General features: G+C 66.5%; 49 protein-coding genes, 6 tRNA genes and 1 pseudogene (2 of these 56 only partly in view). 18 read left to right on the top strand and 38 right to left on the bottom strand.

Annotated elements, in window-relative coordinates; translation table 11 throughout:
- Positions 1-1,216: the 3' portion of an ATP-binding cassette domain-containing protein gene (locus WS70_RS07425; protein ID WP_059596519.1), read on the top strand. 722 nt of this gene lie to the left of the window's left edge; 1,216 of the gene's 1,938 nt are visible here — the last part of the coding sequence; the start codon falls outside the window, past its left edge; the stop codon is at positions 1,214-1,216.
- Between the two features lie 50 nt (positions 1,217-1,266).
- Here the strand turns inward: WS70_RS07425 and WS70_RS07420 are convergent, their stop codons facing one another.
- The 3 genes from WS70_RS07420 to alr all read right to left on the bottom strand — a co-directional run bounded on the left by WS70_RS07420 (position 1,267) and on the right by alr (position 4,157).
- Complete coding sequence (locus WS70_RS07420) at positions 1,267-1,533, bottom strand: DUF2866 domain-containing protein (RefSeq protein ID WP_059596520.1); 267 nt, start codon at positions 1,531-1,533, stop codon at positions 1,267-1,269.
- 163 nt (positions 1,534-1,696) lie between these two features.
- Complete coding sequence (radA, locus tag WS70_RS07415; protein ID WP_059596521.1) at positions 1,697-3,076, bottom strand: DNA repair protein RadA; 1,380 nt, start codon at positions 3,074-3,076, stop codon at positions 1,697-1,699.
- A gap of 10 nt (positions 3,077-3,086) precedes the next feature.
- Positions 3,087-4,157, bottom strand: a complete 1,071-nt coding sequence (alr, locus tag WS70_RS07410; protein ID WP_059470468.1) for an alanine racemase — start codon at positions 4,155-4,157, stop codon at positions 3,087-3,089.
- A gap of 211 nt (positions 4,158-4,368) precedes the next feature.
- Here alr and lplT point away from each other — a divergent pair, with 211 nt between their 5' ends.
- Entirely contained in the window at positions 4,369-5,676 is a 1,308-nt protein-coding gene (gene lplT, locus WS70_RS07405) for a lysophospholipid transporter LplT (protein WP_059596522.1), read from the top strand.
- A 76-nt stretch (positions 5,677-5,752) separates the two neighbouring features.
- Positions 5,753-6,562: a bifunctional hydroxymethylpyrimidine kinase/phosphomethylpyrimidine kinase gene (gene thiD / locus WS70_RS07400; RefSeq protein ID WP_059596523.1), complete on the top strand. Its 810-nt coding sequence runs from the start codon at positions 5,753-5,755 to the stop codon at positions 6,560-6,562.
- 346 nt (positions 6,563-6,908) lie between these two features.
- On the opposite strand, the gene WS70_RS07390 is transcribed toward thiD, so the two are convergent.
- Genes WS70_RS07390 through tsaB form a run of 4 tightly spaced genes read right to left on the bottom strand, consistent with a single transcriptional unit; the run spans position 6,909 to position 10,417 of the window.
- Positions 6,909-7,886 (bottom strand): DUF1853 family protein, encoded by a 978-nt coding sequence (locus WS70_RS07390; RefSeq protein WP_059470465.1) that lies wholly within the window; start codon positions 7,884-7,886, stop codon positions 6,909-6,911.
- A complete protein-coding gene (locus WS70_RS07385) occupies positions 7,883-9,166 on the bottom strand; it encodes a uracil-DNA glycosylase (RefSeq protein ID WP_059470464.1) in 1,284 nt (427 codons plus the stop codon). The genes WS70_RS07390 and WS70_RS07385 overlap by 4 nt, the downstream gene beginning before the upstream one ends.
- Entirely contained in the window at positions 9,153-9,650 is a 498-nt protein-coding gene (rimI, locus tag WS70_RS07380) for a ribosomal protein S18-alanine N-acetyltransferase (RefSeq protein ID WP_059470463.1), read from the bottom strand. Before rimI ends, WS70_RS07385 begins: the two co-directional genes overlap by 14 nt.
- Positions 9,647-10,417, bottom strand: coding sequence for a tRNA (adenosine(37)-N6)-threonylcarbamoyltransferase complex dimerization subunit type 1 TsaB (gene tsaB / locus WS70_RS07375; RefSeq protein ID WP_059596524.1), 771 nt, complete (start codon positions 10,415-10,417; stop codon positions 9,647-9,649). The genes rimI and tsaB overlap by 4 nt, the downstream gene beginning before the upstream one ends.
- 158 nt (positions 10,418-10,575) lie before the next feature.
- Here tsaB and WS70_RS07370 point away from each other — a divergent pair, with 158 nt between their 5' ends.
- From WS70_RS07370 to aceA, 3 genes are all read left to right on the top strand, one after another.
- Positions 10,576-10,845 (top strand): acyl-CoA-binding protein, encoded by a 270-nt coding sequence (locus WS70_RS07370; RefSeq protein ID WP_010104699.1) that lies wholly within the window; start codon positions 10,576-10,578, stop codon positions 10,843-10,845.
- 433 nt (positions 10,846-11,278) lie between these two features.
- On the top strand, positions 11,279-12,814 hold the full coding sequence (locus WS70_RS07365) for a DEAD/DEAH box helicase (protein ID WP_059470461.1): 1,536 nt from the start codon (positions 11,279-11,281) through the stop codon (positions 12,812-12,814).
- A gap of 394 nt (positions 12,815-13,208) precedes the next feature.
- Complete coding sequence (aceA, locus tag WS70_RS07360; RefSeq protein ID WP_059596525.1) at positions 13,209-14,516, top strand: isocitrate lyase; 1,308 nt, start codon at positions 13,209-13,211, stop codon at positions 14,514-14,516.
- Between the two features lie 237 nt (positions 14,517-14,753).
- Here aceA and WS70_RS07355 read toward each other — a convergent pair whose 3' ends face one another.
- Both WS70_RS07355 and WS70_RS07350 read right to left on the bottom strand, forming a co-directional pair.
- Positions 14,754-15,188 carry a universal stress protein gene (locus tag WS70_RS07355; RefSeq protein ID WP_059469382.1) on the bottom strand — a complete coding sequence of 145 codons (435 nt, stop codon included), beginning with the start codon at positions 15,186-15,188 and terminating at the stop codon, positions 14,754-14,756.
- Positions 15,189-15,416: 228 nt separating this feature from the next.
- Positions 15,417-16,319: a LysR family transcriptional regulator gene (locus WS70_RS07350; RefSeq protein WP_059469380.1), complete on the bottom strand. Its 903-nt coding sequence runs from the start codon at positions 16,317-16,319 to the stop codon at positions 15,417-15,419.
- A gap of 138 nt (positions 16,320-16,457) precedes the next feature.
- Between WS70_RS07350 and WS70_RS07345 the strand changes: the two genes are divergently transcribed.
- Complete coding sequence (locus tag WS70_RS07345) at positions 16,458-17,234, top strand: haloacid dehalogenase type II (protein ID WP_203235998.1); 777 nt, start codon at positions 16,458-16,460, stop codon at positions 17,232-17,234.
- A 67-nt stretch (positions 17,235-17,301) separates the two neighbouring features.
- On the top strand, positions 17,302-18,894 hold the full coding sequence (gene aceB / locus WS70_RS07340) for a malate synthase A (RefSeq protein ID WP_059596526.1): 1,593 nt from the start codon (positions 17,302-17,304) through the stop codon (positions 18,892-18,894).
- Positions 18,895-19,320: 426 nt separating this feature from the next.
- Here the strand turns inward: aceB and WS70_RS07335 are convergent, their stop codons facing one another.
- On the bottom strand, positions 19,321-19,728 hold the full coding sequence (locus WS70_RS07335) for a gamma-glutamylcyclotransferase family protein (RefSeq protein WP_059469378.1): 408 nt from the start codon (positions 19,726-19,728) through the stop codon (positions 19,321-19,323).
- A 51-nt stretch (positions 19,729-19,779) separates the two neighbouring features.
- Positions 19,780-20,277, bottom strand: a complete 498-nt coding sequence (rraA, locus tag WS70_RS07330; RefSeq protein WP_059469377.1) for a ribonuclease E activity regulator RraA — start codon at positions 20,275-20,277, stop codon at positions 19,780-19,782.
- Positions 20,278-20,408: 131 nt separating this feature from the next.
- Here rraA and WS70_RS07325 point away from each other — a divergent pair, with 131 nt between their 5' ends.
- Positions 20,409-21,272, top strand: coding sequence for an AraC family transcriptional regulator (locus tag WS70_RS07325; protein ID WP_059469376.1), 864 nt, complete (start codon positions 20,409-20,411; stop codon positions 21,270-21,272).
- Positions 21,273-21,644: 372 nt separating this feature from the next.
- Here the strand turns inward: WS70_RS07325 and WS70_RS07315 are convergent, their stop codons facing one another.
- From WS70_RS07315 to gltX, 7 genes are all read right to left on the bottom strand, one after another.
- Entirely contained in the window at positions 21,645-22,115 is a 471-nt protein-coding gene (locus WS70_RS07315) for a GNAT family N-acetyltransferase (protein ID WP_059469374.1), read from the bottom strand.
- A gap of 159 nt (positions 22,116-22,274) precedes the next feature.
- Positions 22,275-22,351 (bottom strand) — tRNA-Asp (locus WS70_RS07310).
- A gap of 82 nt (positions 22,352-22,433) precedes the next feature.
- Positions 22,434-22,509: transfer RNA gene (locus WS70_RS07305), tRNA-Glu, on the bottom strand.
- A gap of 64 nt (positions 22,510-22,573) precedes the next feature.
- Positions 22,574-22,650, bottom strand: a tRNA-Asp gene (locus WS70_RS07300).
- 79 nt (positions 22,651-22,729) lie between these two features.
- A tRNA-Glu gene (locus WS70_RS07295) sits at positions 22,730-22,805 on the bottom strand.
- Positions 22,806-22,955: 150 nt separating this feature from the next.
- Positions 22,956-23,031, bottom strand: a tRNA-Ala gene (locus WS70_RS07290).
- A 161-nt stretch (positions 23,032-23,192) separates the two neighbouring features.
- Positions 23,193-24,602, bottom strand: coding sequence for a glutamate--tRNA ligase (gene gltX / locus WS70_RS07285; RefSeq protein WP_059473119.1), 1,410 nt, complete (start codon positions 24,600-24,602; stop codon positions 23,193-23,195).
- 547 nt (positions 24,603-25,149) lie between these two features.
- Between gltX and WS70_RS07275 the strand changes: the two are divergent.
- Positions 25,150-26,231 (top strand): annotated as a pseudogene (locus tag WS70_RS07275) (patatin-like phospholipase family protein).
- Between the two features lie 154 nt (positions 26,232-26,385).
- Here the strand turns inward: WS70_RS07275 and WS70_RS07270 are convergent.
- The 5 genes from WS70_RS07270 to WS70_RS07245 all read right to left on the bottom strand — a co-directional run bounded on the left by WS70_RS07270 (position 26,386) and on the right by WS70_RS07245 (position 33,013).
- Positions 26,386-27,090 carry a C40 family peptidase gene (locus tag WS70_RS07270; protein ID WP_059473121.1) on the bottom strand — a complete coding sequence of 235 codons (705 nt, stop codon included), beginning with the start codon at positions 27,088-27,090 and terminating at the stop codon, positions 26,386-26,388.
- 135 nt (positions 27,091-27,225) lie between these two features.
- Entirely contained in the window at positions 27,226-28,860 is a 1,635-nt protein-coding gene (locus WS70_RS07260) for an ABC transporter ATP-binding protein (RefSeq protein ID WP_082716428.1), read from the bottom strand.
- Positions 28,857-29,954, bottom strand: a complete 1,098-nt coding sequence (locus WS70_RS07255) for an ABC transporter permease (RefSeq protein ID WP_059473122.1) — start codon at positions 29,952-29,954, stop codon at positions 28,857-28,859. Before WS70_RS07255 ends, WS70_RS07260 begins: the two co-directional genes overlap by 4 nt.
- Position 29,955: 1 nt before the next feature.
- Complete coding sequence (locus tag WS70_RS07250) at positions 29,956-30,996, bottom strand: microcin C ABC transporter permease YejB (protein ID WP_059473123.1); 1,041 nt, start codon at positions 30,994-30,996, stop codon at positions 29,956-29,958.
- A 61-nt stretch (positions 30,997-31,057) separates the two neighbouring features.
- Entirely contained in the window at positions 31,058-33,013 is a 1,956-nt protein-coding gene (locus tag WS70_RS07245) for an extracellular solute-binding protein (RefSeq protein ID WP_059597710.1), read from the bottom strand.
- A gap of 119 nt (positions 33,014-33,132) precedes the next feature.
- Between WS70_RS07245 and fabI the strand changes: the two genes are divergently transcribed.
- Entirely contained in the window at positions 33,133-33,924 is a 792-nt protein-coding gene (gene fabI, locus WS70_RS07240) for an enoyl-ACP reductase FabI (protein ID WP_059473125.1), read from the top strand.
- A 225-nt stretch (positions 33,925-34,149) separates the two neighbouring features.
- Here fabI and WS70_RS07235 read toward each other — a convergent pair whose 3' ends face one another.
- From WS70_RS07235 to WS70_RS07215, 5 genes are all read right to left on the bottom strand, one after another.
- Positions 34,150-34,500 (bottom strand): hypothetical protein, encoded by a 351-nt coding sequence (locus tag WS70_RS07235; protein ID WP_059473126.1) that lies wholly within the window; start codon positions 34,498-34,500, stop codon positions 34,150-34,152.
- A gap of 439 nt (positions 34,501-34,939) precedes the next feature.
- Positions 34,940-35,869: an alpha/beta fold hydrolase gene (locus WS70_RS07230; RefSeq protein WP_059597712.1), complete on the bottom strand. Its 930-nt coding sequence runs from the start codon at positions 35,867-35,869 to the stop codon at positions 34,940-34,942.
- Positions 35,870-36,130: 261 nt separating this feature from the next.
- The gene (locus tag WS70_RS07225) at positions 36,131-37,666 is read right to left on the bottom strand and encodes a DUF2306 domain-containing protein (protein WP_226382815.1); all 1,536 of its coding nucleotides are present in this window, start codon (positions 37,664-37,666) and stop codon (positions 36,131-36,133) included.
- 357 nt (positions 37,667-38,023) lie between these two features.
- The gene (fdxA, locus tag WS70_RS07220; RefSeq protein ID WP_059473128.1) at positions 38,024-38,362 is read right to left on the bottom strand and encodes a ferredoxin FdxA; all 339 of its coding nucleotides are present in this window, start codon (positions 38,360-38,362) and stop codon (positions 38,024-38,026) included.
- On the bottom strand, positions 38,359-40,653 hold the full coding sequence (locus tag WS70_RS07215) for a molybdopterin-dependent oxidoreductase (RefSeq protein WP_226382814.1): 2,295 nt from the start codon (positions 40,651-40,653) through the stop codon (positions 38,359-38,361). The genes fdxA and WS70_RS07215 overlap by 4 nt, the downstream gene beginning before the upstream one ends.
- 129 nt (positions 40,654-40,782) lie before the next feature.
- Here WS70_RS07215 and WS70_RS07210 point away from each other — a divergent pair, with 129 nt between their 5' ends.
- Together WS70_RS07210 and WS70_RS07205 are read left to right on the top strand one after the other, a co-directional pair.
- Positions 40,783-41,346: a TetR/AcrR family transcriptional regulator gene (locus WS70_RS07210; RefSeq protein ID WP_059473130.1), complete on the top strand. Its 564-nt coding sequence runs from the start codon at positions 40,783-40,785 to the stop codon at positions 41,344-41,346.
- A 376-nt stretch (positions 41,347-41,722) separates the two neighbouring features.
- A complete protein-coding gene (locus WS70_RS07205) occupies positions 41,723-43,789 on the top strand; it encodes an insecticidal delta-endotoxin Cry8Ea1 family protein (RefSeq protein WP_082722332.1) in 2,067 nt (688 codons plus the stop codon).
- Positions 43,790-43,953: 164 nt separating this feature from the next.
- Here the strand turns inward: WS70_RS07205 and map are convergent, their stop codons facing one another.
- The 4 genes from map to WS70_RS07185 form a co-directional block, all read right to left on the bottom strand.
- The gene (map, locus tag WS70_RS07200; protein WP_059473136.1) at positions 43,954-44,781 is read right to left on the bottom strand and encodes a type I methionyl aminopeptidase; all 828 of its coding nucleotides are present in this window, start codon (positions 44,779-44,781) and stop codon (positions 43,954-43,956) included.
- Positions 44,781-45,008 carry a ParD-like family protein gene (locus WS70_RS07195; protein WP_059473132.1) on the bottom strand — a complete coding sequence of 76 codons (228 nt, stop codon included), beginning with the start codon at positions 45,006-45,008 and terminating at the stop codon, positions 44,781-44,783. The genes map and WS70_RS07195 overlap by 1 nt, the downstream gene beginning before the upstream one ends.
- A gap of 685 nt (positions 45,009-45,693) precedes the next feature.
- Positions 45,694-45,787, bottom strand: a tRNA-Ser gene (locus WS70_RS07190).
- Positions 45,788-45,901: 114 nt separating this feature from the next.
- Positions 45,902-47,152 carry an aspartate kinase gene (locus tag WS70_RS07185; RefSeq protein ID WP_059473133.1) on the bottom strand — a complete coding sequence of 417 codons (1,251 nt, stop codon included), beginning with the start codon at positions 47,150-47,152 and terminating at the stop codon, positions 45,902-45,904.
- Here WS70_RS07185 and WS70_RS07180 point away from each other — a divergent pair.
- On the top strand, positions 47,135-47,377 hold the full coding sequence (locus WS70_RS07180) for a hypothetical protein (protein ID WP_082716430.1): 243 nt from the start codon (positions 47,135-47,137) through the stop codon (positions 47,375-47,377). The two genes, WS70_RS07185 and WS70_RS07180, sit on opposite strands and share 18 nt — an antisense overlap.
- Positions 47,378-47,502: 125 nt before the next feature.
- Here WS70_RS07180 and tilS read toward each other — a convergent pair whose 3' ends face one another.
- The 4 genes from tilS to cysS all read right to left on the bottom strand — a co-directional run bounded on the left by tilS (position 47,503) and on the right by cysS (position 52,479).
- The gene (gene tilS / locus WS70_RS07175) at positions 47,503-48,975 is read right to left on the bottom strand and encodes a tRNA lysidine(34) synthetase TilS (protein WP_059471174.1); all 1,473 of its coding nucleotides are present in this window, start codon (positions 48,973-48,975) and stop codon (positions 47,503-47,505) included.
- 42 nt (positions 48,976-49,017) lie between these two features.
- A complete protein-coding gene (locus WS70_RS07170) occupies positions 49,018-49,989 on the bottom strand; it encodes an acetyl-CoA carboxylase carboxyltransferase subunit alpha (protein WP_059471173.1) in 972 nt (323 codons plus the stop codon).
- A gap of 103 nt (positions 49,990-50,092) precedes the next feature.
- Entirely contained in the window at positions 50,093-51,034 is a 942-nt protein-coding gene (locus tag WS70_RS07165; protein ID WP_059471172.1) for a DNA-3-methyladenine glycosylase family protein, read from the bottom strand.
- A 47-nt stretch (positions 51,035-51,081) separates the two neighbouring features.
- Entirely contained in the window at positions 51,082-52,479 is a 1,398-nt protein-coding gene (cysS, locus tag WS70_RS07160) for a cysteine--tRNA ligase (RefSeq protein WP_059597707.1), read from the bottom strand.
- Between the two features lie 230 nt (positions 52,480-52,709).
- On the opposite strand from cysS, the gene WS70_RS07155 reads away from it, so the two are divergent.
- From WS70_RS07155 to WS70_RS07140, 4 genes are all read left to right on the top strand, one after another.
- The gene (locus WS70_RS07155; protein WP_059471170.1) at positions 52,710-53,432 is read left to right on the top strand and encodes a tetratricopeptide repeat protein; all 723 of its coding nucleotides are present in this window, start codon (positions 52,710-52,712) and stop codon (positions 53,430-53,432) included.
- A gap of 47 nt (positions 53,433-53,479) precedes the next feature.
- Positions 53,480-54,055 (top strand): peptidylprolyl isomerase, encoded by a 576-nt coding sequence (locus tag WS70_RS07150; RefSeq protein ID WP_059471169.1) that lies wholly within the window; start codon positions 53,480-53,482, stop codon positions 54,053-54,055.
- An 80-nt stretch (positions 54,056-54,135) separates the two neighbouring features.
- Positions 54,136-54,627, top strand: a complete 492-nt coding sequence (locus WS70_RS07145; RefSeq protein WP_059471168.1) for a peptidylprolyl isomerase — start codon at positions 54,136-54,138, stop codon at positions 54,625-54,627.
- Positions 54,628-54,653: 26 nt separating this feature from the next.
- Complete coding sequence (locus WS70_RS07140) at positions 54,654-55,454, top strand: UDP-2,3-diacylglucosamine diphosphatase (protein WP_059471167.1); 801 nt, start codon at positions 54,654-54,656, stop codon at positions 55,452-55,454.
- A gap of 291 nt (positions 55,455-55,745) precedes the next feature.
- Here WS70_RS07140 and cysE read toward each other — a convergent pair whose 3' ends face one another.
- Entirely contained in the window at positions 55,746-56,528 is a 783-nt protein-coding gene (cysE, locus tag WS70_RS07135; RefSeq protein WP_059471166.1) for a serine O-acetyltransferase, read from the bottom strand.
- Positions 56,529-56,711: 183 nt separating this feature from the next.
- A protein-coding gene (locus WS70_RS07130) for an RNA methyltransferase (RefSeq protein WP_059471175.1) crosses the window boundary here: on the bottom strand, positions 56,712-57,259 show its 3' portion. It continues 319 nt past the right edge of the window; the window shows 548 of its 867 coding nt (coding positions 320-867); its start codon lies beyond the right edge, outside the window — the gene reads right to left on this strand; it ends in the stop codon at positions 56,712-56,714.

Raw genomic sequence — 57,259 nt, 5'->3', positions numbered from 1 at the left:
GTTCGAGCTGCAGCAAAGCGCTTACGAGAAGCAGCGGAAGACGATCGAACACCTGCAGAGCTTCATCGACCGCTTCAAGGCGAAGGCGACGAAGGCAAAGCAAGCGCAAAGCCGGATGAAGGCGCTCGAGAAGATGGAGTTGATCGCGCCGGCGCACATCGCGTCGCCGTTCACGTTCGAGTTCCGCACGCCCAACTCCGCGCCGAACCCGATGCTCGTGATGGAGGACGTGCGCTGCGGGTATCGTGCGGACGACGGCGGCGAGATTCCGATCGTCGAGCGCGTCGCGCTATCGATTCAGAACGGCCAGCGGATCGGCCTCCTCGGCGCGAACGGCCAGGGCAAGTCGACGCTCATCAAGACGCTCGCAAGCACGCTCGCGCCGCTCGCGGGCGACGTGCGCACCGGAAAAGGCCTCACGATCGGATATTTCGCGCAGCATCAGCTCGAGACGCTGCGTCCCGACGATTCGGCGCTCGCGCATCTCGCGCGACTCGCGCCCGACACGCGCGAGCAGGAACTGCGCGATTTCCTCGGCGGATTCAACTTCTCGGGCGACATGGCGACCGCGCCGATCGCGCCGTTCTCGGGCGGCGAGAAGGCGCGACTCGCGCTCGCGCTCATCATCTGGCAGAAGCCGAACCTGCTGCTCCTCGACGAGCCGACCAACCACCTCGATCTCGAGACGCGCCACGCGCTCACGATAGCGCTCGCGCAATTCGAAGGCACGCTGATCCTCGTGTCGCACGACCGCCACTTGCTGCGCGCGACGACCGACCAGTTCATGCTCGTCGCAAAGCACCGGCTGCAGCCGTTCGACGGCGATCTCGACGACTATCGCGACTGGCTGCTGCAGCACGCGGCCGAGCAGCGCGCGGCGGCAAAGGGCGATTCGGGCTCGGCGAGCGACGACAACGGCGCGACCGCGTTCAACCGCAGGGATCAGAAGCGCCAGGAAGCGGAAGCGCGCCAACGGCTGTCGCAATTGAAGAAGCCGCTGCAGACGCGCATTGCGAAGATCGAGAAGGAAATGGAGCGGCTCCACGCCGAAAAGGCGGAGCTCGATGCGTTCGTCGCCGATCCGGCGAGCTACGCGGCGGAACAGAAGGTGCAACTCACCGATGCGATCCGCAAGCTGGGCGACGTCAACGGCCGCATCGAAGCGCTCGAAGCCGACTGGCTCGGCACGCAGGACGAACTGGAGAAAATCGGGTAGCGCGAGCGGCGCGACGATGTCGGATCGCGCCGACGCCCTGTAGCGGGAAATCAGCGCCGCGGCAGCGTATCGCGCGGCATCTGCTCGTCGTCGACCATCAGATAGCGACGGCCTTCGAGCGGCCGGCGGATCATCGCGTAGACTTCCGCCTCGGTCACGTTGACGGCGGCGACGCGGCGGGCGATCCGCCCGTCTCCGCCAACCCATTCGACGATCCGGCAACCACCGCCCCACGGCGCGCCGATCGGCTCGGACACGCGGCAACCCCGCACGTTGTACGTGCGCTTTTGCGCACCTGAATAATGAGATCGTTTCAACACGCTTCCCTTTTCCGCATCATGCGGTAGACAACCTGGGCAAGCATAGAAAAAAACAGGCTGCAAAAGGGTTACATCAGCGTACCAAAACGTTACATGGTTTTACGCCCCCGATCGGCGCGCAAAAGGCGCGGGGCCGGAACCCGCCGGCTCACCTCCGCGCTCATTCGAGCACGCGAATCTGATCGATCGCCTGCTCGATCCGCTCGACCGCATGCACGCGAAGCCCGTCAATCGGCTGTTTCGGCGCGTTCGCCTTCGGAATCAGCGCGGTCGTGAAGCCGAGCTTCGCCGCTTCGCGCAGGCGTTCCTGCCCGCGCGGCGACGGCCGGATCTCGCCTGCGAGCCCGACTTCGCCGAATACGATCAGACCCTTTGGCAACGGTTTGTTACGCATCGACGAATGAATCGCGAGCAGCACCGCGAGGTCGGCGGCCGGCTCGGTAATCTTGACGCCGCCGACGGCGTTCAGGAACACGTCCTGATCGAAGCACGCGATCCCCGCGTGCCGGTGCAGCACGGCGAGCAGCATCGCGAGCCGGTTCTGCTCGAGGCCGACCGCGAGCCGGCGCGGATTCGGCACGTTCGCGGTGTCGACGAGCGCCTGGACCTCGACGAGGAGCGGCCGCGTGCCTTCCTGCGTGACGAGCACGCACGAACCCGGCACGACCGCCGTGTGCTGCGACAGGAACAGCGCGGACGGATTCGCGACGCCGCGCAGGCCGCGCTCCGTCATCGCGAACACGCCAAGCTCGTTGACCGCGCCGAAGCGGTTCTTGAACGCGCGCACGAGACGGAACGACGAATGCGTATCGCCTTCGAAATACAGCACGGTGTCGACGATGTGCTCGAGCACGCGCGGGCCCGCGAGGTTGCCCTCCTTCGTCACGTGCCCGACCATGATGATCGCGGCGCCCGATTGTTTCGCGATGCGCGTCAATTGCGCCGCGCATTCGCGCACCTGCGCGACCGAGCCGGGCGCCGACGTCAGCGCTTCCGAATAGATCGTCTGGATCGAGTCGATGACCGCGACGTCGGGCCGCTCGGCGTCGATCGTCGCCTGGATCTTCTCGAGCTGGATTTCGGCAAGGAGCTTCAGATCGGCCGCGCTCGCGCCGCTGCCGTCGAGGAGCGCAAGCCGCTGCGCACGCAGTGCGATCTGCGCGCCCGATTCCTCACCGCTGATATAAAGTGCCGGCCGCTCGTTCGCGATCTGCGCGAGCGACTGCAACAGCAACGTCGACTTGCCGATCCCCGGATCGCCGCCGATCAGCACGACGCCGCCCGCGACGAGTCCGCCGCCCAGCACCCGGTCGAATTCGCCGATCCCGGTCGAAAAGCGCGGCACGTCGGCCGCCTCGATGTCCGCGAGCCGCTGCACCGGCGCCTGCTTCGCGAGCGACTGGAAGCGGTGCGCGGACGGCGAACTCTCGACCGACTCGACGAGGGTGTTCCATGCCTGGCACGACGGGCATTGCCCCTGCCACTTCGGCGTCTGCCCGCCGCACTCGGCGCAGACGAATACCGTCTTCTGCTTCGCCACGCGCGCCCCCTTATTCAGCGCGCACCGGCACGCGCGGGGCGACCGCGCACATCAGCTCGTAGCCGACCGTCCCGCATTGCGCGGCGACGTCGTCGATGGGGAGCGTCTCGCCCCACAGTTCGACCCGCGAGCCGACGCCCGCCTGCGGCACGGGCGTGAGATCGACGGTGATCATGTCCATCGACACGCGGCCGACGAGCCGAGTGCGCACGCCGTCGACGACGACGGGCGTGCCCTCGGGCGCGACTCGCGGATAGCCGTCCGCGTAGCCGCACGCGACGACGCCGATTCGCATCGTGTCCTGCGCGGCGAACACGGAGCCGTAGCCGACCGTCTGTCCCTTCGCGAGCGTCTGCACGGCGATCAGCTCGGACGAGAGCGTCATCGTCGGCTTCAGGCCCTTGTCGGCAATGTCCGCCGAGCGCCCGGACGGCGACGCGCCGTACAGCATGATGCCGGGCCGCACCCAGTCGAAGTGCGTCGACGGGTGCCAGAGCACGGCGGCCGAGTTCGCGAGGCTGCGCGCGCCGGCGATCCCTTCCGCGCCGCGCTCGAACGTGGCCATCTGCTCGGCCACGCCGCGTTCGCTGTCGGCGTCCGAAAAATGGGTCATCAACGTGATCTGGCCGATGCCGGGGCATGCGCGCGCCCGCTCCCACGCCGAGCGGAACTTCTCCGGCGTGTAGCCGAGCCGGTTCATCCCGCTGTTCATCTTGAGCTGGACGTTAACGGGCTTCGACAGCCGCGCGGTTTCGAGCATCCGCATCTGCTCGTCGTTGTGCACCGCCGTCGTCAGGCTGTAGCGGTCGATCACGTCGATGTCGGTCGACCGGAAGTAGCCTTCGAGCAGCAGGATCGGACCCGCCCAGCCGAGCTCGCGCAGCTTCACGGCCTCGTCGAGGTCGAGGAGGCCGAAACCGTCGGTGCCGCGCAGCCCGGGAAAGACCCGCGCGAGGCCGTGCCCGTAAGCGTTCGCCTTGACGATCGCCCACACCTTCGAGCGGGCGGCGTGGCGGCGCACGACGGTAAGATTGTTCGCGAGGGCTGCGGTGTGGATCGTGGCGGAAATCGGGCGCGGCATAGGAAATTTCAGTAAAGACGCTTGCGAATCATCAGCTTATCGCGCCTTTTGGGCGCGACGCGAACCATGCGCGGAACGTTCGGGGAATGTTGCTAGTCCGAATTGACGTATTTTCATGATATAAAGCCGTGCGCACAACCCATTTCGAACGGAATAAGTCCGATTGCACGGCCCGCGCGGCCGAGCCGCCGCGAGGAAAGCATCGCTTCAGATGAAAAAAGGTTTTTACTCCATCATGGCCGCGCAGTTTTTCTCGTCGTTGGCCGACAGCGCTCTTCTCATCGCCGCAATCGCCCTGCTCAAAGATCTCCACGCGCCGAACTGGATGATACCGCTCCTGAAGCTGTTCTTCGTCCTGTCGTACGTGGTGCTCGCCGCCTTCGTCGGCGCATTCGCCGATTCTCGCCCGAAAGGGCGCGTGATGTTCATCACCAATTCGATCAAGGTCGTCGGCTGCCTCATCATGCTGTTCGGCGCGCACCCGCTCGTCGCGTACGGAATCGTCGGCTTCGGCGCCGCCGCCTATTCGCCCGCGAAGTACGGCATTCTGACCGAACTCCTGCCGCCCGAGCGGCTCGTCGCCGCGAACGGCTGGATCGAAGGCACGACGGTCGGCTCGATCATCCTCGGCACGGTGCTGGGCGGCGCGCTCATCAGCCCGAAGATCGCATCGCACGTGATCGCGCATACGCCGCCTTCGATCAACACGCCCGCCGAAGCGGCGATGCTCGTCATCATGGCGATCTACGTCACGGCCGCGCTCTTCAATCTGCGCATCCCCGACACGGGCGCGCGCTATCCGAGGCAGCAGCACGGTCCGCTCAAGCTCGTCACCGATTTCGCCGACTGTTTCACGGCGCTCTGGCGCGACAAGCTCGGCCAGATCTCGCTCGCCGTCACGACGCTCTTCTGGGGCGCGGGCGCGACGCTGCAGTTCATCGTCCTCAAGTGGGCGGAAGTGTCGCTCGGCATGTCGCTGTCCGAAGGCGCGATCCTGCAGGCGGTGGTCGCACTCGGCGTCGCGGCGGGCGCGATGATCGCGGCGAGCCGGATTCCGCTGCGCAAGTCGCTGACCGTGCTGCCGGTGGGCATCATCATGGGCATCGCGGTGATGCTGATGGCGTTCTACACGCGCGACCTGTTCCCCGCGCACTGGGCGCTGCACATCGGGCGCATGCACATGCCCGTCTACCTGCTCGTCGCATACGTGTTCCTGATGTTCGTCGGCGCGCTGTCGGGCTTCTTCGTTGTGCCGATGAACGCGCTCCTCCAGCATCGCGGTCACGTGCTGCTGTCGGCCGGACATTCGATCGCGGTGCAGAACTTCAACGAGAACCTGTCGGTGCTCGTGATGCTTTGCCTGTACGCGGCGCTCGTGTGGCTCGACGTGTCGGTCGGCGTCGTGATCGTGCTGTTCGGCACGTTCGTCTGCCTGACGATGTGGCTCGTGATGCGGCTGCACGTCGCGAATCAGCGTCGCTTCGATTCGGTCGCCCTCATCGGCGAATCGAAACACTGATGCGCGGTGCGGGCGCGCATTCGCCGCGCCGCCGCCCGCGCCTTCTCCCCGCGTTTTTCATCGACGCATCCCGCCCATGACCCGACCGATTCCCAACGCGCTCACGATCGCCGGCTCCGACTCCGGCGGCGGCGCAGGCATTCAGGCCGACCTGAAGACCTTTTCCGCGCTCGGCGCGTACGGCGCGAGCGTGATCACCGCGCTCACCGCGCAGAACACGCGCGGCGTGACGGACGTGCACGCGCCCGACGCTGGCTTCGTCGCCGCGCAGCTTGATGCCGTGTTCGACGACATTCGCATCGACGCGGTGAAGATCGGCATGCTCGCGAACGCGTCGATCGTGCGCGCGGTCGCGGCGGCGCTCGCGCGCTACGCGCCGCGTCACGTCGTGCTCGACACGGTGATGATCTCGAAGAGTTCGCACGCGCTCCTCGCGCCCGACGCGATCGACGCGCTGCGCAACGCGTTGCTGCCGCTCGCCGATCTCGTCACGCCGAATCTGCCGGAAGCGGCCGAGCTGCTCGGCGTCGCGATCGCGACGACCGAGGACGAGATGGTGCATCAGGGCAAAGCGCTCGTCGCGCGCGGCGCGAAGGCGGTGCTGATGAAGGGCGGTCATCTCGGCACCGAGCATGAGAGCCCGGACTGGCTGATTCACACGGGCGGCGCGCAGCGCTTCCCGGGCACGCGGCTGCCGGTCGCGAACACGCACGGCACGGGGTGCACGCTGTCGTCGGCGATCGCCGCGCTGCTGCCGCAGCGGCCGACACTCGCGGATGCGATCGCCGACGCGAAAACCTATCTGACGGGTGCGATCGGCGCGAGCGGGCAACTCGACGTCGGGCATGGCGTCGGGCCGGTCCATCATTTCTATCGATGGTGGTGAGCGGGCCGAGATCGGTGCGGGGGTTCGAGAGACTCAGGAAGCACGGCTTTCGCATCGTCCGGTCGCCGGTTCTCGCCGACCCCGCGCTTCTCACGCGCCGCACTGTGCCGACGCGATAACGCGCGTGTCGCGCTCGGGCATCATGCCCGGATCGATTGCTTCGTGCGCCGATGCGAGCGCATTGCGTGCGCTGTGCGTCGCGACGCACGAGCGCCTCGTCGAGCGCGGCTTCAACGCGCACAAACAAGCGAACGAGCGTCGGGCATCTAGCACCCGACAACAAGCGCAAGCGGATTCCGCATGAAACGCTCCTGCAGCCCAAAACCCTCGCCATCCGAACCGTGCATCAACGCGCAGCAAACGCCGCCGCACGTTCCGGCCAATCGTCAGGCACGATGAAGCCGCGCACGGTTTCGCGCCACACCGCGTCGTCATCGCGCGCGAGCGCCGCGACGAGCGACGGCCCCGGCTGCCCCGCGACCTGCGCGAGAACCGCATCCGCCGCGAGCAGCGCGCCAGGGCCCTGCGTCGCCGTCGCATCGTCGATCGCGCGCGGCGCGAGCCACGCGAGACGCGGCAGCGCCGCCCACGCGACGTCGCGCCCCCGCTGCGCGTCGGCGAACGCCGGCCACGCGTCGCGCGTGACCCAGAAGCCGCGCGGATGATCGACGTCGATTTCGGGCGGATCGGCGATCGCGCCGTTTGCCTTCGCGTCGCCCACGCGATGGAACAGCCACCCTTTCACGAGCATCTGCGCACGCCACGGCCCCGCGTGACCGAGCGACGCGAACTCGTCGCGCCGCGTCAGCAGCAGTTGATGATCGACGAGCCGCGCGCGCTTCAGATCGAAGCGGTCGGCAAGATTTGGTCCGACGAAGTCGGCAAGCGACGCAGCACCCGACATCGCGACGCATAGATAGCACTTGACCGCGAGCTCCCAATGCAGGCGCTCGCCGCGCGCGGTCTCGATCAGGAAATCGCACTCGCCGAGCGTGCGGCCGTTGAGGCGCAGCGGCAGATTCGCGGCGACGAGGCGCAGCGACGGCGCATGCCCGACGAAATAGCCGAGCAGGCATTCGGCGTAGCGGCCGAGTCGCACCGGCCGCATCTGTGCAAGCGCGTCGTGCAGCGGCGCGGGCTGCGCGTCGAGCGCGACGAGCCACGCCGCCGTCTGCGCCGCATCGGCGACGCTCGCCCAAGGCTGCGCAAGCGGCGCGCCCGCCGACGGCGCGAGCAGGCTCGCGCTCGACAGCAGCCATGCGAGATCGCGCACGGCCGCATCGCGCAATGCGCTCAGCGGCACGGGCGACGCCGCGGCATTCATTGCGGGTCGGCGGCGGGCGCGGCGTTCCGGTAGGTATCGTTCGCGAGGCACAGATCGGACCAGGCCTTCGCCTTGTCCTGCAGGCTGCGCAGCAGATACGCCGGATGGTACGTGACGATCACGGGCACGCCTTCGTACTGATGCACGCGCCCGCGCATCGACGCGATGCTCGCGTCGGTCTTGAGGAGCGTCTGCGCGGCGAAGCGGCCGAGCGCGACGATCAGCTTCGGTTTCACGAGCGCGACCTGCCGCTGCAGATACGGCTCGCAGCGCGCGACTTCATCCGGCTCCGGATTACGGTTGCCAGGCGGGCGGCACTTGATCACGTTCGCGATGTAGACATCCTCGCCGCGTTTGAGCGCGAGCGCGCGCAGCATGTTGTCGAGCAGCTTGCCCGCCTGACCGACGAACGGCTCGCCCTGCTTGTCCTCGTTCTCGCCCGGCGCCTCGCCGACCAGCATCCAGTCGGCGTTTTCGTCGCCGACGCCGAACACCGTGTTCGTGCGCTTCTCGCAGAGGCGGCAGCGCTGGCAGTCGGCGACGCGCGCGCGCAGTTCGTCCCAGCCGAGCTCGGCGGCGACGGACGGCGCAGGCGCGGCCGCGCGCTTCGCGGCCACGTCCGGCAGCGCGGGCTCGAACACCGGCTCGAGATCGAACCACGACGTGTCGTCGTCGGGTTCCGCCGCGCCCGGACCATCGGCTCGCGCGGACGGCGCGTGTGCCGATGCGGCGCTCGCGTTCGCCGCTGCGCTCGGCGCGCCGGCGTCTTGCGGGAAGCCGGCGGAATCGGGCGAGCCGCCGCGCGTCGGCTCGCGACGCGCGGCGCGCGCAGCCGGCTGCTCGACCGGCGCTGCATGCTCGGCCATCGAATTTTGTGCGCCCTGCGCACTCTGCCCGGATGACGCGGCCATCGCCCGCGCGTCAGCATCGGTCGCGACCTCTTGCACGTGCGCATCGGCCGCCAGCGGCGCGCGTACCGAGCGACCGCCGACCGCCGACGCCGGCTCGGCCGCATCCGATGTGTGCGCCGCGGCACGCGTCGGCTCGGCGGCAGGCACCGTCGCGGCACCTGCGGCGCGCGCGACGTCGCGCGCCTTCTCACGCGGCGCGCTTTCGCGGGCCGCGCCATGCGCGGCGTCGGACACCGCTTGCGTAGCCGCTGCCGCGCCGTGTTCCGCCGTCGCCGCGTCCTGCTGCACGCCCTCGACACGCGCGAACCCGCGCCGCACCCATGCGGGCGCAAGCCCCAGCTCTTCGAGCGCCGCTTCAACCAACGCCATGCACGCCTCCTTCCTTCGTCAATGCGAGACGCATCACGATTGCGTCCTCCCGGCTCCGATGCTTGGCCGGATAGTAATTCCTGCGCCGCCCGATCGACATGAAGCCGAAGCGCTCGTACAGATGAATCGCACGCGGATTCGACGGCCGCACTTCGAGCAGCACGCCGTCGAGACGCTCGGCGCGCGCGATCCGCACCGCCTCGCGCAGCAGCGCGAGGCCGACGCCCGAGCACTGCGCGGCGGGCGCGACGCACAGATTCAGCAGATGCATCTCGTCGACGACGGGCATCAGCACGCAATAGCCGACGAGCACGCCCGTCACGTGACGCATGCAGACGCCGAAGTAGCCGTTGCGCAGCGAGTCCTCGAAGTTGCCGCGCGACCACGGGAATTCGTACGCGGCGCGCTCGATCTCGACGACTTCGTCGAGATCGGCGTCCGTCATCGGCGTCAGACAACGATCGGTCATCAGCACGCCGCTCATCGGCTGCCTCCGTCCGCGCGCGCGGCGAGCCGCTCGGCGGTGGTCTGCGCAACCTTGTCGCGCACGTATTCGGGCGCCGCGCGATCGGCCGGCACGACGCGGCCCGCGCGGTAGGCGCGCAGCGCGACGTGCGCGATCGGCAGCGCATGCGGGAGCGCGTCCGGATCGATCGCCTGCGCGCGCGCGCAGGCGGGCAGGCGATCGCCGAACGCGTGCGCCGCATTGCCGGCAAGCACGAACGGCGCGTCAGGCACCCGCACGTCGGCGGGCGCGGCGAGCGACGCCGGCGCGATCTCGCGCCATTCGCCCGCCGCCTCGTCCCACGCATAGTCGGCCCAATAGACCTCGTCCATCCGCGCATCGAGCGCGGCGAGCACGCGCGTCACGCGGCCCGCCGCGCCGCCCGCGTTGAGCCGTGCCGCCTCCGCGCACGCGACGAGCGTGCCGACCGGCACGACGGGCAGCGCGCGCCCGAACGCGAGCCCTTGCACGACGCCCGTCGCGGTGCGCAGCCCGGTAAACGAGCCCGGTCCCGCGCCGAACGCGATCGCGTCGCAGTCGTCGAACGCGAGTCCCGCTTCGTCGAGCACCTCGCGCACGGCGGGCAGCACGCGCGTGCTCGACACGGCGCCCGTCCGCTCGTGGCGGACCCAGGTTCGGATGGAAGGAGCGTCGTCGGCCGCGGCGGCCGCGACGAGCAGCGCGACCGAGCAGAACTCGGTCGACGTGTCGATGGCGAGGAGCACTGTTTGCGTCATGGCCGACATTGTAATGCGACGCCCAGCCCGCACGGGCGATCCGGTCCGATTCGCGCGCGCTTTCGTGCGCGGATCGGTTTGGAAGGAACGCTCGACCCGCCGCCCGCCCGCGCTTGCTAAGATCGTCGGCCTGGAAAAGCCAGCCTGGAAACCTTACGGAGACACCCATGAGCGACATCACCGCCCAATTCGAGCAAGCGCAGATCGACGTGAAGCAGCTGACCGAGCGCCCCGGCAACCTGACGCTGCTGCGCCTCTACGCGCTCTTCAAGCAGGCGACCGACGGCGACGTGCACGGCGACAAGCCGGGCTTCACCGACATCGTCGGCAAGTACAAGTACGACGCATGGGACGCGCTGAAGGGCACGGCGAAGGACGATGCGAAGAAGCAATACGTCGAGCTCGTCGAATCGCTGAAAAACGGCACCGCGTCCTGACGCGGCGCACGCGGCGGGGCCGGTTCGCGCCGGTCGCGCCCGGCCGGCGGACGCGATGCGCATCGTCCGCAACGGGCGAAATCGATGCTGGCGCAGCGCAGCAAAAAAATGTACAATGCGCGCTGCGCGTCGCGACGGGCGGTCTTTCCGGTCCATGCCGGCAGTCCTCTTCGCCAGCGTTCCATAGCGTTTCGCTCCAATCCAGTTTAGAACCTGTCCCTTCCTGCGTAGCCCCTTGCGGGCTGTCAAGTCTCAGGCTGGCGGCATGTGCATCGATTGCACGCCGCACCCAAAACAGCTTCTAACGAAATTGTTGTCCGCACGTCCACGACATGCGGACAATCGCCACGTTTCCCGAATTGCTCGATGAATCCGTCGACTTGGGTATGCGCGATTGGCGCGGCGTTCAACCCACTGTGTTTCAAGGATTGACATGACTTCGAGCAATTCCCTCAGCCCGCTCACCGCGATCGCCGACCAGGCGCTCGGCCTCGACGACGCCGCACCGCAGCCTGCCGGCGACGACCGCCGCGAACCCGCCTCGGACGAGCCGACCTTCGCATCGCTCGGCCTGTCGCCCGAGATCGTCTCGGCGCTGCAGGCGGCCGGCTACGCGAAGCCGACGCCCGTCCAGCAACGCGCGATTCCGGCCGGCATCGCGGGCCGCGACCTTCTCGTGTCGAGCCCGACGGGCTCGGGCAAGACGGCCGCGTTCATGCTGCCCGCGATCGAGCGTTTCGCGCAGCTTCAAAAGACGCAGGCGCGGCCGCCGCGCGAACCGCAGGAAGGCGAGCGCCGCGGCCGCCGTCCGCAGCCCGTCGCGCGCCCCGGCCTCCTCGTCCTCACGCCGACGCGCGAACTCGCGATGCAGGTGACGACGGCCGCCTCGACGTACGGCAAGCACCTGCGCCGCCTGCGCACCGTCAGCATCCTCGGCGGCGTCGCGTACGGCCAGCAATTGATGCTGCTCGCGAAGAACCCCGAGATCCTCGTCGCGACGCCGGGGCGCCTGCTCGACCACCTCGAGCGCGGCCGCATCGATTTGTCCGAACTGAAGATGCTCGTCCTCGACGAAGCCGACCGCATGCTCGACATGGGCTTCATCGACGACATCGAAACGATCGTCGCCGCGACGCCCGCGACGCGCCAGACGATGCTGTTCTCGGCGACGCTCGACGGCAAGATCGGCTCGCTGACGAGCCGTCTGCTGAAGGACCCGGAGCGCATTGAAATCACCCAGCGCCTCGAGTCGCGCGCGAACATCGCGCAAACCGTGCACTACGTCGACGACCGCGATCACAAGGATCGTCTGCTCGATCACCTGCTGCGCGACACCGCGCTCGACCAGGCGATCATCTTCACGGCAACCAAGATCGACGCCGACCAGCTCGCCGGCCGCCTCGCGGACGCGGGCTTCGAATCGGCCGCGCTGCACGGCGACCTGCCGCAAGGCGCGCGCAACCGCACGATCCGTGCGCTGCGCGAGCGCCGCGTGCGCGTGCTCGTCGCGACCGACGTCGCCGCGCGCGGCATCGACATCCCCGGCATCACGCACGTGTTCAATTACGACCTGCCGAAGTTCGCCGAGGATTACGTGCACCGGATCGGCCGCACGGGCCGCGCGGGCCGCTCGGGCACCGCAGTGAGCCTCGTCCATCACGCCGAGCAAGGCGCGCTCAAGCGGATCGAGCGCTTCGTGCGCGCACCGCTGCCGGTGAACGTCGTCGAAGGCTTCGAGCCGCGCAAGGCGCCGCCGCGCAACGATCGCGGCAATGGAAACGGCCGCGGCCGTCCGGGCGGTAACGGTAACGGCGGCCGCCGGTTCGGCGGCAAGCCGGGCAGCGGCAACGGCGGCGGTCGCTCGGGCGGCTGGAGCGGCAAGCCGAGCGGCGGCAGCCGCGAAGGCTACGGCGCGCGCCGCAGTGACGGCCAGCGCGGCGGCCCGCGACGCGGCAATTCGGCAGCGTAAGCAGCTGCCCGGAGGCATGCCCGCGACGCGGGCATCGCCCCCTTCCCCTCATCGAGAACCGGCGCATCTGCGCCGGTTTTTGTTTGCGCCCGAGATTTCACGATGTGAAAAAATCTTTTGCGTCGTAAAAAAACATGTTGCGTGGCACAACCGAGGCCGTTGCAGCATAGAAAACCGCATTCCATAATGAGAAATTAAAAGTACAAGCATTTGATTTTTATAGGATATATTTTTTACAGTTTCGTGAAAAAGCCCCTGTTTTGATGCAGTCGATTTGCCTAGACTCTTATACAAGACTTCACGAACCGAATCGCCGAACCCGAACCGTGCCGTGCGTTTCGTGAAGTCAAAGATTTCATCTCTTCAGGCAACGACCACTCAAGGAGTACGCATCATGTCGCGTCAACAACAGGCTCAGGAACTGCAAAAGCAATGGGAAACCGATCCGCGCTGGAACGGCATCAAGCGCGCGTACACGGCTGAAGACGTCGTGCGCCTGCGCGGCTCGATCCAGATCGAGCACACGCTCGCGAAGCGCGGCGCGGAAAAGCTGTGGAACCTCGTGAACAACGAGCCGTTCGTCAACGCACTCGGCGCGCTGACGGGCAACCAGGCGATGCAGCAGGTGAAGGCCGGCCTCAAGGCGATCTATCTGTCGGGCTGGCAAGTCGCGGGCGACGCGAACGTCGCGGGCGAAATGTACCCGGACCAGTCGCTGTACCCGGCGAACTCGGTGCCGCTCGTCGTCAAGCGCATCAACAACACGCTGACGCGCGCCGACCAGATCCAGTGGTCGGAAGGCAAGAACGAAGGCGACGACGGCTACGTCGACTTCTTCGCGCCGATCGTCGCTGATGCGGAAGCCGGCTTCGGCGGCGTGCTGAACGCGTTCGAGCTGATGAAGGCGATGATCGAAGCGGGCGCGTCGGGCGTTCACTTCGAAGATCAGCTCGCGTCGGTGAAGAAGTGCGGCCACATGGGCGGCAAGGTGCTCGTGCCGACGCGCGAAGCGGTCGCGAAGCTCTCGGCCGCGCGTCTCGCGGCGGACGTGATGGGCACGCCGACCGTGCTGGTCGCCCGCACCGACGCGGAAGCAGCCGACCTGATCACGTCCGACGTCGATGACAACGACAAACCGTTCCTGACGGGCGAGCGCACGGTGGAAGGCTTCTTCCGCACGAAGCCGGGCCTCGAGCAGGCGATCTCGCGCGGCCTCGCGTATGCGCCGTACGCCGACCTGATCTGGTGCGAAACAGGCAAGCCGGACCTCGAGTACGCGAAGAAGTTCGCGGAAGCGATCCACAAGCAGTTCCCGGGCAAGCTGCTGTCGTACAACTGCTCGCCGTCGTTCAATTGGAAGAAGAACCTCGACGACGCGACGATCGCGAAGTTCCAGAAGGAACTCGGCGCGATGGGCTACAAGTTCCAGTTCATCACGCTGGCCGGCTTCCACGCGCTCAACTACTCGATGTTCAACCTCGCGCACGGCTATGCCCGCACGCAGATGAGCGCGTTCGTCGAGTTGCAGCAAGCGGAATTCGCGGCGGCCGACAAGGGCTTCACAGCGGTCAAGCATCAGCGCGAAGTCGGTACGGGCTACTTCGACGCAGTGACGCAGACGGTCGAACGCGAAGCGTCGACGACCGCGCTGCATGGTTCGACCGAAGACGAACAGTTCTTCGACGGCCAGAAAGTCGCCTGACCTCCGGCGGGCGCAGGCGCGCCGCGCGCGGCCACGAGCCGCCGCGGCGCGTATCCAGCAAGACCAAGACCATATCAGGGAGAATTCACCCGTCGCGCGCATGGTTGCGCCATGCCTGCCCAGGGTGCGCGGCGTCTCGCGACGTCGCTGACATTGAAGCGCGCCGGTCCCTGCCCGGCGCGCCTATTTTTTTCTCGCGTACGCATCGCAGCCGTTCGTCCGGCCGCGCGCGGCACGCTATCGATAAACGATCACGGGAATCTTCGTATGGGTCAGCACGCGCTGCGTCTCGCTGCCGATCAACAGGCTGCCGAGCCCGCGCCTGCCGTGCGACGCCATGAAGATCACGTCGCAGCCGCCCCGCTCGGCGGCCTCGATGATGCCGAGATACGGCGAAGGATGCACGCTCGTGGACGACTCGCATGCGACGCCCGCGCGCCGCGCGGCCGCCTCGACCTCGGCCAAGTGTGTGCGCGCCTCGCGCTCGCTTCGCTCGCGAAAATCGGCGGGCGGCTCGATCACGACTTCGGAAAACGGCGAGTACGGATATTGCGGCAGGCACGCGTAGGCCGTCACGCGCGCGCCGACCGCCTGCGCGAGATCGATCGCGCCGTCGATCGCTTTCTTCGACAGCTCGGACCCGTCAGTCGGAACCAGGATGTGCTTGAACATGGCGACCTCCGTCGGCAACTGCGGCGCGTCCGGATGCGGGCGTACCCGCGACGGGCGGCCGATGCCGGGCTGCCCGCCAGGACGCTGTGTGATTCGATTGTAGTGCGCGAAATCGCGCCGCCGCACGCGCTAGAGGGTTCGCCCTCATATCGGAAACGCGCGCCATCGCACACTGGCTCCATGCCTGCCGATGCGGCGCGCGCGGCCGCCTCGCACGCTGCGGCGGCGTCAGGCCCAGTAGCCGGGCTGTTCGTACGTGTGCTTCAGGAAATCGAGAAAGAGCCGGACCCTGAGCGGCAAGTGCCGGCGCTGCGGGAACACAGCGTGAATGCCGACCGGCGGCGCGGCGAATGCATCGAGCACGCTGACGAGCCGGCTCGCCGCGATGTCGGCGCCGACCTCCCACCACGAGCGCCACGCGAGCCCGTGTCCGTCGAGGCACCATTCGTGCAGCACCGCGCCGTCCGAGCATTCCATCGTGCCCGACACGCGGATCGGCACGATTTTGCCGTCGTCGACGAACGCCCAGCCGCGCTGCTGGTTCGCGTTCGCCGCGAGCGCGAGGCAATTGTGGCGCGCGAGATCGGCGAGCGTCTCGGGCGTGCCCGCGCGCGCGAGATAGGCGGGCGACGCGACGCACACGCGCCGGTTTTCGCCGAGCTTGAGCGACACGAGCGACGAGTCGGGCAGCTCGCCCAGGCGCACCGCGCAGTCGAAACCCTCGTTGACGAGATCGACCATCCGGTCGGACAGATCGAGCGTGACCGACACGTCCGGATGCGCGTCGGTAAACGCCGGCACGAGCGGCGCGACGTGGCGCCGGCCGAAGCCCGCGGGCGCCGACACGCGCAAGTGCCCGCTCGCCTTCACACCGCCCGCCGACACGCTCGCCTCGGCGTTCTGCATGTCGTTGATGATCCGCTGGCAATCCTCGAGGAACGCCGAGCCTTCGAACGTCAGCGTGAGCTTTCGGGTCGTACGCACGAGAAGCTTCACGCCGAGCCGCTCCTCGAGCGCGTCGAGCCGACGGCCGATGATCGCGGGCGCGACCCCTTCCGCGTGGGCGGCCGCCGACAGGCTGCCTTTTGCGGCGACCGCAGCGAACGTTTCGATTTGTTTGAAGCGATCCATCCCGTGTGCGGGCAGCACGAGCCGCCTGCCCCGTTGAACATGAAAGCACTCCAGATTAGATATCGAAAAGTAAAAGATCAAGTGATGATTACTGTCTTTTTTAGTTCGGGCGATCACTAATAGAATCGATTTCGACCTCTGACCGTGGAGCACAACGTCATGCCCGGCACCCTGCCCGCCTTCCCGAAGGCGATCCTCTTCGACGCGTACGGCACGCTGTTCGACGTGCACGCGGTCGTTGCCGCGGCGGAGCAGATGTTTCCCGGCCGAGGCGAGTCGCTGTCGCAGCTCTGGCGGCGCAAGCAGATCGAATATTCGCAGTTACGCACGCTCGCCGATCCGGCCGGCGCGCGCTATCGGCCGTTCTGGGACGTGACGCTCGACGCGCTGCGCTTCGCCGCGCGCGCGCTCGGCCTCGCGCTGTCCGCCGCCGCCGAGAAGCGGCTGATGGACGAATACGCATGCCTGTCGACCTACCCGGACACGGTGCCGACGCTGCGCACGCTGCGCGCGCGCAAGACGCCGCCGAAGCTCGCGATCCTGTCGAACGGCAATCCGCAGATGCTCGACATCGCGGTCAAGAGCGCCGGGATGAACGGCCTCTTCGATCGCGTGCTGTCCGTCGACGCGGTCCGCGCGTACAAGCCGTCGCCCGCCGCATACGCGCTCGGCGCGGCCGCGTTCGACGCGGCGCCCGCCGACATCGTGTTCGTGTCGTCGAACGGCTGGGACGTCGCGGGCGCCGGCTGGTTCGGCTACCGGACATTCTGGCTGAACCGAACGGGCGCACCGTTCGAGGAACTCGGCGCGCTGCCTGCGGGCACGGGCGCCGGCATGGCCGACCTGCTCGCATTTCTCGATTCGCCGCCCGCAGCGAAGCTTGCCGGCCGCGCGCGCCCGGCTCCGGGCGCCTGACGCGACGCGCCGCCCGTTTTCACCGTAACTGCACCACTGACGTAACTGACCGACCAAGGAGAAACTGATGACCACGACGCTGAAGCTGCCGCAAGGCATGGCGATCACGGGCGAGATCAAGCCCGGTTACGAAGCGATTCTCACGCCCGAGGCGCTCGAACTCGTCGCGAAGCTGCATCGCCAGTTCGAGCCGCGCCGTCGCGAGCTGCTGGCCGCGCGTGCCGAGCGCACGAAGCGCCTCGACGCCGGCGAGCGCCCCGATTTCCTCGCCGAGACGAAATCGATCCGCGAAGGCGACTGGAAGGTCGCGCCGCTGCCCGCCGACCTGCAATGCCGCCGCGTCGAGATCACGGGCCCGGTCGAGCGCAAGATGATCATCAACGCGCTGAACTCGGGTGCGGACTCGTACATGACGGACTTCGAGGATTCGAACGCGCCGAGCTGGACGAACCAGATCGATGGCCAGATCAACCTGCGCGACGCGGTGCGCCGCACGATCTCGCTCGAGCAAAACGGCAAGTCGTACAGGCTCAACGACAAGATCGCGACGCTGATCGTGCGCCCGCGCGGCTGGCACCTCGACGAGAAGCACGTGACGGTCGACGGCGAACGCGTGTCAGGCGGCGTCTTCGACTTCACCCTCTTCCTGTTCCACAACGCGAAGGAACAGCTCGCGCGCGGCTCGGGCCCGTACTTCTATCTGCCGAAGATGGAGAGCCACCTGGAGGCGCGCCTCTGGAACGACATCTTCGTCGCCGCGCAGGAAGCGGTCGGCATCCCGCGCGGCACGATCCGCGCGACCGTGCTGATCGAGACGATCCTCGCCGCGTTCGAGATGGACGAGATCCTCTACGAACTGCGCGAGCACAGCTCGGGCCTGAACGCCGGCCGTTGGGACTACATCTTCTCGGCGATCAAGAAGTTCAAGAACGACCGTGAGTTCTGCCTCGCCGATCGCGCGAAGATCACGATGACGGTGCCGTTCATGCGCGCGTACGCGCTCTTGCTGCTGAAGACCTGCCACAAGCGCAACGCGCCCGCGATCGGCGGGATGAGCGCGCTGATCCCGATCAAGAACGATCCGGAAGCGAACGACAAGGCGATGGCGGGCGTGCGCGCGGACAAGGCGCGCGACGCCGGCGACGGCTACGACGGCGGCTGGGTCGCGCACCCGGGCCTCGTGTCGCTCGCGATGGAAGAGTTCGTCAAGGTGCTCGGCGACAAGCCGAACCAGATCGCCAAGCAGCGCGACGACGTGCAGATCGAAGGCGGGAACCTGCTCGACTTCCAGCCGGAAGCGCCGATCACCGAAGCCGGCCTGCGCAACAACATCAACGTCGGCATCCACTACCTCGGCTCGTGGCTCGCGGGCAACGGCTGCGTGCCGATCCACAACCTGATGGAAGACGCGGCGACGGCCGAGATCTCGCGCTCGCAGGTCTGGCAGTGGATCCGCTCGCCGAAGGGCGTGCTGGACGACGGCCGCAAGGTCACGGCCGAGCTCGTGCGCGAATACGCGAAGGTCGAGCTCGATAACGTGAAGAACGTGGTCGGCGGCGACACGGCGCCTTACGACCGCGCTGCTGTGATCTTCGAGCAGATGTCGACGTCGGAGAACTTCACCGAGTTCCTGACGCTGCCGCTCTACGAAGAGATCTGAGCGGACGGAGCGGCGCGCACAGGCGTGATGCGCCGCCGCTGCTTTTGCGCGCATTGATCGCTCCGGCGGCGCGTACGGGCCGCTGAAGCCGTAAAAGCAAAAGGCGCCGGCGAAGCGTAATGCCGTTCAGTTGAGATCAAAAAGGCCGCTCCGATTGATACCGGAGCGGCCTTTTTCCATGGTTCTGCAAGGCTAGGCCACTGCGAACCAGGCTTAACTGAACGGCATTAGCCCCCGAGGCGCCTTTTGTCGTGGGTCGTTAGCTGAAAGCGCCTTGCCGCCGGAGCATTCGCTCGGCGTTTCGGCATCATCAGGCATCATGCATTGGCGCTCGCCGTTCGTCCTTCCTCTTTCGATACCGACCGTCGGCGGTCGAGCATGGGCAGCCGGCTTTCGCATGCGGCGCCGCTCGCCCCGCCCGCCGCGTCACGCGACACGCGCGCGGCGATGCTGCACCCAGTCGCCCGACTCGATCCGCGGCTTGTCCGCGACCGAATGCGCGGCGACCGGATAGTACAGGCACTCGTACCGGCGCCCGCCGAGCTCGACCGACGCCTGCTGCTGCACGAACAGGCCCTCGACGCCCGGATAGACCTCCTCGATCTCGTCGAGCACCGACACGAGCGCTTCGTCGATCGCATAGATGTCGCCCCAGACGAGATCGCGGCCACTCTCGGCGACCATCCCCGGATAGTTGCCGAAGTCGTACAGCCGCCCCGACACCGCCACGGCGCCGATCAGCATCGGCGCCGCGATGCCGTGCCTCGCCGCCGCGCGGCCGATATCGTTGATCTCGCCCGCCCTCAGGGTCCCGTAGCAAAATACGTAGCGCATCGCATTTCCTTCCTTGTTTCAGTCGTGCCGTCGAGCCGGCACGCCGCCGCGTCACTCGAGCAGCGCGTCGTCGCTGACGAGGACGCCGTCGGCGTCCGCGTAGATCCAGTCGCCCGGCACGATGCGCGTGCCGCGCAAGTCGACGGGCACGTCGCTCATCCCGCCGCCGCGCTTGTCGCTTTTGCGCGGATGCGCGGCGAGCGCGAGCACGCCGACCCGGCACTCGGCGAGTTCGTCCGAGTCGCGCACGCAGCCGTTTACGACGATGCCGGCCCATCCGTTCTTTTCGGCGAGCGCGCCGAGGTTGCCGCCGACGAGCGCGCAGCGCAGGCTGCCGCCGCCGTCGACGACGAGCACGCGCCCCGCGCCGTCCTGCTCGAGCGCCGCGCGCACGAGCGTGTTGTCCTCGAACAGCTTGAGCGTCGCGGCGGGCCCCGCGAAGCGCCGCACGCCGCCGAACACGCGGAACGCGGGCTCGAGCACGCGCAGCGTGCCGGCCGCGAGGCGGCCCTCGTTCGCGTCGCAAAGATCGGTGGTGGCGAACATCATGTCGAAGTCTCCTGGAGGGTTCGTGTGGTGTCGATTCGGCATTATCGGCGAAGAAAAATCCCGCTGCGGCGGATAGAAGGCTCGCCCTACAATAGCCGGACGCACCGCCCGCCCCCCGTCTTCGATCATCAATGAGCTCGTCCGTTCCCCTTTTTGCGCAGCCGCCCGCCGCCACGATCGATGTCCCGTCCGAATTCGCGCCGACGCCCTCGCATCCGATGCGCGTGCGCGCCCGCTCGATCGCGGCCGGCATGCGCGTGCCGCAGCACTCGCATGCGTGGGCGCAACTCGCGTACGCGTCGCGCGGCGTGCTGCGCCTCGCGACGGCCGGCTCGTCGTGGACGGTGCCGCCGTCGCGCGCGATCTGGGTGCCGCCGCGGATTCCACATGAAGTCGTGATCGTCGAGGACGCCTATCTGCGCACGCTGTACGTCGACGAATCGGCGGTGCCGGACGGGCTCGACGCGTGCCGGGTCGTCGAGGTGTCGGGGCTGTTGCGCGAGCTGATCGTCGCGCTCGAGGCGCGCCCGCTCAATCGTGTGCGCGAGCGACTCCTCGCCGCGCTCGTGCTCGACGAGCTCACGCGCGCCGAGCCGTTGCCTCTCGCGGTGCCGATGCCGACCGAAAAGCGGCTGCGCGCGCTATGCGAAGCGGTGCTCGCGCATCCGGCGCAAGGCGAGTCGCTCGAGCACTGGGCGGCTGGCGTCGGCGCGAGCACCCGGACGATCGCGCGGCTTTTCAAGCAGGAGCTCGGCGTGAGTTTTTCGCAATGGCGTCAGCAGGCCCTTCTCGCGCGCGCGATTCCGCTCCTGAATCAGGGGCGGCCGCTGTCGCACATCGCTCGCGAGCTCGGCTATCAGAGCCAGAGCGCCTTCTCCGCGATGTTCCGGCGCGCATTCGGCGCGAGTCCGCGTGCGTTCATTCAGCGCGGCGACATGCATGCGGCGACGGAAATTGCATCGGCCGACGACGGGGATGCCGGACCGCTGCTGTAACGGCAGCCGACGGTCGATTCGGCCGCCGGGACGTCGCGCGCGAATCCGGCTGCGGGCGACGCGATTGAACGAAAGCGATGCGATTGATCGATCCCGTTCTCCGGCTGCAGCCGACACGACCAATCGAACGCGACGCAATTGATCGAACCGGTTCGCTCGGCAAGCCGTGACGGTTTCGCGCGCTCGTTCGGACTGCGAGACGTTTCGACGCTTCGCACGGCGCGACGTCGGAACCACCATCGACTGCGCGTCGGCGAACCCATTGCGCGCGTCGCGCTCGATCACGCGCAGACAAACCGGCCGGCCGCCTCGCTTCGCCTGCTTCGTCGGCATTGCTCCGGCGCCCGCCGCGGTCCTGCCGCACACAAGACATCACGACGACACGCGTCGCACCATATGCCGGATCGAGCCGAACTGCGCGAGACGCGGCCCTGCGAGCCGGTATCCCATCCGCAGATAGAGACGCGCGGCCGGATTGTCGACGAACACGCGCAGTTGCGTCTCTCGCAATCCGCGCGCCTTCGCGAAACGGTGCGATGTCTCGAGCAGATACGTGCCCGCGCCGCGCTGCCGGTATTCCGGCGCGATCTGCACGTCGCGAATGTGCAGCGAATCGCCCTCTTCGGTCATCCTCAATAGGCCGATCGGCGTACCGTCGAGTTCGAGAATGAAATTCTCCGAGTCGCGCCAGCTCGCGAAAAAGAGATCCGCACGCCACTTGAGACCATGACGCTGGTAGTACGCATTCATGTTGCCGTGCGTAAGCGCTTCCGCGAATTCGAAGTCGCCCGGCTCGGCGGGGCGCAGCAGATAGACGAGAGGAGCGGCGGTTGAATCGGACATGTCGTGTTCGCAAAACCTGCGTCACCGCCACGATAGCGCAGCCGGCGTGCGTTGCAATGCCAATTTGCACGCATGCGGCGGCAACCCGCCGGAAATGGCGACGAAACATGCCGAGAAAAACAAAAAGCCCGTTCAGGCATGCCTGAACGGGCTTCGATTTGGCGGAGCGGACGGGACTCGAACCCGCGACCCCCGGCGTGACAGGCCGGTATTCTAACCGACTGAACTACCGCTCCAGTCTTGCTGCATGCCCGGCAGGCGTCGGTTACTTCCTGCCGGCGCGTCGTTTCGACGATTCGTGCGAACGACACCTTGTCCTGGCGTCCCCTAGGGGATTCGAACCCCTGTACTCACCGTGAAAGGGTGATGTCCTAGGCCTCTAGACGAAGGGGACAACGTACTGCTTACACCTTTAACGAAAAAGCCCGTTCACATGCAGCCTGAACGGGCTTTCGATCTGGCGGAGCGGACGGGACTCGAACCCGCGACCCCCGGCGTGACAGGCCGGTATTCTAACCGACTGAACTACCGCTCCACTTCCTGCACCCTGATCGACAAGCGTCGGTTACGCTCCTGCCGACCTGCTTCGCTTCTACCGAAACGCCGCTGATGTTTGGCGTCCCCTAGGGGATTCGAACCCCTGTACTCACCGTGAAAGGGTGATGTCCTAGGCCTCTAGACGAAGGGGACAAAATCTCTTCAGACTTGTCTTGCCGTTTTGCTCTCATCGTTAATTTTCATCAACAACAGAGAACGAAATTCTAACTTCTTTCATTCCGTTTGTGAAGCATTTTTTCTGTCACTCAATGCTCCGCAAACTTCATTCGCTCTGCGTTCAACTGGTGGAGGTAAGCGGGATCGAACCGCTGACCTCTTGCATGCCATGCAAGCGCTCTCCCAGCTGAGCTATACCCCCGTGTCTCGTTGACTGCTGAACAACAGAGAAGCGAGATTGTAGAGACGGTTTCGAGGTTTGTAAATACCCCATTTGCGATTCGAGCCAGATTTTTTGCGAAGCCGCGTGTTCGGCATGACGCGCCATTCGAACGACGCGGCTTCGCGATCGAGGTGACGCGCTTACGCGAGCGCCGCCTCGAGGCGCGACACGACGACGTCGCGGCCGAACAGCCACAGCACCGCGTCGATCGACGGCGTGTGCGTCGTGCCCGCGACCAGCAGGCGTACCGGCATCGCGAGCTGCGGCATCTTCAGCTTGTGGGCGCCGAGCGTCGCCTTCAGTGCGGCCGCGACCGCCTCTTTCGTCCACTCGGCCGTCTTTAGCGCGGCCGCGAATTCGGCGAGCGCCGGGCGCACCGCGTCGGTGACGTGCTGCGCGAGCGCGTCGGCGTCGGGCGCGGGCGTCCGATAGAACATCGCCGAGGTTTCCGCGACCTCCTTCACCGTCGACGCACGGTCCTTCATCAGCCCGATGACGCCAAGCAGATCCGGGCCCTTGGCGATGGCGTCGGCGTCGATGCCGAGCGCCGCGAAGAACGGCTTCGCCAGCTCGGCCAGGCGCGCGCCGTCCGCTTCCTTGATGTAGTGGTTGTTGAGCCAGTTCAGCTTGTTGTGATCGTACTGCGCGGGCGACTTGCCGAGATGCTCGAGATCGAACCATTCGACGAACTGCTCGCGCGTGAAGATCTCCGCGTCGCCGTGCGACCAGCCGAGGCGCGCGAGATAGTTGAGCACCGCTTCCGGCAGGTAGCCTGCGTCGCGGTAGCCCATCACGCTCATCGCGCCGTGGCGCTTGCTCATCTTCTCGCCCTGCTCGTTGAGCACGGTCGGCAGGTGCGCGTACATCGGCACTTCGCCGCCGAGCGCGCGCAGGATGTTGATCTGACGCGGCGTGTTGTTCACGTGGTCGTCGCCGCGGATCACGTGCGTGATGTTCATGTCGAGATCGTCGACGACGACGCAGAAGTTATAGGTCGGCGTGCCGTCGGGGCGCGCGATGACGAGATCGTCGAGTTCCTCGTTCGAGATCTCGACGCGCCCCTTCACCGCGTCGTCCCATGCGACCGAGCCCGTCAGCGGATTGCGGAAGCGCAGCACGGGCTTCACGCCGGCGGGCGGCTCCGGCAGCACCTTGCCCGGCTCGGGACGCCACGTGCCGTCGTAGCGCGGCTTCTCGCCCGCCGCACGCTGGCGCTCGCGCAGCGCGTCGAGCTCATCCGTCGACATGTAGCACGGATAGACGAGCCCGCGCTCCTGCATCTGGGCGAGCACTTCGCGATAGCGGTCCATCCGCTGCATCTGGTAGTACGGGCCTTCGTCGTAATCGAGGCCGAGCCACGCCATTCCTTCGAGGATCGCGTCGACCGACGCCTCGGTCGAGCGCTCGACGTCGGTGTCCTCGATCCGCAGCACGAACGTGCCCTTCATCTTGCGAGCGAAGGCCCACGGATAAAGCGCGGATCGGATGTTGCCCAAATGGATGAAGCCCGTGGGGCTCGGCGCGAAACGGGTACGTACAGGACGGGTCATAAACGATAGCTCGAACGCCTCAAGCGGCGCATCAATTGAAACGACGCGGCAACGGCGCACGCCGCACGGTAGAGCCGGGGGCGCACGCGACCGGAACGGAAAGAGCACGAATTATACTCGCCGCGCGGCGGTTCCTCGTCGCGCGGCGCACGGCTTGCGCGGCGGCCTGCGGCGGCGCTCCGCCTTCCGACCCCGATCTTCGCGTCTTCGCGTCTTCGCGTCTTCGCGTCTTCGCGTCTTCGCGTCTTCGCGTCTTCGCGTCTTCGCGTCTTCGCGTCTTCGCGTCTTCGCGTCTTCGCGTCTTCGCGTCTTCGCGTCTTCGCGTCTTCGCGTCTTCGCGTCTTCGCGTCTTCGCTCGGCGATTCGCGCCGCGTTGCGGCACGTGCGCACGGCGGCCCACACACGACTGCCCTCATTCAGACGGCCTCGCAGCCGCACCCGGGCTCGGCACGGATATCTTCCCGGACGCCTGTCCGAATCGCCCACTGTCCATGCAGCCAACGATCGCGCAATCACACGGCGGGAGCTTTCGCGCGCACGTCGCCAGTTGCTTTATGATGTGCGCGCCGCGGTCGCCATGCCGGCGCCGCGCACGGCCCGCCCACGACCATCGGCGCGGCCGCCGGAATTTCGCCGCGCGGCGCACCCATCGAGGACGCGCGCGGTTCGTCGCTGGAGATCGAGTCGATGTCGCCCCCCCGCCTGTCCCGCCGCACGTTCACGCTCGCCTGCGCATCGGCCGTCCTCGCCGCCTGCACGTCGACCGGCACCAAGCCGACGACGTCGGGCGCCGTCACGCCTCCCGCGAACCCGCCGCAGCCGCGCGAAAAGCCGATCCGGATCGGCATCGCGCTCGGCGGCGGCGCGGCGCGCGGCTTCGCGCACGTCGGCGTGCTGAAGGCGCTCGAGGCGCGCGGAATTCCGGTCGAGCTCGTTGCCGGCACGAGCGCGGGCTCGGTCGTCGGCGCGCTGTACGCATCGGGCATGAACGCGCTGCAGATCAACAAGCTCGCGCTCGCAATGGACGAAGCGTCGATCAGCGACTGGGCGACGCCGTTCCGCTCGCGCGGCCTGCTGCAGGGCATCGCATTGCAGAACTTCATCAACAAGACGCTCAACAATCGGCCGATCGAGAAGATGACGAAGCCGCTCGGCATCGTCGCGACCGACCTGAAGAGCGGTCAGCCGATTCTGTTCCAGCGCGGCAACACGGGGCTCGCGGTGCGTGCATCGTGCAGCGTGCCGTCGGTGTTCGAGCCGGTGCGAATCGGCGATCGCGAGTACGTCGACGGCGGGCTCGTGAGCCCCGTACCTGCGTCGTTCGCGCGCAAGATGGGCGCCGACTTCGTGATCGCGGTCGACATCTCCGCGCGCCCGGAAGGCGGCACGACACAGAACCCGATCGAGATGCTGCTGCAGACATTCACGATCATGGGGCAGACGATCAAGACCTACGAGCTCGACAAGTACGCCGACGTCGTGATCCGCCCGAACCTCGCCGCGATGGGCGGCAGCGACTTCAATCAGCGCAACGTGGCGATCCTTGCGGGCGAGGAAGCGGTCGCGCGGATCATGCCTGAGCTGCAGCACAAGCTCGCCGCCGCGCGCGCGACGGCTGCGGCCGCCTAGGCCCGCACGCGCCACAACGCGCGCCAGCACGAGCGCGCCGGCCCCTCGTCCCCTCCGCCGCGCCGAAAACGTCGCACCCAAACAAAAGCCCCGCATCCATCGGATAGCGGGGCTTCGGCGCGGCCGGCATCCGCCGGCGCAAGCGATGCGCGACTCAGTTGCTGCCGCTTGCGCTCGCATTGACGTTGCCGTCGCCGATCGTCGCCTTCACGCGCTGGCGCAGATCGTCGGGCTTCGTCGAGAACTGCGTCTCGATCCGGCGCGCGCCGGTGAAGCGCTTTTCCCAGTAGCCGCTATCGAGATCGTCGACGCGGATCGTGCTGCCCGTCGACGGCGAATGCACGAACTTGTTGTCGCCGATATAGATGCCGACGTGCGAGAACGTGCGGCGCATCGTGTTGAAGAACACGAGGTCGCCCGGCTTCAGCTCGCTCATCCGAACCTTCTCGCCGACGCGGCTCATTTCTTCCGCGCGACGCGGCAGCGACATGCCGAGCGTGTCCTGGAACACATAGCGGACGAAGCCGCTGCAATCGAGCCCGGAATCCGGCGTGTTGCCGCCCCAGCGATAACGCACACCGATCATGTTCAGCGCGCCGACGACGACGTCGCCCGCCTTGCCGGCCATGCCTGACAGGAATGCCTTTGCACCACCTTGGCTCTTCGCGGGCGGAACTGCGCTGACCTGCTGGAGATTCTGAGAGGAGGAAGCCGACTCGGCTTGAGTCGAACTGACTGCATTCTGACTGGAACTGCTGACTTCGTCGGCGAACGCGCCGGGAGCTGAAGCGATCAGGACGCCGACGAACATCCCGGCGACGACGCGCGTGCAAGCCTGGGTCAGATATCGGTGCTGCATTGGTCGATGGATTTGCGCTGGAAAATCAGCTGATTGGCGGAAAAATTTCGGTCGATACTAGCCACGAAGTATTTGTTTGTCAAAAGGAATTGATAATTTCAATCAAACTTCTTGCACCATTCTGATTCATCGGACTTAACGAACGGCTTTCAACAGCTTTTGCGTGTAAGGATGCACCGGATCGGTGAAGATCCGCTCGACGTCGCCCGTCTCGACGATCTCCCCGCCCTGCATCACCGCAACCCGATGCGCCATCGCGCCGATCACTTCCAGATCGTGGCTGATGAACACGTAACCGAGGTTGTATTTGCGTTGCAGATTCGATAGCAGCTTCAACACTTGTTGCTGGATCGACACGTCGAGCGCGCTCGTCGGCTCGTCGAGCACGAGCACGCGCGGCTCCAGCACAAGCGCGCGCGCGATCGCGATCCGCTGACGCTGGCCGCCCGAGAATTCGTGCGGATAGCGATGCAGCACCGTACGGTCGAGGCCGACTTCGCGCAGCACCGCGATCACCTTGTCGCGGCGCGCGTCGGCGGATAGTTGCGGGCGATGCAGTTCGAGCCCCTCGGACACGATGCGCTCGATCGTCTGTCGCGGCGAAAGCGAACTGAAGGGATCCTGAAATACCACCTGCATGTTCGCGCGCAGCGCTGTCCGTTCGCGACCGCGATAGCTCGCGAGCGAGCGGCCCTCGAACTCGATGTCGCCGTGCGCGACCTTCTGCAGTCCAAGAAGCGCCATCGCAAGCGTCGACTTGCCGGAACCCGACTCGCCGACGATCCCGAGCGTCTCGCCCTGCCGCACCGACACGCTCGCATCCGACACCGCGGTGAAGCGCCCGGACCGGAACCACCCGTCGAAACCCGGCAGCTTCTGCCTGAACTGCACCGTGACGCCGCGCGCGTCGAGCACGACGGGCGCGATCGGCAGCACGGGCGACACCGTGCGCTGCGGCCGGCTGTGCAGCAGGCGCTGCGTATACGGATGCTCGGGCGCATCGAAGATCTGTTCGACCGGCCCGCATTCGACGAGCTTGCCCTTCTCCATCACCGCGACCCGCTCGGCGAAGCGCCGCACGAGGTTGAGATCGTGCGTGATGAGGAGCACCGCCATCCCCCGCTCGGCCGCCGCGTCGCGCTGCAGTTCGAGCAGCAGCTCGACGATCTGTGCGCGAATCGTCACATCGAGCGCGGTCGTCGGCTCGTCGGCGAGCAACAGGCGCGGCCGGCACGCGAGCGCCATCGCGATCATCGCGCGCTGCCGCTGGCCGCCCGACAACTGATGCGGGTAGCTGTCGACGCGCGCCTCCGGCTTGTCGATTCCGGTGCGCGCGAGGAGCGCGATCGCCCGTTCTCGCGCGTCGCGCTTCGACACGCCGTCGTGCAGCTCGATTGTCTCGCCGATCTGCTCGCCGACCGTGTACAGCGGATTGAGCGCTGTCATCGGCTCCTGGAAGATCATCGCGATGTCCGCGCCGCGCAGCCCGCGCATCTGGCGCTCGCTCCTGTCGGCGAGGTTCTCGCCCGCGAAACGGATCGTTCCGCTCACGTCGGCGTCGCGCAAGAGCCGCAGGATCGACAGCGCGGTCACGCTCTTGCCGGAGCCGGACTCGCCGACGAGCGCGACGCGCTCGCCGCGGCCGATCGCGAGCGACACGTCGTCGACGGCGAGCGTGTCGCCGAAGCGCACGTGCAACCGATCGAGCGACAGGAGCGGCTCGCGGGGCGTCGGCGCCGCGCCGCCGTCCACCGTCTGCGCCACGCTCACCGGATGCCTCCCGCCGCGCGCGTCGTATCCGCGATCCGCGTGTCGAGCGCGTTGCGCAGCGCGTCGCCCATGAAGGTCAGGAGCAGCAGCGTCGCGACGAGCACCCAGAACGTCGCGAGCGAGATCCACCATGCATCGAGATTCGCCTTGCCCTGCGCGAGCAGTTCGCCGAGGCTCGGCGTCGGCGGCGGCACGCCGAGCCCGAGGAAGTCGAGGCTCGTGAGCGCGAGGATCGCGCCGCTCATCCGAAACGGCAGGAACGTGATGACGGGCGTGAGGCTGTTCGGCAGCACGTGACGCCAGATGATCTGCCAGTTCGACAGTCCCATCGCGCGCGCCGCGCGCACGTAGTCCTGCGTGCGGTTGCGCAGGAATTCGGCGCGCACGTAGTCGGACAGCCCGATCCAGCCGAACAGCGACAGCAGCACGATCAGCAGGATGAAGCTCGGCTCGAACACCGACGCGAAGATGATCAGCAGATACAGCTCCGGCATCGAGCTCCAGATCTCGATCAGGCGCTGCCCGACGATGTCGATGCGCCCGCCGAAGAAGCCCTGCACCGCGCCCGCGCCGATGCCGAGCAGCGTGCCGATGAACGTCAGGACCAGCGCGAACTCGACCGACACGCGGAACCCGTAGACGAGCCGCGCAAGCAGGTCGCGCCCCTGCGCGTCGGTGCCGAGCCAGTTCTCGCGCGACGGCGGCGCCGGATTCGGCCGCTTCGAGAAGTAATTGAGCGTGTCGTAGTAATAGCGGTTCGGCGGATACAGCGCGAAGTTGCCGGGCGTATCGAGCTTCCCGCGCACGTACGGATCGAGGTAGTCGGCAGGCGTCGGGAAGTCGCCGCCGAACGTCGTTTCCGGATAGCTCTTGAAGAGCGGAAAGTAATAGTGGCCGTCGTAGCGCACGACGATCGGCTTGTCGTTCGACCACAGCGGCGCGGCGAGGCTCGCCGCGAATGCGATCACGAAGACCACGAGACTCCAGTAGCCGAGGCGCTGCTCCTTGAAGCGCAGCCACACGCGCCGCGCGGGCGACGGCGCCACGCGCGCGCGCGTGGCGTCGATCCGGGAAGAGACGGCGAGTCGGCTCAAGTCAGCGCTCCAGTTGCTCGAATTGAACGCGCGGGTCGACCCACACGTAGCACAGATCGGACACGAGCTTCGTCGCGAGCCCGATCAGCGTGAAAATGTACAGCGTGCCGAGCACGACCGGGTAGTCGCGCCGGATCACCGATTCGTACGACAGCAGGCCGAGCCCGTCGAGCGAGAACAGCGTCTCGATCAGCAGGCTGCCCGTGAAGAACGCGCCGATGAACGCGGCCGGAAAGCCGACGACGAGCGGCAGGAGCGCATTGCGGAACACGTGCTTCCACAGCACGCTGCGCTCGGACAGCCCCTTCGCGCGCGCGGTCAGCACGTACTGCTTGCGGATCTCGTCGAGGAACGCGTTCTTCGTCAGCATCGTGATCACCGCGAAGCTGCCGACGACCGACGCGATGATCGGCAGCGCGATGTGCCACAGGTAATCGGCGATCTTGCCGGCGACGGAGAGCTGAGCGAAATTGTCGGACGTGAGGCCGCGCAGCGGGAAGATCTGCCAGAACGAGCCGCCGCCGAACAGCACGAGCAGCAGCACGCCGAGCACGAAGCCCGGAATCGCGTAGCCGACGAGGACGACGAGGCTCGTCGCGAGATCGAACGGCGAGCCGTTCCTCACCGCCTTCGCGATGCCGAGCGGCACCGAGATCAGATACGTGAGCAGGAAAGTCCACACGCCGATGCTGATCGACACGGGCAGCTTCGACACGACGAGCGACCACACGCTCTGGTGATGGAAGTAGCTGTCGCCGAGATCGAAGCGCGCGAAGCGCTCGAGCATCAGCCAATAGCGCTCGAGCGGCGGCTTGTCGAAGCCGTACAACGCTTTCAGCTGCGCGAGCTGCTGCGCGTCGACGCCCGTGTACGAGCGCATCCCGAACGGCGTGCTGCCCCGCTCTGCGCCCTTGCGCAGCTCCTGCACCGCCTGCTCGACCGGGCCGCCCGGCACGAACTGGATCACGGCGAAGGTGATGGTCAACACGCCGACGAGCGTCGGGATCATCAGCAGCAGTCGTTTGAGGATGTAGCTCCACATAGGCGCATCCGGGCGTGTTCGAACGGTTTCGTCAATCGGCAAGCGGCGCGCGCGGCGGCCGTCACGGCTCGGCGGCCGCGCCGTGGCCGGGCTTCGCCCACCACGTCGACACGACCCAGCCTTCCGCCGAATAGTACAGCGGCAGCGTCGGCGGATAGGCGAGCGTGCGCTTGAACGCGATCCGGTGCGTCGTGCTGTACCACTGCGGCACCGCATAGTAGCCGTGCATCAGCACGCGGTCGAGCGCGTGCGTCGCGTCGAGCAGCGCCTCGCGCGTCTGGGCCTGCGTAAGCGCCGTCAGGATCGCGTCGACCGCGGGCGACTTGAGGCCCGTCAGGTTGTCCGAGCCCTGCTCGTCCGCGTAGCGGCTCGCATAGCGCGTCACCTGCTCGGCGCCCGGCATCTGGACGCCCGGGTAGCGAACCGCCGTCATGTCGTAGTCGAACGCGTCGAGGCGCTTTTGCAGCAGCGCGTAATCGGCCGTCCGGTACTTCGCGACGATCCCGAGCTTCGCGAGATTACGGATGTACGCGGTCACGACCGCGTCGTACACCGAGCCCGAATCGTCGAGGATCTCGAACGTGAACGGCTCGCCCCTCGCGTTGCGCAGCGCGCCGTCGCGGTAGGTCCAGCCGGCGTCCGCCAGCAGCGCGCGCGCCTTCAGCAGGTTCGCGCGCAGCGACCCGGGCGGATCGGTGTCCGGCTGCACCGTCATCGGCCCGAACACCGCGGGATCGAGCTCCGAGCGCAGCGGGATCAGCAGCGCGAGCTCGCCCGCGCCCGGCACGCCGGTCGCCTGCAGATCGGTGTCGGCGAAATAGCTGTTCAGGCGCGTGTAGCCGCCGTAGAAGAGCTGCCGGTTCAGCCATTCGAAGTCGAACGCGAGATCGAGCGCGCGTCGCACGCGAACATCCTGGAACAGCGGCCGCCGCAGGTTCATGAAGAAGCCCTGCATTCCCGCGCCGTTGTGCTGGCGGAACTCGCGCTTGACAAGCTCGCCGCTGTCGAAACGCTTGCCGACGTCGCGCCGCACCCAGTTGCGCGCGACGTACTCGACGAGCACGTCGTACTCGCCCGCCTTGAACGCCTCGAGCCGCGCGACGCCGTCGCCGTACAGCTTGTAGACGATGCGCTCGAAGTTGTTCATGCCGATCCGCACCGGCAGCGCGGCGCCCCAGTACGCGGGATCGCGCCGGTACGTGATCGTGCGGCCGCTGTCGTAATGCTCGATCAGGTACGGGCCGCTGCCGATCGGCGGCTCGAACGCGAGCTGGTCGAACGGAATGCGCGAGCCGTCCGGCCGCAAGCCCCATTTGTGCGAGAACACCGGAATGCCGCCCGCGATCAGCGGCAGCTCGCGGTTCTTGCGGCGGAATTCGAAGCGCACAGTCGCCGGATCGACGATCACCGCACGCGTGATGTCCGCGTAGTACGCCGGGTATTGCGGCGCCGCCTGCGGGCTCTTCAGCGTGTCGAACGCGTGCTTGACGTCCGCTGCGGTGACGGGATCGCCATTCGAGAAGCGCGCGCGCGGATTCAGATGGAACGTGACCGACATCCCATCCGGCGCGATGTCGATGTCGTCCGCGAGGAGGCCGTAGGCCGATGCGGGCTCGTCGGCGCTGCCCGTCGTCAGGCTCTCGAACAGCAAGTCGAGCCCGGGCGCCGCGTTGCCGCGCATCGTGAACGGATTGAACTTGTCGAACGTCGTGAGCCGGCTCGGATTCGCGAGCACGAGCGTGCCGCCCTTCGGCGCGTCCGGGTTCACATAGTCGAAATGCCTGAAGCCGGGCGGATACTTCGGCTCGCCGTATTGGGCGATCGCGTAGACGGCGTGGGCCGCCTGCGTCGCGGCGAGCGCGAGCGCGACGCCCGCCGCCGCCGCCCGCGCGAGGCGCGCGAGCGCGGCGCGCGCGGCGGCCGCCCATTGCGGCGCGGCGGACCGCGCGGTCTGTTCCGGTGTCGCCGCGCGTCGCGGCGGTCGCGGCCGGCGGGCCCGGGGCGAACCGATCGTCATAGAGGCCTTGGCAGTCGTTCGAGGATGGCGATGTGAGAGAATTCTACCCACTCGCAACCGATTACAGCCAGCCGCCGCCCGCCGACGCGCGGGCGCGCGCGCCTCACATAGGAGAATTCATGGGCTTTCTCGACGGTAAACGTATTCTGCTGACGGGCCTCTTGTCGAACCGCTCGATCGCTTACGGCATCGCCAAGGCGTGCAAGCGCGAAGGCGCCGAGCTGGCATTCACCTACGTCGGCGATCGCTTCAAGGATCGCATCACCGAGTTCGCGGCCGAGTTCGACAGCGATCTCGTGTTCCCGTGCGACGTCGCCGACGACGCGCAGATCGATGCCCTCTTCACGTCGCTCAAGGCGCGCTGGGACACGCTCGACGGCCTCGTCCACTCGATCGGCTTCGCGCCGCGCGAGGCGATCGCGGGCGACTTCCTCGACGGCCTCACGCGCGAGAACTTCCGCATCGCGCACGACATCTCTGCATACAGCTTCCCGGCGCTCGCGAAGGCCGCGCTGCCGATGCTGTCGAGCGACGCGTCGCTCCTCACGCTGTCCTATCTCGGCGCGGAACGGGCGATCCCGAACTACAACACGATGGGCCTCGCAAAAGCGGCGCTCGAAGCGAGCGTCCGTTATCTCGCGGTGTCGCTCGGCGCGAAGGGCGTGCGCGTGAACGCGATCTCGGCGGGCCCGATCAAGACGCTCGCCGCAAGCGGGATCAAGAGCTTCGGCAAGATTCTCGATTTCGTCGAAAGCAACTCGCCGCTCAAGCGCAACGTGACGATCGAGCAGGTCGGCAACGCGGGCGCTTTCCTGCTGTCGGACCTCGCGAGCGGGGTCACGGCCGAAGTGATGCACGTCGACTCGGGCTTCAATGCGGTCGTCGGCGGGATGGCCGGCCTCGAAGAGTAAGCGCGGCGCCGCGCGGCGGGCGGCTCGAGCCGCGGCGCTTCGACGCGCGGTGTCGCGCTCGCCAAATGACCGAACCCCACGCTCGCGAAAGCGCGGAGTTCGTCAGACGTTCGAACCGCCCGTTCCCCGGGCGGTTTTTTTCATGGTTCGCCCATCGCAGCGATGCGTCGCGCGTCGCGCGTCGCTCGGCGCGCCGGCCGGTGCGCGGCCCGACGGGCAACGGAATCAGTGACGCCAGCCGTTGTGGCGGCCGTTGTCCCAGTGGCCGCGGTCCCCATCGCGACCGCGATGGCGATACCACTCGTCGCGGCCCCAGTAGCGGCGGCCATCCCAGTAACGATCGCCGTGCCAGCCGATCACGATCGACGGCGCGGGCACATAGACCGGAGCCGGCGCGTAGACGGGAGCCGGCTGGTACACGACGGGCGGCGGCGGCGCATATACGGGCGCCGGCGCGACGTAGACGGGCGCAGGCACGCCGACGTTGATCCCGACACTGACGCCTGCCAGCGCAGCGCCGGATGCGAGCAGCGCGGCGAAACCGGCCACGAGCGAGGCAGCACGCAAGGTTTTCATGGACTCCCCTTCTGGTTGATTCGTTGGATTCGACTATAGCGGGAACCGTCTGCGCCGCATATTTCAAGTTTGTAAGAACTGATGCGCGGCATCGCATCGCAATCGAATCGCTAACTTTTCGTTACATTCGGGCGGGCGCGCCGCCGTTCGGCCCGCACCGGCCGCGGGCGGCCACCAGAGCCACGGTCGCATCGAATGTCGGGAGAAAATACGGCAAGCCGCCGGTAGCGCCGGAGCACTCAAGCGGCGCCCGCGCGGCCATGCGAATGCGTCGGGTCTGCCGAAAAATACAAGAAGACACTTGCCGTCGCGCGATCAGCCGGAATCCGGCGCGCGGCGGTGCGAAACCCGTTGCGGGCTTTGCAGCAAAAGCCGGCCAGGCCGACAGGCGCGCCAGGTGCTCACCGCAACCGTCCGCCCGCCCGAAAGCCGCCTCGAATCACTTGGCGCTCACCTGCCCAAGCCCCTCTTGCGCCTGCCGGTTCGTGCGCACAAAAGAGCGAATCGCTTCCGCCATCTCCAACGGACGGCTCAGCGGCGCCCAATGTGCCGCGTCCACCGGCGATTGACTGTATTGCGTCGCCCATTCATGGCTGCGCTCGAATACGCGTGGAGGTAAAAACGGATCGTGAATCGCCGTCAGCACATGCACCGGCACCGGAGTGATCGCCTTCTTCGGCAGCAATGTGCGCTGTAGCAGATTGGCCCGATAAATTCCGAGGTAGCGAATGGCGTCGCCTTCTACGCCTTCGTTTTTCCGGAAACGGATTCGAGGCTCGTAACGGTTGATCAACATGCGAAACATCACCGTGCCCAGGCCACTGTGAAACAACAGCTCGGGCAATAGCGGCAGCGTGAAGAACGTCATCAGGCTGTTGCGACGCAACTGACCGAACAACTGCGCGAGATTGCGCGGAGTCGGCCTCAGCATGCGGCGCCGCAAATAGAAGCCGACCTGTTCCAGGCTGGGCGACATGGTGGTGAATGACGCGATGCGCCGTATGCCGTCCGCGTCGGTGATCGCGTTCCAGCCGTAGATCCCGCCCCAGTCGTGCCCGACCAGGTGAACCTTTTGGGTGAGACTGACCACGTCTATCACCGCATAGAGATCGGCAAGCAGCAACTCGAACTTGTAGTGTCTCGAACCGGTGATATGGGTTGAATTGGCGCAGCCTCGCATGTCGTACGCCACGACGTAAAAATCCTCTTTCAGCACATCGGCCACTTGCTCCCAGAACAGAGCGCGGTCGGGAAAGCCGTGCGCCAGCACCAGCACCTCTGTCGGGCGCGCGCTGCTTGGCCGATCGCCCCAGGTATAAACGGCGATCTCGACGCCCGACGACTGAACAAACAGATCTGGTTCGCGCATGGGTAACATTCCTGTGCAAGCTTGGATGACAGGCTCCGACAAATCGACAAGCCCACGATTCGGCCCGACTCACATCTCGCGCCCGGCGCCGTCGACGAATCGACGAATGGGCGCTCGCCGGAGCGGCATGCGACTGCGATCGCTTCGTCAACCGCAGCCGCCTCCAGCATCTATCCACACCGGGCCCGCCACCACGATGCGCGGCGAAGCGGCGCACCGCCACGGCCCAGCCCCAATCCGGGCAAATCGAACCGGGTCAGCCTAATTGTGCTCACGCGTCGCCTGGCCATACACCACGTGGATGATGGCGACAAACAGCAACGATCCGCTCGCGCCCGCGGGCAGCACGAAACCCTGGCCGGCCGCGATGTAATCCGCCGGCAAGTGAAGCCAGCTCACGATCTGCAGCGTAAGGAAAAAGAGCGCCGGGAAAGGCAGCAGGCAAAGCAGGAAAACCAAGCTCTCCTTCATCAACGCCTGCTTGCGATTGCTTCGCGCCATCAACAGCAAGGCGCCGAAACCGGCAATGACCAGGCCGTTTACCGTGTACATCGTTCCGCCCGACAGCCATACGTTGTGAGGAGCCAGGCCCATGCGCCAGCCCAGGAAACAAGACGAGATCCCCGCCGCCAACGCCAGCCAGGGCGTCAACAGGCTCGTAGCGCCCCGAGACGCCCCGGCAGCTTCGTCGGCTCGACTCAAGCACTGTTTCAGCGTAAGCGCAGCCGCGGGAAACGCCAGTCCGCAGGCAACGGCAAATCCGGCCGCGATCATCGGGTGAGCCATGAGCACCGACTGTTCACGCATGATCAACGCGGCAGGCACCAGCGCCGAGGCCACCTCGATGCTCGACATGCCGTGGCCCACGACGTAGAACATCACGTTGAAAGCGAGCAAGGCCGCCGCGATACCGTAAATCAACGGCATCGACCGCAGATACAATGCCGCCCCGAGATCGGCCATGGCCGCAGCGGCGCGCTGCTTCATGGGTCTCGCGTATTGCCGATTCACCAATACCAGCCCGTACACGATCAACAGCACTTCGGGCAACATGAGCCCCATGGTGACCAGGTTCAGGGTTTCCTGATCGATGTCGGGAAAGAACGGCACCAACAATGCCCAATCGAGGCGCAACAACGGCGCGACCAGCAGACAGCCGAACGACAGCGCCATCCAGGCCTGATGCTCGAAGATACGGCGCGCCTTGAGGGCCCGTATCGCCATCGTGATGGAAACCAAAGCAAGCACCCCGAATATCCATAGGGCGACCCAGGCAACCAGGTGATCGTAGATGTGATGCGGCGGCGTCAACGCCATGTAGCATAGTGCCGCCACCACGGCGACAGGCACGGTTGCGATGTAAATCGCACCGATGCCTCGATGCACCTTCATGAAACGCTTTCGGAACGCAGGCCAGAATTGCAGTCCGCCGAACATCACGCAAAACACGCTGAACAGGACGTGCACCGCGATGGCGACCTGATTGGACTTAGGCATCGTGGCGTAATAGATGCCTTGCTCCATCAGCTTCGAATCGGTGAATCGCTTGGCCGTCGAGAACAGGGACAACGCCCACAATTCGTCGCTGACGCCGGAGAGCCTCTCGAGCGTGGGCTCGGCCCGTGCGACGCTCACGGCATCCGTGATCCGCTGGACCGCATTTTCCGTCGTGAACGGCAACATGAAGCGATGAGTGCCTTCCTGCAGCGCGATCCATCCCGACAACCCCATCGCCACCACGATGCTCAGGATGAAGCCGAGTGACAGCATGTTTCCCAAACCGCCCCAGAACCGCATCGATGCTTCCTTTTGCGCCATAGTCACGTCACGTGGGTTGAAGAATCAGGCTCATTGCCTACGAATGTCGCTCGAACCGGGAAGCCGATAAACGCAGCAAGCGCCCATCGATTGAGCGGATGTGAACAGTCGCCGTATGTCGGCGCAAGGTCGAGTCGAACGAGAGCATCCGCCGGCAGACCGCCGTATCCATTACGGGACAACACTGCCGCAAAGAAGCTATTCCGAATTCCGAATCCGCTCGCCCGGCGTCGCCCGGTAAGCAAGCGCCATCCTTCCGGACCTTCGATGAACGTCCCGATCGGAGGCGACGGCAGTCGCCGCCCGATGCGTCGACCGCATCGAACACCCAGCCGCTCAATCCTCATTGCGGACCAACCATGCCAACTTGCCCGGCACGCCCTTCCATTGCTCGTGATCGGCCAATGGGGCTCGCTTGCTGGTGATCCTCGTCCAATTGGGATGCGCGGCCAGCTCGGCATTCAGGGCGATGAACGCCTGCTGATTCGCCGGCACTTCGCTGTCGGCGCGAATGGCGTCGACCGGGCATGCCGATTCGCAAAGCGCGCAATCGATACATTCGTCCGGATTGATCACGAGGAAATTGGGCCCCTCGTAAAAACAGTCGACCGGACAAATCTCGACGCAGTCGGTGTGCTTGCACCGGATGCACGCTTCCAGAACGACGAACGTCATGCGGCGACCTCCTGCGATACGACTTCCTCGACCTTCCGCAAATGCACCGGCACGTGCTTGTGATAGGGCGTGCGCGACAACGGATCGCAATGCGCGCCCGACGTCAGGCGATTCAGCTCGGGACCGCTCGGCGCGCCATCCTTGTAGCGCATTCCGTAGCCGTGCGGCAGCGTGACCATCCCGCGCCGCACGCTGTCGTCTAGCTCGGCGACGACCTCGATGCTTCCCTTCTCCGACGCGCACGCGAGCTTCCCGCCGTCCGCGACGCCGAGCGCCGCCGCATCGTCCGGATGGATCCGCAGCGCGCCGTGCGGATCGACCTTGCGCCACGACGGATCGCGATAGATCTGATTCGCGTTGTACGCGCGCCGCTCCCCCGCCATCAGCACGAACGGATAGCCGGCGCCGGGCGGCGGCTCGGTCTCGAGCGCGCGCAGCTCGTCGAGCATCTCCGGAATGTGCAGATGGACGCGGCCGTCTTCGTGGCAAATGAAGCGCCACATCTCGTCGAATTCGTGCACGCTCATCAGCGTGCCCGAGCGCCGCTCGACGATCGCCCGAAACAGCGCGGCGCCGAGCGTCAGCCGGTTGCCGCGGTGTCCGGCGCGGCGCACGGCCGCGCGATGCCGCTGCGCGTATGCGATCGCGAGCGGCAGAATCGGCGCGACGCTCGCCGCGCCGTCCGGCAGCGCGCGGCCGAGCGTCCGATAGACGACCGACGCCGCATGGCGCCGCCAGCCCTTGTTCGCCGCGAGCGCGACGCCGAGCGCGCCCAGGTAGACGAGATGCGCGCACGCCTTCGGCTCGAGCCGCGCGACGCGCTCGAGAAGCGGAAAGCGGCGCGGAATCTCGCCCATCTTCTCGAGGAGCCGCGTGTAGATCTCCGGCTCGGGCAGCGCTTCGCCGAGCGGCGCGAAGAGCGGATGGCGCAGATGGAACGCGTTCGCCGGGAATTCGAGATTGAAACCCGTCGCCTCCCATTTCTCGAACTGCGACGCGGCGGGCAACACGTAGTGCGCATGACGCGCGGTCTCGGTCAACGCGACGTCGACGACGACAAGCAACTCGAGCTTCGAAAACGCGCGCTCATACGCATTCGAGTCCGCGTAGGTGACGAGCGGATTCGCACTGTCGACGAACACCGCGCGCACGCGGTTCTCGCCCGCATGCTCGATCTCGTCGGGCAGGATGTTCGGCGGGAAGATGCCCCCGATCGGATGCATTCCGTGATGCGCGGTCCGCTTGAGCGGCTTGCCTTGCTTGCGCACGCGCTCGTCGGTATGGCCGATGATGGGCAGCAGGAACGTATGCAGATTGTTGCCGCCGCGCTTGCCGAAATGGCCGGTGACGAGATACAGCAGCTTCTCGAGATAGCCGTTGAGCGTCGTATGCAGCGTGTGCTGGATGCCGAGATCGACGCGCACGCAGGCCGCACGCGCCGTCGCGAAACCGCGCGCGACGCGCTCGACGTCCGCGAGCGGCACGTCCGCGCGGCGCGCGTAGTCTTCGATCGGCACATCGAGAAGGGCGCGCTCGACGTGCTCGAAGCCGCGGCAATGCCGATCGATGAACGCGCGGTCGTGCAACCCTTCGCGCACGATGATCGCGAGCATCGCGCTCATCAGATACGCATCGGCCCCCGGCCGCACCTGCAGATGGATATCGGCGAACTTCGCCGTCTCCGAGCGGCGCGGATCGACGACGACCATCGTCCGGTTCGGATCCTTCTTGATGTCGCGCAGCGTGTCGCGCGCGTTCGGAATGCCGTGCGCCTGATACGGATTCGCGCCGACGATGAGCACGTAGTCCGCATGCTCGATGTCCTCGGTCGTGTGGCAGTCCTGACGGCCGAACAGCCGGCCGTTGAGCCAGAAATCGCCGGTCTTCTCCTGCCCGAGCGCGTTATACGCGTAGCGGCTTCGCATCGCCGCGAGCAGTTGCCGCCCGTACGCGCCGCCGACGTGATTGCCCTGCCCGCCGCCGCCCACGAACGCGAACGCGTCGCCGCCGTGCCGCTCGCGCAGCGCGAGCAGGCGCTGCGCGATGTCGTCGAGCGCCTCGTCCCACGTCACGCGCACAAAGCTGCCGTCGGGCTCGCGCCTGAGCGGATGCGTCAGGCGATCGTCGTGATGTTGGTAGTAAGCGAGGCGCGCCGCCTTCTGGCACAGATAGCCTTTCGAGACCGGATGCGCTTCGTCGCCGCGTATCTTCGCGAACTTGCCCGCTTCGATCACGACCTCGAGGCCGCAATTGCGCGAACACAGAATGCAGGCGGTTTTCTCGGTTGCCATCGAACGCTCCATCTGCCGGGCGGGCCGGCTACGGTTGGGGAAACATATAATAACGATCGTTATGGTAACGGACGTTATTCTATACTTCGATCGACGTCAATCGATCAAAGCCTCGAAAACGGAACGGACATGCGCTATTCACCGAAACACAAGGAGGCGAGCCGCGCGCGCCTCGTCGAGGCGGGCGCCGCACTCGCGAAGAAGAGCGGCTTCGCGAACACGGGGATGGACGCGCTCACCGCGGCGGCCGGCGTGACGACGGGCGCGTTCTACTCGCAGTTCAGATCGAAGCCGGAATTCCTGCGCGCGATCGTCGAGCACGAGATGTCGAAGGTGCTCGCGACGGTCGAAGGCCGCTCGAAGGACGAACTCGTCGCCGTGCTGCGCGGCTATCTGAGCACCGCACACGCCGACCATCCGGAGCTCGGATGCCCGGTGCCCGCGCTCGGCCCGGAGATTGCGCGCGCCGACGTCGCGACCCGCGCGATGTTCGAGAATCTGATCAAGCGCTTCCAGGCGTCGCTCGTGGGTGCGTTGCACGATGAAGAAGCGGCGTGGACGCTCGGGTGCGCGGCGATCGGCGCGGTGCTCGTCGCGCGCGCGATGGCGACGCCCGAACGCCGCAGCGAAGTGCTGCGCTCGGTGCTCGCATACACGATGCGAGCGTTCGACGGCGACGCGCCGAAGAAATGACGCGCGTGCCGCTGTGCACGCCGAATCGGCCGCGCGCGTTGCGCCGCCGGTCCGTCATGCATCCGTACGCGGCGAATCACGCAAGCACCGGCGTCTGCGCTCCCTTCGACGAGCAATCGTCAGCTTGACTAACGAACTCGGCGACGTCGTTCGACAGCGCGCCGAAAATTGACGAGCCGAGAACGCAAATGCTACGCTCGGCCATCCGACAGGACGCGTGAGACGTCCTCGCTCGACGCACAGGCGGCGCCCGAACCGCCTCCTCCCCACATCCGCTCCCGTTGCCCGGCACGCCGGGTGCCCGCATGTTCGCAGCCGCCGATCCGCACGATCGCGCCGGCCGCGCACTGCATCGCCATTTTTCCACGGAGACGCGATGACACGTCGAATCGACCGACGAGCCTTCCTGATGTACAGCGCATGCAGCGCGGTGCTGCCGCTTCTCGCCGCATGCGGCGACGACATCGGCACGCAAGCGGCGGGGCCGCGCGCCACCACATCGGATCTTGCAGAGAGCAACGCGGCGCCGCCCCACGCGTTCGACGAAAACGACCTGCTGATTCCCGGCTTCAAGATGAAGCTCGGCGACATCAAGACGCAAATCGAGCAATATCAGCCGGCAGCGGTCGCGATCGCCGATGTCGTCGATGCGGCGCTGTCGGCGAATACGCTGCCGGGGCTCATCGCGTTCGGCGAAGTCGCGGTCAAGGCGCTCGCGTCGTTCATTCCGGCCGTCGGGCCGTTCGTCGGCGAAGTGCTGAACCTGCTGTTCAACCGATTGAACGCGCTGTTCGAGCGCGGGCCCGATGAAGAAGCCGTGATCCGACGCATCGCGACGGAAGCGATCTCGAAAAACAACGTCGAGATCATGCGGCAGGTGCTGACGGGCATCAATCGCGTGCTGCAGGACTTCATCGACTTCACGCGAAGCGCGACGCCGCCCTATTCCGCGTCGATGATCGAGAACATCACCGCGAAATTCGAAGCGTTCGTGAGCATCTGCACCGCGCAGATCCCGCTGTTCCTCATCAAGGGTTCCGAATACCAGGGCCTGACGATGCATGCGCTCGCGGCGAGCGCGCAGCTGTCGATGTACAGCGCGTATCTGTCGATGCGTCGCGAACTCGCACTCGCACCCGATACGATCGCCGCGCTGCTGCGCGAGATGCACGAGAAGATCCATGTGTATCAGAACGACATGCAGGCGGTGCTCGTGAATCATCTGGGCAAGCTCGCCGATCCGGCGCAGAAGAACGATTACGTCCGAAACTTCCATACGCTCGGTTATGCGAAGTTTCTCGCGTCGGCGAAGACCTACTTCGCGACGCTCAACGAGACGAAGATCGACTTCCGAAACTCGATGGAAATCTACACGAACGACGTCGTGCGCGACACGGCCGATGCGACGCTCGCATCCCGCACGTCGTACGTGACCGACCTGCTCGCGCTATGCCATTGCGGCTACGGCGGCGATCCGCTCGTCGTCCGGATGAACCAGACGTTCGTCGACGGCGCCGGCCGCGCGACGTACATCGATGCGCAAGGCTGCACGGGCGATTTCGACGGCGTGTCGGGCGGCTTGCGCACGATTCAACGCGCGTTCGCCGCGAATCAGTCGAAAGGAGAATTGACGGACGGACGCGGCGCTATCTGGAAGGCAGCGACGCGCGATACGCGCAACCTCTTTCTCACAGTCCAGCTGCTCGGCGCGCTGCAAGTGCAGGACGGCGCGGGCGCGCGCTACTCGGCTGCGACCGACGCGGACGGCAACGCGCTCGATCTGATCGACGACTCAGGCGCGACGCAATCGTATTCGCCCGGCAATGCGGCGAAGCTCGAGCCGGGCTATTTCGTGTCGGCATTCCTGACGAAGCCGGGCACGCATTCGGGCAAGACCTGCCGCGAAGACTCGGGCTATGGTTTTCCGTACGGCGGCATGGCGCTGCGCCACTACACGTCGGCCGCGCAACTCGCGGAACTGCGCAGCGCCGACACCGGCCTCGAACTCGATCTGACCTGCGGCTTCAGCGCGGCGGATTCGTCGACGTTCGGCGCGCCGACGAGCTATCCGGACGTGATGATCGGCAAGTCGATCCTGGTCGGCAAGTGCCTGACGTTCGTCGTGACGAATCGAACCGCGGCGCCGATCGCGTGCCGGCTCGTGCCGCTGCTCGCGGACGTGAAGACGGCACCGGACACATTCGTCAACCTGACGCTGCTCGCGCCGGACAAGCAGCGTGTGCTCGGCTCGGCGACGCTCGCCGCGCGCGACGGCGGGCCTGCACTGCTCGGCGAAGACGGTCGCGCGTTCGTCCACTACGATGCGAGCGACCTCTTTCCGATCGCGCCCGGTGTGAACTACGTGCGGATCGCGCGCAACGCGGATCTCGGCGACAACGCGTTTCGATTCGCGAGCCTGCTCGTCGTGCCGGCGCGAGTGTGACGGACGCCGCAAGCGAGGACGAGCGCGGCCGCGCATGCCGATGCCGCGTTCGACCGAATCCGCCGCTGCATCGATTGCGTAGCCGCGCGGACCGGAAACGCATCGCCCGCACGGCGCTCGCCGGCCGCCGCGCGCGGCCGCGCACGCCTGAACGGCGCGTCGGATCAGTTGCGCTCGGCCGTACGCAACATGTCGGATGCGATCGACGAGTTCGCCGGATCGCCGTCGGGCCACGGCGTCAGAATGTCGAAGCCGTCATCGGTGACCACCACCATATGCTCCCACTGCGCGGACCACGAACGGTCCTGCGTCACGACCGTCCAGCCGTCGGGAAGCTGCCGCGTCTCGGCGCGTCCCGCATTGAGCATCGGCTCGACGGTGAAGATCATGCCGGGCGCGAGACGGAGCCCGGAGCCCGGCCGTCCGTAATGGAGCACTTGCGGTTCATCGTGGTAAATGCGGCCGATGCCGTGGCCGCAATACTCGCGGACGACACTGAAACCCTCGCGATGCGCGACGCTCTGGATCGCGTGGCCGACGTCGCCGAGCGTCGCGCCCGGGCGCACCGCCGCGATCCCGGCCATCATCGCTTCGTAGGTCGCATCGACGAGACGGCGTGACGGCGCCGCCGGCTCGCCCACGAAGTACATGCGGCTGGTGTCGCCATACCAGCCGTCCATGTCGAGCGCGACGTCGATGTTGACGATATCGCCGTCGTTCAACGCCTGATCGGAGGGAATGCCGTGGCAGACCACGTGGTTCACGGACGCGCAGATCGTCTTCGGATACCCGTGATAGCCGATGTTCGCGGGCCGCGCATGCTGGACGTCGACGATGTAGTCGCGACACAGCCGGTCCAAATCGTTCGTCGTTATGCCGGGCTTCACGTGCGGCGCGATCATGCTCAGCACCTCGGCCGCCAGCATGCCGGCGCGGCGCGCCATTGCGATCTCGGCTTTCGAGCGAATCGGCACTTGTCGGGAACGCATCATCATGCAGTCCTCGCAGCGACGTCAGCGGCCGGCGTCGTTTCGTCGCCCTGGATTTCCGCCTGGATCAGCAAACGGCAAATCTCCGCATAGCTCAGCGTCGGATGCAATTCCGCGAGCATCCCGATCCGCAGCCAATGCTCCGCCTGAGCATTGATCGATCGGCTCAACGCAGCGCTCGCCTGGCGCAGCGATTCATGCATCCGATCGGATATCTTGACTATTCCCATGGCATAAATTTATACGATTAATATACGAAACGTATATTACCGAATAAGCGACAAGGCGATCAAGCGTCACGGTGCGTCCGCGCCTATGCGCGATCGGTTTCGAGAATCTCGGCGACGAAATCGACGAACGCACGGACGTTCACCGCAGGCCAACAGCGCGACGGATACAGCGCATGAAACCGGAACGACTCACCACGCCACTCGGGAAGCCATTCGACGGCCGATCAACTCCTGCACGCCGCCCGCCTCGATCCGCGCAACGCCGGCGCTGGACAGGCATGCGCCGGGCAGCGAGCCGGCATCCGTGACGATACCGGCTGCCCGGCGTCTTCACGGGCAGCGTGCGGCGACCGGCCCTGTCCGCCCATGCGAGCGGCTACCCCGTGAAGCGCGCAATCGATCAAGGATGAAGTCGAAATGTGGGCCGTGCGGCGCGCGCTCATCGCATCCGCCGCATCAGCCGGCGGATGCGAGCATCGGCGCCGCATGCGAAGCCGCGAGCGAGGGAAGCACCGGCACGACGCAGACGATGCGCCGACATTCGCCGCCCCATCGCCAATCAATCGATCGGCAATGCGAACCCATGCGGTCCCGACTACGACGACACGCCGTCACGCATTTCCGAGATGCCGAAAAAGAAAAACCCCGCAAGTCCAAGAACTTGCGGGGCTTGTTCCGCCATGTCTGGCGGAGACGGAGGGATTCGAACCCTCGATCCAGGTTTTGGCCCAGATGCTCCCTTAGCAGGGGAGTGCCTTCGACCTCTCGGCCACGTCTCCCAAACCTTCGCTCGCGCCAGGGAGGCAGCGCGACGAAACCGAGATTCTATAGGGTTACGGGGCCAAGGTCAATTTCCGCGACGCATTTTCTTTCCGTGCGTCACGAAAATTCCATCACGCCTGGTCGAGTTCGAATGCCTTGTGCAGCGCACGGACTGCCAACTCCATATACTTCTCGTCGATCAGCACCGAAATCTTGATTTCGGACGTCGAGATCATCTGGATGTTGATGCCCTCTTCCGACAGCGTGCGGAACATCGTACTCGCAACGCCGACGTGCGAACGCATCCCGACGCCGACCACCGACACCTTCGACACCTTCGGGTCGCCCAGCACCTGCTCGGCGTTCACGTGAACCTTCACCTGGTTCGTCAGGATGTCCATCGCCTTCTGGTAGTCGCCGCGGCCGACCGTGAACGTGAAGTCGGTCTTCCCTTCCACGCTCTGGTTCTGGATGATCATGTCGACGTCGATGTTCGCATCCGCCACCGGGCCGAGGATCTGGTATGCGATGCCCGGCTTGTCGGGCACGCCCATCACCGCAATGCGCGCTTCGTCGCGCTGGAACGCAATACCGGAAATGACTGCTTTTTCCATGGTCTCGTCTTCTTCAAAAGTAATCAGGGTGCCCGAGCGCATCTCGTCGTCGAGCGGAACCAGCGGATCGGTGAGGCTCGACAGCACGCGCGTCTTCACGCGGTACTTGCCCGCGAACTCGACCGAGCGGATCTGCAGCACCTTCGAGCCGAGACTCGCCATTTCCAGCATTTCCTCGAACGTCACGCTATCGAGCCGACGCGCCTCTTCGACGACGCGCGGGTCGGTCGTATACACGCCGTCGACGTCCGTATAGATCAGGCATTCGTCGGCTTCGAGCGCGGCCGCGACCGCGACTGCCGACGTGTCCGAGCCGCCGCGACCGAGCGTCGTGATGTGGCCGTCCGGATCGACGCCCTGGAAACCCGTGATGATGACGACCTTGCCTGCATCGAGATCGCGGCGCACGCGCTCGTCTTCGATCGAATGGATGCGCGCCTTCGTGTACGCGCTGTCAGTCTTGATCGGCACCTGCCAGCCGGCGTAGCTCACGGCCTCGACGCCAATTTCCTGCAGCGCGATCGACAGCAGGCCGACGCTGACCTGTTCGCCCGTCGACGCAATCACGTCGAGCTCGCGCGGGCTCGGCTGGCTCGAGATCTCTTTTGCGAGCCCAAGCAGACGGTTCGTTTCGCCGGACATCGCGGACGGCACGACCACCATCTGGTGCCCGGCCTGATGCCATTTTGCGACGCGTTTCGCGACGTTCTTGATGCGCTCGACCGAGCCCATCGAAGTGCCGCCGTATTTATGTACGATGAGTGCCATTGTCGTTCAGAACTGAAGAGAGGCCGCACGGGCGTACTGGACAGACCGTGGTGCCGTTCGGTCACGCGGCTTGTGGCTGTGGACGGACGACGGAGAGAACGGCTGGGGTGCAGCACGCGGGCGTGGCGATTTGCCCGGAAAAGGCGGATCAGGCCGCGCAAACCGGGTACGTCACGCGGAAAACCTGCACAAAACGCTCGAAAATCGAGCCGAGCAAACACTTGAGCGTACCCGATCGACGGTTGCTTGACAAGCCGCTGCCGCGCGGACGCCGACAGGCCGGGCCGCAACGTGTTTTTGTCCCGACACCGCATTCGCGACCGCCGCTACTTGCAACGGGGTGCGGCATGCTATGCGATCAGCATCTCCGGCCGCCACTCGATGCGCCGCCAGCCGCCCGGCGCATCAGAGCCGTCGTGCACCGCGCGGTTCACGCCGACGCGCGGCACGAACAGCAGCCGATCGCCAACATATAGCAACGGCACGTCGCGCTGCCACGCCGGCACGCCGCGCTCCTGGAACAGATTCTTCAGCGTGCGCCCGGGCCCGCCCTGCCAAGTGCGCATGCGCTCGCCGCCCGCGCGCGCGCGCGCATGCAGGTCGGCGGCGGCGAGGAGCCCCTCCGGCACTGCGTCGTGTTCGTGCGCATGCGCGGGATGAAACACATATGTGCCGCGCCATGCGGGCAGATGCCAGACTTCCTGACCGCGCCATGCAAGCACGCTTTCCGGCTGCGACGCGGCGCGGGCGGCATCGGTCGCGTCGTCACCGAACGCATCATCGTCGGCCGCTTGCGCCTCGGCGGATTGCGCAGCAGCCGATTCAGCGCCTTCGCCCGCTGCCCATTGAACGTCGTCGCGATAAAGACGCAAGCGCCACCCCGCGTGATCGACGCGCAGCGCATGCGCGTCGCGCGCCGCGCGCAACTGCTTCATCATCTCCGCAAGACGCGCGGCCGACGCGCCCGGCAGCCCGAGCGAGCGCATCCAGTAGCGCAGCAGATTCGCGCCGCGCTCGTCGTCGAGCGCGACGAGCGCATCGCGCGATAGCACGCGGCCGTCTTCGCGCGCGACCGCACGCAGATCGATCGCGGCGAGATCGTCGAGCAGCCGCTGCGCGGCCGCCGCGTGCTGCGCGGTGCGGCCGAGCGCGTCGCGAAAACCGGGAAAATGCGGCGCGAGTGCGGGCAGCACGTCGACGCGCAACGCATTGCGCGCATAGCGCGTGTTCGCGTTCGATTCGTCGTCGATCCAGCGCAGCGCGTGCTGCTGCGCGTAGCGCTCGAGCTGCGCGCGCAGCAAGTGCAGGAGCGGCCGCACGCGCACGACGTCAGTCGATGCCGGCCGATACTGCGGCGCCATCGCCGCCAGCCCGGCAATGCCCGCGCCGCGCAGCAATTGCAGCAGCACCGTCTCCGCCTGATCGTCCGCATGCTGCGCGAGCCACAGCGCGCGCGCGCCGTGCCGTACGCACATCGTCTCGAGCGCGCGATAGCGCGCATCGCGCGCGTTCGCCTCCACGCCCTGGCCGCTCGCGCGCGGCACGTCGACGTGCGCCGCGTCGAACCGCACGCCGAGCGCATCCGCCGTTTCCGCGCAATGCGCGAGCCACGCGTCGGCGTTCGGGCTCAAACCGTGGTGCACGTGCAGCGCGACACAGCGCTCGGCGCCCGCGACGCGCGCGGTCGCGTGCAGCAGCACGGTCGAATCGAGGCCGCCGCTATACGCGAGCGCGATCCGCGCATCGTCCGGCAACGCGGACAGCGCGACGCCGATCGCATCGAACACGACGCGATCGGCGGAAAATTCATGCGGAGGGATCACAGCGGGAAGGCGCGCCGCGCCTCGTCAGTCGACGCCCTGCGCTCACGCGCCCGGCGTCGTTTCCTTGAACTTGCCGTAGGCCATCAGACGTTCGAAGCGGCGCTCGCGCAGCGCGTCGATGCTCATGCCCTGGAACTGGCGCAGCGAATCGGCGAGCGCACGGCGCAGCAGCGCGGCCATCCCCTTCGGATCGCGGTGCGCACCGCCGAGCGGCTCGTTGACGATCTTGTCGACGAGGCCGAGCGCCTTCAAGCGATGCGCGGTCAGACCGAGTGCCTCGGCCGCTTCCGGCGCCTTCGCCGCGCTCTTCCATAGGATCGACGCGCAGCCTTCCGGCGAGATCACCGAGTATGTCGAGAACTGCAGCATCATGACCGTGTCGGCGACCGCGATCGCGAGCGCGCCGCCCGAGCCGCCCTCGCCGATCACCGTCGTGATGATCGGCGTCTTCAGCTCGGCCATCACGTACAGATTGTGGCCGATCGCCTCGGACTGGCCGCGCTCTTCCGCGCCGATGCCCGGATACGCGCCCGGCGTGTCGACGAACGTGAAGATCGGCAGCCCGAACTTTTCCGCGACGCGCATCAGACGTTCCGCCTTCCGATAGCCTTCGGGACGCGGCATCCCGAAATTGCGCGCGGCGCGCTCCTTCGTGTCGCGGCCCTTCTGATGACCGATTACCATGCACGCATGGCCGTTGAAGCGGGCGAGGCCGCCGACGATCGACTGATCGTCCGCGAACGCGCGATCGCCGTGCAACTCGTGGAAATCGGTGAAGAGCTCGCCAACGTAATCGAGCGTGTACGGCCGTTGCGGATGGCGCGCGATCTGTGACACCTGCCACGGCGTCAGGTTCGCGTACAGATCCTTCGTGAGTTGCTGGCTCTTTTTCGACAGCCGCTCGATCTCTTCCGAAATGTCGACAGCCGAGTCGTCCTGCACGAAACGCAGTTCCTCGATTTTCGCCTCGAGTTCGGCAATCGGCTGCTCGAAATCCAGAAATGTGGTCTTCATGTGTTTGAAATCCTTGAGTCTTGCGGCAGCGCGTATTCTAACCGTGCTCGCCTGATGCAAGACCGGGTCGCGACTATCGAATGGCGAAAAGCAATAGCCTCAATCAGCTATTGGCCGTCAGCGGATCGAGACTGCGCCACATATACCAGGTGGCGACCGTCCGCCACGGCTCCCAGTTCGCTGCCACCTCACGCGCCTCGCTGCGCGTGACGGGCTCCCCGCTGAAGTAATTGACGCTGATCGCGCGGATGAGTCCGAGATCGTCGAGTGGCAGCACGTCCGGCCGCGACAGGTTGAAGATGAGGAACATCTCGGCGGTCCAGCGGCCGATCCCGCGGATCTGCGTGAGCTCCGCGATCACGTCCTCGTCGTCCATCGTCGCCCATTTGTCGACGTGAAGCGCGCCCGACACAAAGTGCTGGGCCAGATCGAGAATATATTCCGACTTGCGCTTCGACAGACCGCACGCGATCAATTTTTCCTGGCCGAGCTTGATGACCTGCGGCGGCGCGAGCTTCGGGCAGGCGGTCTCGATCTTGACCCACACGGACTGCGCGGCCGCGACCGAGATCTGCTGGCCGACGACCGAGCGCGCGAGCGTGACGAACGAGTCGCCGCGCTTGACGAGATGCGCCGGGCCGAACTTCGGAATCAGTTTCTTCAGGATCCGGTCGCGCTTGACGAGATCGGCGCACGCCTTGTCCCAGTATGGCGGGCGCGCGACCATCTCGGCGTCGGAGAGTTGCACCGGCACGGCGGCCTCCGACACGCGCGCCTTGCGCACGCCCGCCTCCGCTGCCGACGCGACGATGGTCTCGCGCGGCAGCGCATCGGCGACCTGCTCGCCGTCGACCTTCGCGCGCGGCGACTTCGTGGCCGCCGCACGCAAGCTCGGCTTATGCGCGGCGCCGTTGGCCGCGCCGTTCGGCGCCGCGCGCTTCGCGCTCGCCTCGTGCACCGCCGGCGCACGCGCGCCGGCCCGCTTCGCCGCTATCGGCGGCTGCGCCGCCGCACGCTTAGCCGGCGCTTTTCTGGCCGTTGCCATCTAGCCTCCTACCTGGCGAGTCGATCAGTGGGACAGACCATGCGCGCTCATACGCGACGCCACTCGGTCGATCCGCCCGGTTTGTCTTCAAGTGCGATTCCGGCTTCGAGCAGCTCCGCCCGGATCCGGTCCGCTTCGGCAAAGTTCTTCGCCTGCTTCGCCGCGACGCGCGCGGCGATCTTCGCGTCGATCTCTTCCGGCTCGAGCGCGCCTGCGCGCGCCATGCCCGCCGCCTGCTGCAGGAACTCGCGCGGCGCCCGGCCGAGCAGGCCGAGCAAGCCCGCGAGCCGCTCGAGCTGGCGCGCGAGCGCCGGATCGCGCGTGCGATTCACCTCGGTCGCGAGCTCGAACAGCACGGCGACTGCAATCGGCGTGTTGAAATCGTCGTTCATCGCGGCCGCGAAACGCCGCGCATGCGCCTCGTTCCAGTCAAGCGGCGCCGAATCGGGCGTCGTGTCCTTCAGCGCCGTGTAAAGACGCGTGAGCGACGCGCGCGCATCGTCGAGGTGAACGTCGCTGTAGTTGAGCGGCGAACGATAGTGAGTGCGCGCGATGAAGAAGCGCACGACTTCGGCATCGAACTTCTCGAGCACTTCGCGGATCGTGAAGAAGTTGCCGAGCGACTTCGACATCTTCTCACTATCGACCTGCACGAAGCCGTTGTGCATCCAATAATTGACGAAAGTTTGTCCGGTCGCACCCTCGCTCTGCGCGATCTCGTTCTCGTGGTGCGGGAACTGCAGATCCTGACCGCCGCCGTGGATGTCGAAATGCTCGCCGAGCAGCGTACAGCCCATCGCCGAGCATTCGATGTGCCAGCCCGGACGACCCAGACCGTACTTCGAATCCCACGACGCGCCGGCCGGCTCTTCCGGCTTCGCGCGCTTCCACAACACGAAATCGAGCGGATCTTCCTTCGCGTCGTTCGCGGCGACGCGCTCGCCCGCGCGCAAGTCCTCGAGCGACTTGCCGGACAGCTTGCCGTAGCCCGCGAACTTGCGCACCGAGTAATTGACGTCGCCGTCCTCCGCCAGGTACGCGTAGCCGTTCGCCTCGAGCTTCTCGATCATCCCGAGCATCTGCGGAATGAACTCGGTCGCGCGCGGCTCGATGTCCGGACGCTCGACGCCGAGCGCGTCGAAGTCCGCGTTCATCGCGTCGGTGAAGCGGCTCGTCAGCGACTTGATCGTCTCGCCGTTCTCGACCGCGCGGCGGATGATCTTGTCGTCGATGTCGGTAATGTTGCGCACGTATGTCACGCGATAGCCGATCGTGCGCAGCCAGCGCTGGACGAGATCGAACACGACCACCATCCGCGCGTGGCCGATATGGCAATAGTCATAGACGGTGATCCCGCAGACGTACATCCGCACTTCGCCGGGCTGCCGCGGCACGAAAACTTGCTTGTCACGCGCGAGCGTGTTGTAGATGCGCAGTGATTCCATAGAGACGAAAGTGAGCCGAAGGAAACCGCCTGGCGATGCTCGCCGTGCATGCGGCACCCGACAGGATCTCTGGCTGGGCCGCGTGCCGTGCGCTTCCTCGGATGACATGCGGCGATCGATCCGCAAGCGAAGCGGTGACGGCCGCGAGAGGCAAAGACAATCCGCGGCTCGCCGGAACGCGCGGACGATTTGTTAGAATGGGTCGGAGTATAACATTCCGATTTGAGCCTATGAAACCTTCCCGCGGCCGTGCGCCGAGCGCTGCGACCCTTGTTGCGACCGCCGCCGTGAGCGCCGCGCTCGCGCTCTTTCCAGGCGCGGCGGCCCTTGCGCAGAAAGCGCCCGCCCCCACGGACGGCACGCCGGAAATCGACGCGTCGATCGCGAGCCGGAACTGGACGCAGGCGCTCGCCCAGCTCGACGCGCGCATCGCGTCGAACCCGCGCGACGTGCAGGCGCAGTTCAAGCGCGGCACCGTGCTCGCGCGCCTGAACCGCGACGACGACGCGATCAAGCAGTTCGTCGAGCTGACGCAGGCCTATCCGGAACTGCCGGAACCCTACAACAACCTGGCGGCGCTCTATGCGAAGCACGGCCGCTACGACGAAGCGCGCAGCGCGCTCGTCACGGCGACGCAGGCGAACCCGAACTACGGCCTCGCCTACGAGAATCTGGGCGACCTGTACCTGCGCCTCGCGGCCGAATCGTACAAGCGCGCGCGCGCGCTCGGCCGCACGAGCGGCGCGACCGCGCAGCGCCTCGCGGACCTGCAGAAGATCATCACGCCGCCGAAGGCGAAATCGGCGGCCGCGCCGGCATCGTCCGCGCGCGACTATTCGGAGCGGGCGGCAGCGAACGTGACGACGACCACCCTGCCGCTTTCTCCGACGTTCCAGTTCGGCGGCCCAAGCGGTACGCTCGCGATGCCGCCTTACGTCGCGCCGTCGCAATAACGCGCTGCGGCGGCCGCGTCTTTCCTTCACCCACCCAGAGGACCGTTATGAAACGTCTGTTGCTGGCGCTCGGCAGCGCCGCCCTCCTCGCGACCGCTCCCGCGTTCGCGCAATCGGCCGCGACGCACCCCGTCGTGCAGCTAAAGACCACGCAGGGCGACATCCGCGTCGAGCTGTACCCGGAGAAGGCGCCGAAGACCGTCGCCAACTTCCTCGATTACGTGAAGGCGGGCCAGTACAACGGCACGATCTTCCATCGCGTGATCAAGGGCTTCATGATCCAGGGCGGCGGCTACAAGACGAACTTCGACGAGAAGCCGACCCGCGCGCCGATCCCGCTCGAGAGCAAGAACGGCCTGAAGAACGCGACGGGCACGATCGCGATGGCGCGCACGAGCGATCCGAACTCGGCGACCGCGCAGTTCTTCATCAACACCGTCGACAACGCGGGCCTCGACTATCCGAATCCGGACGGCAACGGCTACGCGGTGTTCGGCAAGGTCGTGTCGGGCATGGACGTCGTGAAGAAGATCGAAGCCACGTCGACGACCGTGCGCGGCCCGATGCGCGACGTGCCGGAAAAGCCGATCGTGATCGAATCGGCGACGATCGTCTCGAAATAAGCCAACCCGAACCTCCCGCGCGGCCGCGTCGTCCAGAGCGGCCGCGCGCCGTTTGAACCCTCCCCATCAAAGGAATCATCATGGTCGAACTGCATACGAACCACGGCGTCATCAAGCTCGAACTCGACGACGCGAAGGCGCCGAAGACGGTCGAGAACTTCCTCAACTACGTGAAGAAGGGCCACTACGACGGCACGGTCTTCCACCGCGTGATCAACGGCTTCATGATCCAAGGCGGCGGCTTCGAGCCGGGCCTGAAGCAAAAGCCGACCGACGCGCCGATCGCGAACGAAGCGAACAACGGCCTGAAGAACGACACGTACACGATCGCGATGGCGCGCACGAACGATCCGCACTCGGCGACCGCGCAGTTCTTCATCAACGTGAACGACAACGACTTCCTGAACCACTCGTCGCCGACGCCGCAGGGCTGGGGCTACGCGGTGTTCGGCAAGGTCGTCGAAGGCCAGGACGTCGTCGACAAGATCAAGGCCGTCAAGACGGGCAGCAAGGGCTTCCATCAGGACGTGCCGAACGACGACGTCGTGATCGAGAAGGCCGTCGTGGTCTGAGTAGTGTAGAGCGACGAGGCGCCGAGATGCTGCAGGAAACGCCGCCGCGAAGCGTCTTTGCGGGTGTGCCGGGCGAGCGCGGGCTCGCGCATGCGGCACGCCCGTTCCTGTTCGTCTCCGATCTGCACCTGAGCGATGCGATTCCGCGCACGGTCGCCGCGTTCGAGCACTTCGTGCGCGTGACGGCAGACAGCGCGGATTCGGTTTTCATCCTCGGCGACCTGTTCGAATACTGGATCGGCGACGACATCCTCGATCACGATCCGTTCGCGGCCCGTATGGCCGCGCTGCTGCACACGTTCTCCGAGCGCGGCATCGCGCTCTACGTGATGCGCGGCAATCGCGACTTCCTGCTCGGCAAGCGCTTCATGAAGGCGGCGGGCGCGCTTCTGATTCCGGATCCGTCCGTCGTCGTCGCGTTCGGCAACCGCATCGCGCTCGCGCACGGCGACGCGCAGTGCACGGCCGACCGCGGCTATCAATGGTTTCGCCGCTTCGCGCGCAACGGCGTCGCGCAGCGGCTCTTTCTCGCGTGGCCGTTCGCGTGGCGCCGCGCGCTCGCCGAGCGGATGCGCGCGTCGAGCGAAGCCGGCCGTATGCGTCCCGCATCGCCGCGCTACGACGTGACGCGCAAGGGCATCGCCGCCCTCTTTCGGCGCAGCGGCACGCGCACGATCATCCACGGCCACACGCACAAGCCGGCGAGGCACGTCGAAGCGGGCGGCGTGCGCTGGGTGCTGCCGGACTGGGAACTCGACCACGGACCGCGCCGCGGCGGGTATCTGTGCGTCGATGCACAAGGGATTCGCGCGCTGCCGCTCGATTGAGCATCGCGCGGTCAAATCGGATGGAGTTGGAGCGATAGCGCCTCGGCTGTCGACATCCGCGCAATTGCCGTCACGCAGCGCCGAGCCACGCAGCGCGCTCGCGCTCCGCGTTGGCAACGCGACGAACGATGCCGCAGGCAAGCTCCCAAGGTCCTCCAGGACACGTGCGCGTCGAACGCGATGCCGATGCCTCTTCGCCCCCGCCCGAGAATTACGGCGCGTTACGGAACGCGTGCGGCGAGATCGCGTGCGCCGTACGTCGATCACGGCGCGCTCGGCGCCGCGCACGACTCAGCGCTCGATCGCCTTCCCGTCGAGCGCCTTGCCCTCGAACGCCGCGGACAGGCGACGCAAATCGAGCCGCGCACCGTCCGCCCCCTGCAGCGCGTCCAGATGCGCACCCAGCCGCTCGAGCGCCGCTACGATCTCGTCGACCCGCTGCGCTTCCTTCGCCGCATGATCAATGAGGCCGTGAATCGCAAGCGACATCGGATCGTCGGCGTTCGGCGTGATCCCGTAAGCGCAGAACGCGATGCGCTCAGGTATGCGCTTCGCATCGGCCGGCATCACGACCCGCGCCGGATTGCCGACTGCCGTGCCGCCTGCCGGCACCGGCTTCACGACGACCGCATTCGAGCCGATCTTCGCCCCCGCACCGATCGTGAAGCCGCCCAACACCTTCGCGCCGGCGCCGACGATCACGCCGCGCTCGAGCGTCGGGTGACGCTTCGCACCGCGCGTGAGCGACGTGCCGCCGAGCGTCACGCCCTGGTAGATCGTGCAGTCGTCGCCGACGACAGCCGTCTCGCCGATCACGACGCCCATCCCGTGATCGATGAACACGCGCCGGCCGAGCGTCGCGCCCGGATGGATCTCGATGCCGGTCAGGAAGCGGCCGACCTGCGACACGAACCGGCCGAGCCAGCGCCAGTCCGAGCGCCAGCATGCGTGCGAGATCCGATGGAACACGAGCGCGTGCAGCCCCGGATAACACGTGAGCACTTCCCAGGCGCTGCGGGCGGCGGGATCGCGCTCGCGGATCGTGGCGACGTCTTCGCGAAGTCTCGTGAACATGGTGGTGACGATGGAAGAAGAAAGCCCGGTGCGCGGCTGCCGGGCGGAGCCATTATCGTTTCGACAGCTTTTCTTATGACGTGCGATCGATTGTAGAACGGCCGTCGCGAGCGCGCAGCGGCTGCCGCGTTCTCCCTGCTGCGACCGCAGGTATAGCGCCGTTGGGCGAGCCGGCGCGTTCCGTCACTCGTCTCGCCCGGCGCCTGCGTCGTCCTTGTCGTCGCCCGCGCGTGCCTCCGCACCGCCCGCATTCAGCAGGATGTGCTTCGCGATCCCGCGCAAGATGTTCACCTCCTCGCGCTCGAGCCCCGTTCGCGCGAATAGCCGCCGCAGCCGCGGCATCAGCTTCTTCGGATTGCGGGGATCGAGAAAGTCGAGCGCGATCAGCGCATTCTCTAGATGAACGAACATCCGCTCAATCTCGTCACTTTGCGCGAGCGTGCCGAGCGCGGCGTCCCGCGGCACGACGGACTCCTCGTCTTCGAGCAGCGCGACGCGCAACTCGTACGCGAGCACCTGCACCGCCTGCGCGAGATTGAGCGAGCTGTATGCGGGGTTCGCCGGGATGTGCGCAATCGCGCTGCAACGCTCGACATGCTCGTTCGGCAGGCCCGTGCGCTCGTTGCCGAACACGAGCGCGATGTCGCCCGTTTGCAACTGGCGGCAGGCACTCGCGGCGGCCGCACGCGGCGCGAGCCGCGGCGGCCCATACTCGCGCGAACGCGCGGTGA

The organism is Burkholderia mayonis, assembly GCF_001523745.2.
Taxonomy (GTDB): domain Bacteria; phylum Pseudomonadota; class Gammaproteobacteria; order Burkholderiales; family Burkholderiaceae; genus Burkholderia; species Burkholderia mayonis.
Note: the sequence above shows the minus strand (reverse complement) of the source record. Positions and strands in the feature narration are given on the sequence as shown.

Coding starts and splice junctions, on each gene's coding strand:
- alr (WP_059470468.1), bottom strand. CDS start 4,157: ATGCCGCGCCCGATTTCCGCCACGATCCACACCGCAGCCCTCGCGAAC.
- lplT (WP_059596522.1), top strand. CDS start 4,369: ATGAAAAAAGGTTTTTACTCCATCATGGCCGCGCAGTTTTTCTCGTCG.
- thiD (WP_059596523.1), top strand. CDS start 5,753: ATGACCCGACCGATTCCCAACGCGCTCACGATCGCCGGCTCCGACTCC.
- WS70_RS07390 (WP_059470465.1), bottom strand. CDS start 7,886: ATGAATGCCGCGGCGTCGCCCGTGCCGCTGAGCGCATTGCGCGATGCG.
- WS70_RS07385 (WP_059470464.1), bottom strand. CDS start 9,166: ATGGCGTTGGTTGAAGCGGCGCTCGAAGAGCTGGGGCTTGCGCCCGCA.
- rimI (WP_059470463.1), bottom strand. CDS start 9,650: ATGAGCGGCGTGCTGATGACCGATCGTTGTCTGACGCCGATGACGGAC.
- tsaB (WP_059596524.1), bottom strand. CDS start 10,417: ATGTCGGCCATGACGCAAACAGTGCTCCTCGCCATCGACACGTCGACC.
- WS70_RS07370 (WP_010104699.1), top strand. CDS start 10,576: ATGAGCGACATCACCGCCCAATTCGAGCAAGCGCAGATCGACGTGAAG.
- WS70_RS07365 (WP_059470461.1), top strand. CDS start 11,279: ATGACTTCGAGCAATTCCCTCAGCCCGCTCACCGCGATCGCCGACCAG.
- aceA (WP_059596525.1), top strand. CDS start 13,209: ATGTCGCGTCAACAACAGGCTCAGGAACTGCAAAAGCAATGGGAAACC.
- WS70_RS07355 (WP_059469382.1), bottom strand. CDS start 15,188: ATGTTCAAGCACATCCTGGTTCCGACTGACGGGTCCGAGCTGTCGAAG.
- WS70_RS07350 (WP_059469380.1), bottom strand. CDS start 16,319: ATGGATCGCTTCAAACAAATCGAAACGTTCGCTGCGGTCGCCGCAAAA.
- aceB (WP_059596526.1), top strand. CDS start 17,302: ATGACCACGACGCTGAAGCTGCCGCAAGGCATGGCGATCACGGGCGAG.
- WS70_RS07335 (WP_059469378.1), bottom strand. CDS start 19,728: ATGCGCTACGTATTTTGCTACGGGACCCTGAGGGCGGGCGAGATCAAC.
- rraA (WP_059469377.1), bottom strand. CDS start 20,277: ATGATGTTCGCCACCACCGATCTTTGCGACGCGAACGAGGGCCGCCTC.
- WS70_RS07325 (WP_059469376.1), top strand. CDS start 20,409: ATGAGCTCGTCCGTTCCCCTTTTTGCGCAGCCGCCCGCCGCCACGATC.
- WS70_RS07315 (WP_059469374.1), bottom strand. CDS start 22,115: ATGTCCGATTCAACCGCCGCTCCTCTCGTCTATCTGCTGCGCCCCGCC.
- gltX (WP_059473119.1), bottom strand. CDS start 24,602: ATGACCCGTCCTGTACGTACCCGTTTCGCGCCGAGCCCCACGGGCTTC.
- WS70_RS07270 (WP_059473121.1), bottom strand. CDS start 27,090: ATGCAGCACCGATATCTGACCCAGGCTTGCACGCGCGTCGTCGCCGGG.
- WS70_RS07250 (WP_059473123.1), bottom strand. CDS start 30,996: ATGTGGAGCTACATCCTCAAACGACTGCTGCTGATGATCCCGACGCTC.
- WS70_RS07245 (WP_059597710.1), bottom strand. CDS start 33,013: ATGACGATCGGTTCGCCCCGGGCCCGCCGGCCGCGACCGCCGCGACGC.
- fabI (WP_059473125.1), top strand. CDS start 33,133: ATGGGCTTTCTCGACGGTAAACGTATTCTGCTGACGGGCCTCTTGTCG.
- WS70_RS07235 (WP_059473126.1), bottom strand. CDS start 34,500: ATGAAAACCTTGCGTGCTGCCTCGCTCGTGGCCGGTTTCGCCGCGCTG.
- WS70_RS07230 (WP_059597712.1), bottom strand. CDS start 35,869: ATGCGCGAACCAGATCTGTTTGTTCAGTCGTCGGGCGTCGAGATCGCC.
- WS70_RS07225 (WP_226382815.1), bottom strand. CDS start 37,666: ATGCGGTTCTGGGGCGGTTTGGGAAACATGCTGTCACTCGGCTTCATC.
- fdxA (WP_059473128.1), bottom strand. CDS start 38,362: ATGACGTTCGTCGTTCTGGAAGCGTGCATCCGGTGCAAGCACACCGAC.
- WS70_RS07215 (WP_226382814.1), bottom strand. CDS start 40,653: ATGGCAACCGAGAAAACCGCCTGCATTCTGTGTTCGCGCAATTGCGGC.
- WS70_RS07210 (WP_059473130.1), top strand. CDS start 40,783: ATGCGCTATTCACCGAAACACAAGGAGGCGAGCCGCGCGCGCCTCGTC.
- WS70_RS07205 (WP_082722332.1), top strand. CDS start 41,723: ATGACACGTCGAATCGACCGACGAGCCTTCCTGATGTACAGCGCATGC.
- map (WP_059473136.1), bottom strand. CDS start 44,781: ATGATGCGTTCCCGACAAGTGCCGATTCGCTCGAAAGCCGAGATCGCA.
- WS70_RS07195 (WP_059473132.1), bottom strand. CDS start 45,008: ATGGGAATAGTCAAGATATCCGATCGGATGCATGAATCGCTGCGCCAG.
- WS70_RS07180 (WP_082716430.1), top strand. CDS start 47,135: ATGTACGATGAGTGCCATTGTCGTTCAGAACTGAAGAGAGGCCGCACG.
- WS70_RS07185 (WP_059473133.1), bottom strand. CDS start 47,152: ATGGCACTCATCGTACATAAATACGGCGGCACTTCGATGGGCTCGGTC.
- WS70_RS07170 (WP_059471173.1), bottom strand. CDS start 49,989: ATGAAGACCACATTTCTGGATTTCGAGCAGCCGATTGCCGAACTCGAG.
- WS70_RS07165 (WP_059471172.1), bottom strand. CDS start 51,034: ATGGCAACGGCCAGAAAAGCGCCGGCTAAGCGTGCGGCGGCGCAGCCG.
- cysS (WP_059597707.1), bottom strand. CDS start 52,479: ATGGAATCACTGCGCATCTACAACACGCTCGCGCGTGACAAGCAAGTT.
- WS70_RS07155 (WP_059471170.1), top strand. CDS start 52,710: ATGAAACCTTCCCGCGGCCGTGCGCCGAGCGCTGCGACCCTTGTTGCG.
- WS70_RS07150 (WP_059471169.1), top strand. CDS start 53,480: ATGAAACGTCTGTTGCTGGCGCTCGGCAGCGCCGCCCTCCTCGCGACC.
- WS70_RS07145 (WP_059471168.1), top strand. CDS start 54,136: ATGGTCGAACTGCATACGAACCACGGCGTCATCAAGCTCGAACTCGAC.
- WS70_RS07140 (WP_059471167.1), top strand. CDS start 54,654: ATGCTGCAGGAAACGCCGCCGCGAAGCGTCTTTGCGGGTGTGCCGGGC.
- cysE (WP_059471166.1), bottom strand. CDS start 56,528: ATGTTCACGAGACTTCGCGAAGACGTCGCCACGATCCGCGAGCGCGAT.